This window comes from Nitrospira sp. MA-1, from assembly GCA_032139905.1.
GTDB lineage: Bacteria > Nitrospirota > Nitrospiria > Nitrospirales > UBA8639 > Nitrospira_E.
The window spans coordinates 1-57,671 of the sequence record JAQJDB010000001.1 but is presented as its reverse complement, the minus strand read 5'-3'; the positions used below and the strand labels follow the sequence as shown (position 1 = coordinate 57,671).

General features: G+C 48.9%; 51 protein-coding genes. 26 read left to right on the top strand and 25 right to left on the bottom strand.

What is annotated here, in order from left to right; translation table 11 throughout:
• Positions 1 to 139 precede the first annotated feature (139 nt).
• Entirely contained in the window at positions 140 to 391 is a 252-nt protein-coding gene (locus PJI16_00255; GenBank protein MDT3775991.1) for a hypothetical protein, read from the bottom strand.
• 438 nt (positions 392 to 829) lie between these two features.
• Here PJI16_00255 and PJI16_00250 point away from each other — a divergent pair, with 438 nt between their 5' ends.
• Positions 830 to 1,045 (top strand): hypothetical protein, encoded by a 216-nt coding sequence (locus tag PJI16_00250; GenBank protein ID MDT3775990.1) that lies wholly within the window; start codon positions 830 to 832, stop codon positions 1,043 to 1,045.
• 24 nt (positions 1,046 to 1,069) lie between these two features.
• On the opposite strand, the gene PJI16_00245 is transcribed toward PJI16_00250, so the two are convergent.
• On the bottom strand, positions 1,070 to 2,254 hold the full coding sequence (locus PJI16_00245; protein MDT3775989.1) for a hypothetical protein: 1,185 nt from the start codon (positions 2,252 to 2,254) through the stop codon (positions 1,070 to 1,072).
• 345 nt (positions 2,255 to 2,599) lie between these two features.
• Between PJI16_00245 and PJI16_00240 the strand changes: the two genes are divergently transcribed.
• Positions 2,600 to 2,842 (top strand): hypothetical protein, encoded by a 243-nt coding sequence (locus tag PJI16_00240; GenBank protein ID MDT3775988.1) that lies wholly within the window; start codon positions 2,600 to 2,602, stop codon positions 2,840 to 2,842.
• A 579-nt stretch (positions 2,843 to 3,421) separates the two neighbouring features.
• Here PJI16_00240 and PJI16_00235 read toward each other — a convergent pair.
• The 3 genes from PJI16_00235 to PJI16_00225 all read right to left on the bottom strand — a co-directional run bounded on the left by PJI16_00235 (position 3,422) and on the right by PJI16_00225 (position 6,554).
• On the bottom strand, positions 3,422 to 4,105 hold the full coding sequence (locus PJI16_00235) for a zinc metallopeptidase (protein ID MDT3775987.1): 684 nt from the start codon (positions 4,103 to 4,105) through the stop codon (positions 3,422 to 3,424).
• A gap of 117 nt (positions 4,106 to 4,222) precedes the next feature.
• Positions 4,223 to 5,011, bottom strand: coding sequence for an SDR family NAD(P)-dependent oxidoreductase (locus PJI16_00230; GenBank protein ID MDT3775986.1), 789 nt, complete (start codon positions 5,009 to 5,011; stop codon positions 4,223 to 4,225).
• Positions 5,012 to 5,084: 73 nt separating this feature from the next.
• The gene (locus PJI16_00225; GenBank protein MDT3775985.1) at positions 5,085 to 6,554 is read right to left on the bottom strand and encodes a YdiU family protein; all 1,470 of its coding nucleotides are present in this window, start codon (positions 6,552 to 6,554) and stop codon (positions 5,085 to 5,087) included.
• A gap of 379 nt (positions 6,555 to 6,933) precedes the next feature.
• Between PJI16_00225 and PJI16_00220 the strand changes: the two genes are divergently transcribed.
• On the top strand, positions 6,934 to 7,140 hold the full coding sequence (locus tag PJI16_00220; protein MDT3775984.1) for a hypothetical protein: 207 nt from the start codon (positions 6,934 to 6,936) through the stop codon (positions 7,138 to 7,140).
• Between the two features lie 380 nt (positions 7,141 to 7,520).
• Here PJI16_00220 and PJI16_00215 read toward each other — a convergent pair whose 3' ends face one another.
• Positions 7,521 to 7,709, bottom strand: a complete 189-nt coding sequence (locus PJI16_00215) for a hypothetical protein (GenBank protein MDT3775983.1) — start codon at positions 7,707 to 7,709, stop codon at positions 7,521 to 7,523.
• A 488-nt stretch (positions 7,710 to 8,197) separates the two neighbouring features.
• On the opposite strand from PJI16_00215, the gene PJI16_00210 reads away from it, so the two are divergent.
• The 13 genes from PJI16_00210 to PJI16_00150 all read left to right on the top strand — a co-directional run bounded on the left by PJI16_00210 (position 8,198) and on the right by PJI16_00150 (position 21,988).
• Positions 8,198 to 8,632: a cupredoxin domain-containing protein gene (locus PJI16_00210; protein ID MDT3775982.1), complete on the top strand. Its 435-nt coding sequence runs from the start codon at positions 8,198 to 8,200 to the stop codon at positions 8,630 to 8,632.
• An 84-nt stretch (positions 8,633 to 8,716) separates the two neighbouring features.
• Positions 8,717 to 10,480 carry a hypothetical protein gene (locus PJI16_00205; GenBank protein ID MDT3775981.1) on the top strand — a complete coding sequence of 588 codons (1,764 nt, stop codon included), beginning with the start codon at positions 8,717 to 8,719 and terminating at the stop codon, positions 10,478 to 10,480.
• Between the two features lie 175 nt (positions 10,481 to 10,655).
• Entirely contained in the window at positions 10,656 to 12,041 is a 1,386-nt protein-coding gene (locus PJI16_00200) for a sigma 54-interacting transcriptional regulator (GenBank protein ID MDT3775980.1), read from the top strand.
• Positions 12,042 to 12,309: 268 nt separating this feature from the next.
• Positions 12,310 to 13,740 carry an MBL fold metallo-hydrolase gene (locus tag PJI16_00195; protein ID MDT3775979.1) on the top strand — a complete coding sequence of 477 codons (1,431 nt, stop codon included), beginning with the start codon at positions 12,310 to 12,312 and terminating at the stop codon, positions 13,738 to 13,740.
• A 19-nt stretch (positions 13,741 to 13,759) separates the two neighbouring features.
• Positions 13,760 to 14,347 carry a rhodanese-like domain-containing protein gene (locus PJI16_00190; protein ID MDT3775978.1) on the top strand — a complete coding sequence of 196 codons (588 nt, stop codon included), beginning with the start codon at positions 13,760 to 13,762 and terminating at the stop codon, positions 14,345 to 14,347.
• The gene (locus tag PJI16_00185; GenBank protein MDT3775977.1) at positions 14,344 to 14,568 is read left to right on the top strand and encodes a hypothetical protein; all 225 of its coding nucleotides are present in this window, start codon (positions 14,344 to 14,346) and stop codon (positions 14,566 to 14,568) included. Before PJI16_00190 ends, PJI16_00185 begins: the two co-directional genes overlap by 4 nt.
• A gap of 76 nt (positions 14,569 to 14,644) precedes the next feature.
• Entirely contained in the window at positions 14,645 to 15,163 is a 519-nt protein-coding gene (locus PJI16_00180; protein ID MDT3775976.1) for a DUF1264 domain-containing protein, read from the top strand.
• A gap of 72 nt (positions 15,164 to 15,235) precedes the next feature.
• The gene (locus PJI16_00175) at positions 15,236 to 15,703 is read left to right on the top strand and encodes a c-type cytochrome (protein MDT3775975.1); all 468 of its coding nucleotides are present in this window, start codon (positions 15,236 to 15,238) and stop codon (positions 15,701 to 15,703) included.
• Between the two features lie 331 nt (positions 15,704 to 16,034).
• Entirely contained in the window at positions 16,035 to 16,442 is a 408-nt protein-coding gene (locus PJI16_00170) for a hypothetical protein (protein MDT3775974.1), read from the top strand.
• Between the two features lie 298 nt (positions 16,443 to 16,740).
• Positions 16,741 to 17,973, top strand: coding sequence for a molybdopterin-dependent oxidoreductase (locus PJI16_00165; protein MDT3775973.1), 1,233 nt, complete (start codon positions 16,741 to 16,743; stop codon positions 17,971 to 17,973).
• 12 nt (positions 17,974 to 17,985) lie between these two features.
• Positions 17,986 to 18,651, top strand: coding sequence for a c-type cytochrome (locus tag PJI16_00160; GenBank protein ID MDT3775972.1), 666 nt, complete (start codon positions 17,986 to 17,988; stop codon positions 18,649 to 18,651).
• A gap of 214 nt (positions 18,652 to 18,865) precedes the next feature.
• Entirely contained in the window at positions 18,866 to 20,296 is a 1,431-nt protein-coding gene (gene pyk, locus PJI16_00155) for a pyruvate kinase (protein ID MDT3775971.1), read from the top strand.
• 24 nt (positions 20,297 to 20,320) lie between these two features.
• The gene (locus PJI16_00150; GenBank protein ID MDT3775970.1) at positions 20,321 to 21,988 is read left to right on the top strand and encodes an FAD-dependent oxidoreductase; all 1,668 of its coding nucleotides are present in this window, start codon (positions 20,321 to 20,323) and stop codon (positions 21,986 to 21,988) included.
• 43 nt (positions 21,989 to 22,031) lie between these two features.
• Here PJI16_00150 and PJI16_00145 read toward each other — a convergent pair whose 3' ends face one another.
• Both PJI16_00145 and PJI16_00140 read right to left on the bottom strand, forming a co-directional pair.
• Positions 22,032 to 23,018 carry a nucleotidyltransferase domain-containing protein gene (locus PJI16_00145; protein ID MDT3775969.1) on the bottom strand — a complete coding sequence of 329 codons (987 nt, stop codon included), beginning with the start codon at positions 23,016 to 23,018 and terminating at the stop codon, positions 22,032 to 22,034.
• Positions 22,984 to 23,673 (bottom strand): exonuclease, encoded by a 690-nt coding sequence (locus PJI16_00140; protein ID MDT3775968.1) that lies wholly within the window; start codon positions 23,671 to 23,673, stop codon positions 22,984 to 22,986. The genes PJI16_00145 and PJI16_00140 overlap by 35 nt, the downstream gene beginning before the upstream one ends.
• A gap of 201 nt (positions 23,674 to 23,874) precedes the next feature.
• Between PJI16_00140 and PJI16_00135 the strand changes: the two genes are divergently transcribed.
• From PJI16_00135 to PJI16_00115, 5 genes are all read left to right on the top strand, one after another.
• Positions 23,875 to 24,147, top strand: a complete 273-nt coding sequence (locus tag PJI16_00135) for a rhodanese-like domain-containing protein (GenBank protein ID MDT3775967.1) — start codon at positions 23,875 to 23,877, stop codon at positions 24,145 to 24,147.
• A gap of 260 nt (positions 24,148 to 24,407) precedes the next feature.
• Entirely contained in the window at positions 24,408 to 24,854 is a 447-nt protein-coding gene (locus tag PJI16_00130; GenBank protein MDT3775966.1) for a response regulator, read from the top strand.
• 284 nt (positions 24,855 to 25,138) lie between these two features.
• Entirely contained in the window at positions 25,139 to 26,572 is a 1,434-nt protein-coding gene (locus PJI16_00125) for a cytochrome c (protein MDT3775965.1), read from the top strand.
• Positions 26,573 to 26,673: 101 nt separating this feature from the next.
• Positions 26,674 to 28,284 carry a PAS domain S-box protein gene (locus tag PJI16_00120; GenBank protein ID MDT3775964.1) on the top strand — a complete coding sequence of 537 codons (1,611 nt, stop codon included), beginning with the start codon at positions 26,674 to 26,676 and terminating at the stop codon, positions 28,282 to 28,284.
• 881 nt (positions 28,285 to 29,165) lie between these two features.
• Positions 29,166 to 29,954 (top strand): sulfite exporter TauE/SafE family protein, encoded by a 789-nt coding sequence (locus PJI16_00115; protein ID MDT3775963.1) that lies wholly within the window; start codon positions 29,166 to 29,168, stop codon positions 29,952 to 29,954.
• A gap of 17 nt (positions 29,955 to 29,971) precedes the next feature.
• Here PJI16_00115 and PJI16_00110 read toward each other — a convergent pair whose 3' ends face one another.
• The 10 genes from PJI16_00110 to PJI16_00065 all read right to left on the bottom strand — a co-directional run bounded on the left by PJI16_00110 (position 29,972) and on the right by PJI16_00065 (position 41,138).
• On the bottom strand, positions 29,972 to 31,045 hold the full coding sequence (locus tag PJI16_00110; protein ID MDT3775962.1) for a potassium channel family protein: 1,074 nt from the start codon (positions 31,043 to 31,045) through the stop codon (positions 29,972 to 29,974).
• Positions 31,046 to 31,078: 33 nt separating this feature from the next.
• Positions 31,079 to 32,899 (bottom strand): SLC13 family permease, encoded by a 1,821-nt coding sequence (locus PJI16_00105; GenBank protein MDT3775961.1) that lies wholly within the window; start codon positions 32,897 to 32,899, stop codon positions 31,079 to 31,081.
• Between the two features lie 591 nt (positions 32,900 to 33,490).
• On the bottom strand, positions 33,491 to 33,721 hold the full coding sequence (locus PJI16_00100) for a hypothetical protein (protein MDT3775960.1): 231 nt from the start codon (positions 33,719 to 33,721) through the stop codon (positions 33,491 to 33,493).
• A 376-nt stretch (positions 33,722 to 34,097) separates the two neighbouring features.
• Positions 34,098 to 35,165, bottom strand: a complete 1,068-nt coding sequence (locus PJI16_00095; protein ID MDT3775959.1) for an SAM-dependent methyltransferase — start codon at positions 35,163 to 35,165, stop codon at positions 34,098 to 34,100.
• A 158-nt stretch (positions 35,166 to 35,323) separates the two neighbouring features.
• Complete coding sequence (locus PJI16_00090; protein ID MDT3775958.1) at positions 35,324 to 35,677, bottom strand: hypothetical protein; 354 nt, start codon at positions 35,675 to 35,677, stop codon at positions 35,324 to 35,326.
• A 180-nt stretch (positions 35,678 to 35,857) separates the two neighbouring features.
• The gene (locus PJI16_00085; protein MDT3775957.1) at positions 35,858 to 37,654 is read right to left on the bottom strand and encodes an ATP-binding protein; all 1,797 of its coding nucleotides are present in this window, start codon (positions 37,652 to 37,654) and stop codon (positions 35,858 to 35,860) included.
• A gap of 145 nt (positions 37,655 to 37,799) precedes the next feature.
• Positions 37,800 to 38,201 (bottom strand): phage holin family protein, encoded by a 402-nt coding sequence (locus PJI16_00080; GenBank protein MDT3775956.1) that lies wholly within the window; start codon positions 38,199 to 38,201, stop codon positions 37,800 to 37,802.
• An 81-nt stretch (positions 38,202 to 38,282) separates the two neighbouring features.
• Complete coding sequence (locus PJI16_00075; protein MDT3775955.1) at positions 38,283 to 39,095, bottom strand: carotenoid biosynthesis protein; 813 nt, start codon at positions 39,093 to 39,095, stop codon at positions 38,283 to 38,285.
• A gap of 64 nt (positions 39,096 to 39,159) precedes the next feature.
• Positions 39,160 to 40,146 carry an NAD-dependent epimerase/dehydratase family protein gene (locus tag PJI16_00070; protein MDT3775954.1) on the bottom strand — a complete coding sequence of 329 codons (987 nt, stop codon included), beginning with the start codon at positions 40,144 to 40,146 and terminating at the stop codon, positions 39,160 to 39,162.
• A 101-nt stretch (positions 40,147 to 40,247) separates the two neighbouring features.
• A complete protein-coding gene (locus tag PJI16_00065) occupies positions 40,248 to 41,138 on the bottom strand; it encodes a polyprenyl synthetase family protein (GenBank protein ID MDT3775953.1) in 891 nt (296 codons plus the stop codon).
• Positions 41,139 to 41,999: 861 nt separating this feature from the next.
• Between PJI16_00065 and PJI16_00060 the strand changes: the two genes are divergently transcribed.
• Positions 42,000 to 42,179 carry a hypothetical protein gene (locus PJI16_00060; protein ID MDT3775952.1) on the top strand — a complete coding sequence of 60 codons (180 nt, stop codon included), beginning with the start codon at positions 42,000 to 42,002 and terminating at the stop codon, positions 42,177 to 42,179.
• Positions 42,180 to 42,185: 6 nt separating this feature from the next.
• Here the strand turns inward: PJI16_00060 and uvrA are convergent, their stop codons facing one another.
• A complete protein-coding gene (gene uvrA / locus PJI16_00055; GenBank protein ID MDT3775951.1) occupies positions 42,186 to 44,702 on the bottom strand; it encodes an excinuclease ABC subunit UvrA in 2,517 nt (838 codons plus the stop codon).
• 175 nt (positions 44,703 to 44,877) lie between these two features.
• On the opposite strand from uvrA, the gene PJI16_00050 reads away from it, so the two are divergent.
• Both PJI16_00050 and ruvB read left to right on the top strand, forming a co-directional pair.
• The gene (locus PJI16_00050; GenBank protein ID MDT3775950.1) at positions 44,878 to 45,435 is read left to right on the top strand and encodes a hypothetical protein; all 558 of its coding nucleotides are present in this window, start codon (positions 44,878 to 44,880) and stop codon (positions 45,433 to 45,435) included.
• Between the two features lie 163 nt (positions 45,436 to 45,598).
• Positions 45,599 to 46,612 carry a Holliday junction branch migration DNA helicase RuvB gene (gene ruvB, locus PJI16_00045; protein ID MDT3775949.1) on the top strand — a complete coding sequence of 338 codons (1,014 nt, stop codon included), beginning with the start codon at positions 45,599 to 45,601 and terminating at the stop codon, positions 46,610 to 46,612.
• 859 nt (positions 46,613 to 47,471) lie between these two features.
• Here the strand turns inward: ruvB and PJI16_00040 are convergent.
• On the bottom strand, positions 47,472 to 47,993 hold the full coding sequence (locus PJI16_00040) for a hypothetical protein (protein MDT3775948.1): 522 nt from the start codon (positions 47,991 to 47,993) through the stop codon (positions 47,472 to 47,474).
• Positions 47,994 to 48,772: 779 nt separating this feature from the next.
• Between PJI16_00040 and PJI16_00035 the strand changes: the two genes are divergently transcribed.
• Complete coding sequence (locus PJI16_00035) at positions 48,773 to 49,699, top strand: SUMF1/EgtB/PvdO family nonheme iron enzyme (GenBank protein ID MDT3775947.1); 927 nt, start codon at positions 48,773 to 48,775, stop codon at positions 49,697 to 49,699.
• Positions 49,700 to 49,810: 111 nt separating this feature from the next.
• Here the strand turns inward: PJI16_00035 and PJI16_00030 are convergent, their stop codons facing one another.
• From PJI16_00030 to msrA, 4 genes are all read right to left on the bottom strand, one after another.
• Positions 49,811 to 51,124: a matrixin family metalloprotease gene (locus tag PJI16_00030; GenBank protein ID MDT3775946.1), complete on the bottom strand. Its 1,314-nt coding sequence runs from the start codon at positions 51,122 to 51,124 to the stop codon at positions 49,811 to 49,813.
• Between the two features lie 112 nt (positions 51,125 to 51,236).
• Positions 51,237 to 51,677 (bottom strand): hypothetical protein, encoded by a 441-nt coding sequence (locus PJI16_00025; protein MDT3775945.1) that lies wholly within the window; start codon positions 51,675 to 51,677, stop codon positions 51,237 to 51,239.
• Between the two features lie 375 nt (positions 51,678 to 52,052).
• Positions 52,053 to 53,279 carry a hypothetical protein gene (locus tag PJI16_00020; GenBank protein ID MDT3775944.1) on the bottom strand — a complete coding sequence of 409 codons (1,227 nt, stop codon included), beginning with the start codon at positions 53,277 to 53,279 and terminating at the stop codon, positions 52,053 to 52,055.
• Positions 53,280 to 53,650: 371 nt separating this feature from the next.
• Positions 53,651 to 54,217 (bottom strand): peptide-methionine (S)-S-oxide reductase MsrA, encoded by a 567-nt coding sequence (msrA, locus tag PJI16_00015; protein MDT3775943.1) that lies wholly within the window; start codon positions 54,215 to 54,217, stop codon positions 53,651 to 53,653.
• A 624-nt stretch (positions 54,218 to 54,841) separates the two neighbouring features.
• Between msrA and PJI16_00010 the strand changes: the two genes are divergently transcribed.
• Positions 54,842 to 56,245, top strand: coding sequence for a hypothetical protein (locus PJI16_00010; protein MDT3775942.1), 1,404 nt, complete (start codon positions 54,842 to 54,844; stop codon positions 56,243 to 56,245).
• Positions 56,246 to 56,754: 509 nt separating this feature from the next.
• On the opposite strand, the gene PJI16_00005 is transcribed toward PJI16_00010, so the two are convergent.
• Positions 56,755 to 57,671, bottom strand: a 917-nt coding sequence (locus tag PJI16_00005) for a VCBS repeat-containing protein (protein ID MDT3775941.1), incomplete at its 5' end; no start/stop codon positions are given.

The following is a 57,671-nucleotide window of genomic DNA, read 5'->3' as shown; positions in this document are numbered from 1 at the left end:
GAGGCGACATAGGTCAAGGCTGCGGCTTTAAGAATACGTCTGGCGCCCTCCATATCCGTCTGTGCGAACTCGTCCTCTTCCTCCAGAATCGGCAATGCTCAGTGGAAACGGGCATTCCATTCCACCGGCAACGTGAAGGCTACGGTTGCTCCCTGCAAATCATTTCTGACATCTGATTGGACTCGGGCACTGCCTGCTTTGCAATGGTCGCCACCTCCAAAAGACGAACTTCTTGGAAGGTTTCATTCCGTTGATTCGCCATTGCCAAAGAAAGGCCGTCATAGACGTTTCGAGCCGCCTCAGACCACTTAGGGTCACATGGGAATCCTTTGAAGGCGGCGTCTGCAGCTTTTTTTTCATCATACGTTAAAGGTCGATTGGTTTGTTCCATAACCGTCCTCCTTTTGTTCTTAACAATGAAAGGCGAGGGCTCCCCAACACGCTGGCAAAGTTCCGATGCTCAATTGGGTTAGGTCCATGATGGCATTCTCCTTGTTCTTGAGTCGTTCCCTTCCTGCTCTTGGTTCATGAGAGAGCAACCTTAATGCCATTTCCTCACTCGCCTCGGACTGCCCCACTTCCATACTGCCAACTGATTGATTTATTGAAAGAAATAGGAAGCTTGAGGGAAAGAACGGTTTGCCCCCCCATCAACACCGAGGTATCCCAGTGTATCAGGATGTATCAAAACATCTGAGAATGTCTAAATCATGACAGGTACTGAATGATTGATGGTCAGGAGATCCAGGGTGATTGGGACGTCAAGGTAGGATAACCCAGAAGGTCAATTCAAGGTTACATATTACGAAGTGTGGGGTAGGGGCTTTCAATGAACGCCGGACCAATCGAATCCATCGCCACACATTCTCACCAGGCTGAAGAGAGAGGAGGCGACATAGGTAAGGGCGGCGACAGTGAGGATACGTTTGGCGGCGTGCAAATCCGGCGGTGCCAGGGAGCCGCCTTCATCCAGGATGAAAAGGACCCGCCGGAAGCTGGCATTTCATTCCACGGGTTCGAAATTGGAACGATCCCCGATTGGTAAGTTTGTTCGGCACCTTTTCACTCTTCATAGTCTTAGCAGCACCAATAGCTCACTGCAACGTTTCGTTATTTCCTCGGTCCCCCCGAAAGTTTTTTTGGCAGTTGCGAGGCCGAAATGAGCATCAAAGTCTTTTTTTATTGATTTTTTTTCAACGGCTGACGCAGCCTCCCATTGGAGATAATAAAAAATACAGCAGTACAGTTCTTGAAGTGCGTGCGCGGCACCTTTTGGGAACGCCGCATTGAATAAATCTCGAATCTCGCCATCATTTGAAGCAATCCTCTGAGCACCCGAATGAAATTGTGTTCGAACATCCCCTTCACTTTTCAGTCCAAGTTCGAGCAAGGTATGCCATTTTTGCAACTGTACAAATCGGATTAAATGAACCTCATCGTTCCAATCAGTGATATCAAGAGTCCGATTGAATTCTTCCAATGCCAATTCGTATTGGCCTCCCCTGAACAACTGAATCCCTTGGCTACTGGCATGCATGAACTTCTGTTTATTTGCTTGCTGGGTCATTTCAAGTGCCGCAGCTTCGGTACGCGCTTCAAACTGACTCATAAATAGTTCTACGGCTGTTCTTTCATCGCGGTTAGAATACGAAGAATCGAGGGATTGGCTTGCAAGTTCGTACAGCGTATGTACATCATAAATTCTGGCAAGGTCCTCCCATCTAATCCGAATTCCGGTTTTGTCCCCATGGTGGTTCATGTACACACCGAGCACTTTCCCTATGGCAGTGGGATTTTCTTTGATGAGCTCAAAGACATAATCATTTACCTTCAGATTATTTTGCGGCTTGTAAGTGCCCCATTGCGCCAATATGTATCCGTAATTCTTTTCTTCATTGAAAATATTTCGCTTGCCTTCAATGAAATGTGCGGTGAGCCTCTCATCCAATTGTGAGCTCAGTGCATAAAAATTGCCTTGCCTAGGGATGTTGAATAAATCTCTCATTCTGCTTCGAACGTTATCCACGACTCGAACGGCAAGCTCAAAGGACGGAGTTTGTTGGACGAGGTCACTCAGCACAACTTCCATTTCATCTGAGTGCAACTTGTTGTCTATAAGATCAAACAGAAGGCGGATGGCGGCCAAGAATTCTGGGTCATAAAAAATATCAGCTCCTTCTTTTCTGAAGAGATGCATATTCTTGTACAGGCATTCTATAAGTACGACAGAAGTTTCACGGGTCATTATTGGCATAAACATAGGACTCTTTTGCCATAACTCACTTAGCTGTTTCCTATTCCTCCCACTTGAAAGATGGGAATCACCATCCTCTCCACACTCGTCTTGGCCAAGCCGACGGCAAGAATTAATGAAGGATTCGACAACCTGTTCTGGCGTTTCCCTGGCCGGAACACTGAGAGTGAAGTATTTCCAGAAAATGTCCGGATGACTCAGTCGTTTCTGACGGAGATACTCTCGCTCCGAGGCATCATCTCCAATATTCGTTTTGAAAAATCCCTTTCTCACTTCAAAGAATAAAACTTGAAGAAGTTGGCACAGGACCTCCGGGTTCTCCTCGTTGTCACATAGCATTTCGATGTGCTCTTTGATGAGGAGGTAAGTTCTGTCATCTCTGGTGGTGAATTCATGGGGAAAAGAAAAAAATGCCTCCTCACCCCAGGGTGGGAGGTATATCCACGGATATTCAACGATATCTTCGTAGACGTTAGGGTAAAAGGTCCTGATTGCTTCCAGAATCAGGAAATCTGGAAGATGAACCTCTTCCTTCAAAGAAGGGAGACTTTGATTGAGACCGTGCCAGAAAAGGTTTCTGCACTCTAGAGTGGGAAACAGCTTCGATAACTGGGTGGCGTAGATTGGAGTGAAAATTTTCTCAAAACCTTCAATTCTTTTCTCTTCAATCTCGAGATTTCTCAACAGTCTGGCTATTGAGGAAACATGGTCATCCTTGTCAGAGAAATAGGGGTCGCGATCTATGGATTCCATTCCTTCTGGAGGCAGAGAAATCCTGGGCCGGACAATTCCACCATCAGATGAGGAATCTTCAGGCCTATCTGTATTTAATATGGCGGTGTCCTCCATAGGATCGTCACTTAAAACCAATACTGTTGTTGAACTTCCCGGAAAGCTTCACAGGATGGATTGCATCGGATCTACTATTTCGTCGGTCCCACATAGGTCAAAATTGAATTCCGTCAACTTAAGACCAGCCACAAGAAGCATACGGTATTTCATGATCCATTTCCCCAGGAATCTGGCTTCCCAATCAAAATCTAATAGATTCGGGCGCCTTCCTGACTGTCGATGAGTTTGTACATTCCGGATGGGGGATCTAAGAGGAAGGGGAGGATATCTATTGTTGCATTCCGAAGCGTATCCGCAGGACGTCTCCAAGGAGATTTAGCGCCTGACGAGGCGAATCCACCGCCACATATTCACCAGGCTGAAGAGTGAGGAGGCGACATAGGTGAGGGCGGCGGCAGTAAGGATACGTTTGGCGCCATGCAAATCCGGAGGTGCCAGGTAGCCGCCTTCTCTGAGGATCGGCAGAGCCCGCCGAAAACTCGCATTCCATTCCACGGGTAGGGTGATGAGATGCACCATGGCGGAGACGCTCATGGTCCCGATCGCCACGACTAAGACGGCAAGACCCACGGCAGGAATCCGGGTCACTCCAGCCAGGACAGGAATGCCCAACATCAGATACGACCCGGCCTTTTCGGCTTTCTGCGCAAATTTGATCAGGTGGGTTCGATCTTTTAAAAGTGAATAACCTTCATGATCTTGCAGAGCATGCCCCACTTCATGCGCCGCGATGACTGCGGCGGTGAGGGATCTGCCATTGTAATGTTTCGGGTTCAAACCGACGACTTTGGTTTCGGGATTGTAATGGTCCCCCATCGGCGTGGGTTCCACACGCACCTTTTGCAGACCAAACCGATTGAGCAAATGACGGGCTAATTCCCCGCCCGTTCCACCAAGATCCTCACGGTGTTGACGATATTGGCGGAAGACCCACCACACCCACAGTTGGGGTCCCAACACGACAATCATGAGCAGGAGAAAAAGAAGAATCATGCGCATGAAATTACTATCTCCTCAGCCGGCTCATTACCAAGGAAGGGATTGCTCCTTCTGTTGTTTTCCTGATTACATTCAAGGATTTTCCGGAGAGGTCTTTTTGCTTATTGGCCTGTTCCATCAAAAGACCGTCCGCACGAGACCGCCTTCGGCCCGGATGCACGATCCATTAATCACTGAGGCGCGGGAACTGCAGACGAACGCCACGATCTCTCCGATTTCTTTGGGATCAATCAGACGACCGATTAGGGAGGTCGGGCGATTTTCCGCCATAAAACGGCGCCCGGCTTCTGCTGGCGGAAGGTCGGGAAAGATGTCCCGGATGAACTTCTCAACACTTTCCGTGCGGGTGGGGCCGGGGAGCACCGAATTGACCGTCACCTCCGTCCCTTTGGTGAGTTCGGCCAGTGAACGGGCAATGCCTAATTGCATGGTTTTCGTTGCGCTGTAATGCGCCATTTCGGGAGCCGGGGAGACGCCTGATTCGCTTGAAATGAATACGATCCGTCCGTGACCACGCCCGAGCATGCTCTGGAGGTAATGACGGGCGAGACGCACGCCGCTCATGATATTGATTTCGAACATCTCCTGCCACGCCTGATCCGTTTCCTCAAAAAATCCGACAGCCTCGTAGATGCCGAGATTGTTGACCAGAATATCAACCTCGGGCACTTGGGAGATGGTGTGGTTGCAACCGGCGGCAGTGCCGTTGTCAGCCACAAGAGAGATCGTCTCTGCATGAGGAAGATCGGCCTGGATCTCCGCCATCGCTTGCTCCACGCTGGCCTGCGTACGACCGTTGATTATCACTTTAGCGCCCTCAGCGGCGAGAGCACGCGCGATTTCCAGCCCTATGCCCCCTGAGGACGCCGTCACCAACGCCGTTTTCCCATTTAGATTCAGATTCATGATGACACTCCCTTCCCATGACGGACGAGTGGAACTCCCCGATCAGGTTTTCTACTGTTTTTCGCTAAATTGTTTACGAAGAGCACGAGACGATAATCGATGGTTCGCCGGGAGGCGGAGGCAGGGCATAGACTTCCATGCCTGGTTGTTCGGTAAAGGGATCACTCAGGAGTTTCAACAACCGGTCTATTTCCGAATAGTCCTTCTGCTGAACGGCTTGGGTAATGGCCCTTTGCGCGAGATGGTTTCGGAGGATGTACTTGGGGTTCACCTGATCCATTCTGACTGAGCGCTCCGCATCATCACTTTTTTCGGCTCGAAGCCGTTCCCGATACCGTGCCGTCCAATCATCAAAGGGTTCTCGGTGGAGGAACTGGTCCCGTAGTTCGGAGGGTACCGTGGGACTCTCCTGGCGAACGGTACCCAAGGTACGGAAAAGGGTCGTGTAATCCGCCCGGCTGGAATCCATAAGGTTCAACAGATCAGTCACGAGTTTGTCGTCTCCCGCATGCGATTCGACCAGACCGAGTTTAGCCCGCATCAGTTCGGCATATTTTCCCGTCATCGCCTTTTCATAGACTGCCGGAGTGGCATTGACGTCGGCTTCTTCCAAAAACGGTGACAAAGCCCGTGCCAGCGCCCGAATATTCCAATAGCCGATGTCGGGTTGGTTCTGGAAGGAATACCGCCCATGATGGTCTGAATGATTGCAGATAAACGTTGGATCATAGCCTTCCATGAACCCGAAGGGGCCGTAATCCATCGTCAACCCGAGTATGGACATGTTATCGGTATTCAGGACACCATGGGCCCACCCCACGGCTTGCCATTGAGCCACGAGATGTCCGGTGCGAACCGCGACTTCATGCACCAGCCTGGCATAGGGATTCTCTGCTTCTTCCAAATGCGGATAATGATATTCGATGACATAGTCTGCCAGCGTTTTCAGATATTCGAATTGACGGCGATAGTAAAACACCTCAAAACTGCCAAACCGCACATGGGTCGGCGCCATCCGGAGCAGCATCGCCCCCGGTTCTGGTGTTTCCCGCCAAACCACTTCTTCCCCGGCCACAATACATAAACTGCGAGTTGTGGGAATCCCCAACCCATGCATGGCTTCGCCACAGAGATATTCCCGAATAGTCGAACGCATCACTGCACGACCATCGCCATCCCTTGAGAATCGCGTCAGCCCTGCGCCCTTTAATTGCAACTCCCACCGCTCCCCTTTTTGATTGCGCACCTCGCCCAGCATGATGGCCCGCCCGTCGCCGAGCTGCGGCACGTAATGTCCGAATTGATGCCCCGAATACAACATGGCAATGGGATCGCTCCCAGGCAACAGCTTGGCACCGCAGAAGTATTCTGCAAACTCCGGACGGGTCCATTCCGTGGGATCAATTTCGAGTAATTCGGCTGCTGCCGGATTCACGCTCACAAGGTAAGGATTTGGAAAAGGCGTTGGCTTGACCCGCTCATGAAACACGTCAGGCAGGCCCGCATAGGTGTTCTGAAAATTGAGATGTTCTAATTTAGCCATAACTTCATTATCCGTGACCTAGGCGAGGTCGAGCAACCACAAACATCCTTTTATCCATTTGAGCCATTTGAAAATTCACCGCTGACCGCGAAAACCTATAGACCACTCGGCATGAAATGCCACATCGGTGTGAGCTCCAAACGTGTGGCTCAACTCCGTATCTCTTTCGATTCAACTGTGTGTGTTATATTCTCAACAACCATTTTTTTGATTTCAGTGGAAATCGAAAAACATCAATATATACAATACATTAAAGCTAATGCCTTTTTAGGTTCAATTATTGCTTTTGTCAGAGTGCAGAAGTCTCAAAGCTGAGAAGCTTATGATTATTGGGTGCGCAAATTTTTTGTTAGACCCTCGAAAAAGAAAAGGAGATGGCATGATTCGGATCTGTGCATGGTGTCGACAGGAAGGCAAAACTGGAATACTTGGAAGGAACCCGGGAGAGTCCGGGGAGATGAATGAGCCGGAATCCCACGGGATTTGCCACGACCATGGGCTCCTCCTGCGTCAGGCTTTCACGCGAAACCTTGCTCATCGCCCTCTTTCAACCGCCACGCTCTCCCCGTCATCAGCCTCCTTCTAACCAGCGTTCATGATGCTGAGACCCGGGTGGCAGGATGCCAGGAGTGTGTTCTCCAGCCGGGGAACAGATATGCCTCACGGCTGCCAATATGGGAGTGTTGAATAATAATATTTTCCAAGGGCCTATTGACCCACAGGCACGTTGCATATCAGAGCCCTCGGAGGCGGCTCCAAAAGCATGCCCTGAGCCTTCGAAGGGTTCCTCCAGCAAAGCCGCGGTCATTTTTGCCCGCAGAGCGTACTCCAGTACGTGAGCACGGAAAAATGGTGAGAACGCCGCTGGCGGCATTTTTCAACTGCCAGCACATGGGAATCTCAACAGCTGCGCTTTGTCGGAGTGCCGTCTTGCGGACGGGGATCGAGGAAACCGGGGAAAGTTGCTTATCGGCGAGGAGTTGGGAAATTGCTGGTCGTCTTTAATCGATTTTTGATCAGGACCGTCCCGATATGAGGGAGGCGGGCGGTTCGACGGACCTCATACCATCCATACGCCAACACGCTCAGGACCAACACGAGCGCTATGCCTATCGAAAGGGGGTCGGAACCGATAAAAAACTCAATGAGATGCACAGTGGATCGTTCTCCAGATATATTCTCATTTTTTCGGTCGTTCCCGCAGGATCTTGATATTTTCTCTCACCTTCCGAATTTTATACCTTTTATACATATTTCCACTTACGGCTGTACCAAATTTTTTCCAGGGATTGCCTAACCATTCATTCTGCTCGTTTCGCGCCGGAATCGCTAACCTGAGTGTTAAATAATAATAATTTCCAAGGGCCAATTAACCCACAGGCACGGTGCATATGAAAGACCTCGGGGCGGTTCAAAAAAACCTGCGCTGAGCCTTTCGAAGGGTTCCTTCAGACCTGCCCTGAGTCATGTCAGACGGAAGGCCGCAGGCATTTTTTCGCGCAGAGCGTACTTCGAGTACGTGAGTGCGGAAAAATGGCGAGAACGCCGCTGGCGGCTTTTTTCAACAGCCCCCTAGCCGGTATAATGCTTTCATTATGATGTTCCCCCTGCCCTCGTTCAGATTTTTTCAGGCCGGTCTTCTGATGCTGAGTCTCACGGTGTTTGCCCCCCTAAACTTGGCCCTAGTGAGGGGAGCCACGCCGGTCAGTCTCGCTCCTGCCGATGATACCGAAGAAACAGTTGTGACTATCAATATTAAATCTCGGGAATTCAACCCCAACAGCCTTTCACTCACCGTGGGGCAAAAAACCCGCCTGGTCCTCAAAAATTTGGATACGGAACTGCATGCATTTCTGCCGGTCGGCCTACTGACAGATATCCACTTGAATGTCAGCGGAAGTGGTGCCCCACAGTTTTCCAAAGAAGGACTCAGCCGCGTTTTGCTTCCCACCCGAGGTCAAACAGACATTGTCTTTATCCCATCTCATCCCGGTACGTTCCCATATTTTTGCGATTTACCGGGCCATGTGATGCGGGGTACCATCGTGGTACACAAGAACGAGAGTATGGTAGATTAGCCACCTGGGCATGAGGGACATTCCCCTTTCTACTCGTACATAAAATCATTAACCAAGCATGTTTGTGAGGAGGAGTTTGGTTCCATGAATATTGTTCGCCTTCAACCAATTATGACAGATACCCTGCAACCTGCGGCAAATCATCGCCCCGGGTCCCCTGTTCGCCGGATGTGGTCTAGGCTCAAATGGGCCGGCCTCCTGTGCTGTTCCTCGCTGTTAGCTTTCACTCCTGTGTGGGCGGCCGAGCCAGCACCCGTCGATGACGAGGCCCTGCTCACCACCGTTCGGGAATTTGCCAATGCGGTAGGAAACGGCGATCGAGTCGCAGCAGGCCAACGGGATTTTGTGTGCTTACATCAGATGGCCCATCAGCAGTTGTTCTCAGACGGGAACTTTCCAGACCCGTCAAACCCTATCTATGAATGGTGTGAACAGCGTCGGCAGGAGGCCCACCAACGAGTCATTCAACAACACGACCGGGCATTGGATAATGTGTGGCCTGGATTGGGGAAATTAGTCGATTTTTCAGACTTCGAACGATTCTATATTGCGGAGACTCTCCACCAACAATTGGCTCCGTCGTTTTTTGTCATGCAGGCCATTGCAGTTCAGGAACCAACGACGCCATTTGTCATTGAGACCGTGGAATCGGGTGCCTTGCCCCATGCCTCGTTTCCTTCGCCGGATGAAACCGGAGTCCTCGCCACACCCACCGCCTTTCTGACCACAAGAGTGTCCTACCCGAATGCCTTGACGGCACCCATTGCCAATGCCCCGGGAGCCGAGGATTGGGCAGTGCCTTATAAAAAGGCTCAGCGGGTGGTGAAATCCGTCAACGTGAAATGGGTCGTGCTTTCAGATCTTAAGCGATTGGGATTTCCCACGGACCGTGCCGTGCTGGATTTGATTCTTGATGGCCCGCGTGGCACAACCATTCCATTTGTGGTGGATCCAGGTGGATTTATGCCTCGCTCAGCAGAATGGTTTGGCCTCCCGGAAAGCATGGAGACCATACAAAAAGGGATTCAGCAGGCACAGGCAGCCCCCACCAGACTCGAATCCATCATGAGGTTAAACCGGATTTTGATGATTGGTCCAACTCACATCCCTACCCTCGAAGTTTTTTCAGATCAACTGTACAAAGGGTTTCTCGATTATGGAAGTCGTTTGAACGGCCTTCAATTGGGTGACGAGCGACTGGCCCAACGGTTTAACGAACTCTATTGGACGGTGCAATCCCAAACCGACCGGTTTGATATGTCCCTGGGAATGGAAATGGGCGGGAAGGCTGAGCCGATGCCTGCCGATTTTCTCTATCGAATGATTCCCGTGATGGAGGCCTTAGCCTCCCTGGAGCCCGGTGATTTCAACAACCGCATTCGCCTGTCCTCTACCTACCGATGGACGAACGACCAAATGGCGGCCCTGTCCGCTCCACAGGAATTACTGAGTGAAATCCCAGCCGACCAGGACGAACTTCGCGCCCAGGTGCTCTTGGAATTGGCGTGGGCCCGGATTGGGAAAGTGGCCTGGAACCGGCACTTTGACGATCCAGACATTCAGAAAGGCTATGAGGCAGCTCAAAAAGCATTCGAGCTCACGGAAGATCCGCTCAACAAATTTACGGCAGTCTATGCGATGGCCTATAGCCTGGCGTTTCACGTACCTCGTGACAATCAGGCGATGTTGGGGCTACTACAACAAGCCCGTGACTGGTTTGAAAAAACTCCCGGCTCAAGCCCTCAAAGCTGGGCGTATATGTTGCACAATGATACGCTGAAGGGGCTAGTCGAGAATGATCCCGCCTTCAAATCATTGCTGGCCGCACAACTAGATCCTGCAAAATAGGTGAGAGCGGCCTCATGAAATTTTCACATGCGGTGTCCCGGACAAACTGACGACCACAATAGGCTGGAGAATCGCATTGCCTCAATGAACGTTCTCCAGCCTTATTGGTTCACCTTCCCTCTTCTTTTCAACACGGTCCCTCTCTCCCGGGAACCTCTTCTTTAAATCACTTCCCATGGAGCTAGATTTCCGAAAAAATCCCGCCATCCTCAGCAACATGTTAGACGTGATGGCCGATGGCGTGTTCACCGTCGATGCCAAAGGTCATATTGTCGCCTGGAGCACCGGGGCTGCTCGGATAACAGGATATTCCAGTCAGGATATCCTGGGAAAATCCTGTCATATTTTAGAGGGTCAAAATTGTAAGGGCTTTCGCATCCTGACGGAATTCCTGGACAACCCGACCCCGTATCCATGGGGAATCTGTAACCAGGAATGCAAAGTCCTGGGGAAAGATGGGCGAGAACTCTACCTTTTCGGCAATGTCTCGATCATCCGAGATGAACAAGGTCAAGTCGGAGGTGCTGTGGGGACCTTTACCGACCTCACTTCATTTATTTTAAATAATCAAAAAATTGCGGTGCTGGAGGAACAGGCGAAATCCCGTGAGTCCTTTCAACAGCTCATCGGCAAAAGCCCTGCAATGCAAGAAGTGTTTCGCCGCCTCCGCCTGGCTGCACAAAGCGATGTCACGGTGCTGCTCACCGGGGAATCGGGTACCGGAAAAGAACTGGCAGCCCGAGCCATTCACACCCTGAGTGATCGAAAAGACAAACCTTTTTTCGCCATTAATTGCTCAGCCATTCCTGAAACCTTGCTTGAAAGCGAACTTTTTGGCCATGTGAAGGGAGCATTTACCGGGGCCATACGCGATAAAATCGGCGTTTTTCAAGCCGCCGACGGTGGCACATTATTTTTAGATGAAATCGGGGATACCAGCCCTCTCCTGCAATTGAAATTGCTCAGAGTCCTGCAGGAAAGCGAGATTCGCCGAGTTGGAGATGATCGGGGCATGCAGGTCGATGTTCGACTCATTACGGCCACCAATAGAGACTTGAAAGTCCTTATGGCGGAAGGCACGGTTCGGGAAGATTTTTATTATCGGATTCATGTGTTCGAGATTACCCTCCCGCCTTTGCGAGCCAGACGAGAAGATATTCCCCTACTGGTTCACCATTTCATGGCGGCCAGTTCCATGACGTTTCGTCGCGAAATAGGAGATATAGCCCAGGATGCTCTTCAACGATTAATTGACTATAACTGGCCCGGAAATGTCCGCGAATTAAAAAATGCGATCGAACATGCCTTCGTCACCGTCAATGGTGATTGCCTCACCCTGTGGGATCTTCCTTCCGAAGTCCAACGTCCCCAACGATCTAAAAGTATCAAACCTATCTCTCCCCAAGCAGAGCCTTCCCTTCCACCCGATGAGGAAGCTCGGATTGCTGAAGCCCTCCAACAGACCAAGGGCAATAAAACGGAGGCTGCCAAGCTACTCGGAGTGAGCCGGGTCACCCTTTGGAAGAAAATCAAACAGCTTCAGTCCCCTCCACACACATAACCCAACCGTTAACGCGTTAACTTAACAGTTAACGCATTCTGTTCAGTTCATATTCATTTTAAGACCATCACCCGGATTTGACCTGTCGTAGTCTTTCCATTATCCATTGTTTTTGTTTGAAATTTTCAAATACGGCTACAGAAAAGCAATCTGGCACAATCCATGCTTAACTATGGTGCATGGACAGAATCTTAAAGGAACATTTCGAAACGAGCTCAGTCGCTTTCGACCAATGCTCCTTTTCAAGAAGGAGGGGAGGGTATCAATCATGATTGTGAAACAATTTTATTTGAGTTGTTTAGCTCATGCGTCTTACATGATTGGCGATCACAAAACCTCAACCGCTGTGGTCGTAGATCCTCAAAGGGACGTCGAGCAATATCTTCAGGAGGCCCGACGTCACGATTGGAAGATTCGGTATGTGTTTCTTACTCACTTTCATGCGGACTTTCTAGCCGGGCACCTTGAACTGCAACGACAAACGGGTGCTGAGATTTGCCTTGGCGCCAAAGCCAAGACCGACTTCCCCATTCGAAATTTTCGGGACAAAGAGGTGCTTGAGTTTGGATCGGTGCGCATTCAGGTGTTGGAAACCCCAGGACATACCCCTGAAAGTATTTCACTTGCCGTCTACGACCTGAGCAGGAGCGCCGATCATCCACACTGTGTGCTGACAGGAGATACCCTGTTCATTGGCGATGTCGGTAGGCCGGATCTTATGGCCTCCATTGGCGTGACTGCCGAAGAATTAGGGGGCCAATTATTCGATTCGCTCCGAAATACTCTCATGCGCCTTCCGGATGAAACGCTGGTCTATCCGGCACACGGAGCGGGATCTATGTGCGGGAAAAATTTAAGCAGTGACACGGTGTCCACATTGGGCAGACAACGTTGGGAAAACTATGCGCTTCAACCTATGACAAAAGAAAAATTTGTGGAATTGGTCACGGCCGACCAACCTGAAGCCCCTTCGTACTTTGGATATGATGCCAAGATGAATAGGGAACAGCACCCCGTTCTGGATGATGTGGTACGGAACAGCCTTACGCCACTTTCTCTTCAAACGGTGTTGGATCACCAGAAAAGTGGGACTCAAGTCCTTGATGTCCGAAATGCCGTTGAATATGCCGGAGGCCACCTGAAGGGGAGTCTCAATATTGGATTAGGAGGAAAATTTGCGACATGGGCCGGGACGGTCCTGGACCCCAAACGCTCCATCGTCACCATTGCCGAGCCTGGACATGAAAAGGAGGCGATTCAACGATTATGCCGCATTGGGTTTGACCGGGTCCTGGGCTATCTGAAGGGTGGAATGCAATCCCTTGAGGTAAACCCCGATATTATCCAAAAAGTCCAACGCATCTCTGCTCAGGGACTTGCAGAACTATTGACCACCTCCCAACCACCAATGGTTGTCGACGTCAGATCGGAAAAAGAGTGGCAGGCAGGGCATATTGATCGAAGCCTCAATATCCCCTTACCTCACCTGGCCGAACATCTTCAGGACATCCCTGCGGATACCCCTGTAGTGGTCCACTGTGCCAGTGGGTATCGATCATCCACCGCCATAGGGATTTTGGAACAAGCCGGACGAACCCAGGCGATGGATCTCATCGGAGGGCATGACGCCTGGCTCACCACATGGGGGCATCCACGCCACAAAGTTCAACACGAAAATACCGCCGCATGCGCGAAATAGCCGTAAAGGACAATACAAGATGAATATGATGCTCTTAGATCAAAAACCAAAATCGGGAATGGGTCACAAAAATCAGATATCGCCTCTTTCGTTGAACGACCCTATTTATATTGATGTCAGGACTCCGCAAGAATTTGAAGGTATGCACATTTCAGGTTCTCGCAATATTCCTCTGCCAGACCTCCATACCTATGTAGAGGAACTACAGACTCTCTCTCGTGAACACCCCATCAGGTTACTGTGCCGAACACAGAACCGTGTGAAGATTGCCTACGAATATTTGACCAACCATGGTCTGACGAATTGTGAAATTCTGCAAGGAGGCATTACCGCCTGGGTTAATCAGGGCAAGCCTGTTGTCCGGGGACAACAACGAATTTCACTTGAAGGACAGGTTCGAGCCATTGCAGGCGGGTTGATTCTGGCAGGGGTAGCCTTTGGCTTCACGGTTCACGGTGGATTCTTTTTCATCCCCGCCTTGGTTGGAGCCGGGCTCCTGCACGCGGGATTAACCGATTCGTGTTTAATGGGTATGCTGTTAGCCAAGCTACCCATGAACCGAATTGAAAATTCCTCGAAAAATATAGGCAAGAAAGGAGATTCATGATGAATTGTCCACGATGTGAAGGATTATTGATGAGTGATCAAGTCTATAACCCGGAGGAAGCTGTATATGTGTTGCCCATATGGCGATGCGTTAATTGCGGCGAATCGTTTGATCCCATGATTCTCCAAAACCGGACGACACAAAAAGCGAAAGGGATCATGCAACATTCAAAATCCACAAGTTGGACAAACAATAGAACCCCATTAGCTATTACACGATAGGACGTCTATAGTTTTGCCCAGGCCCTAACCTGGAATTCAGTCAGGTCTGTCACACCTTAATCACAAGGAGGTTGCTATGCATCATTTAATTCGTTCCGTTTTGATGTTGGGGGGGTTTAGCCTTTTGGCCATGGGGTGGATGACCACTCCAGCCATGAGTGAGGGAAAAAGCCCGACAGATGGCTATGATATTCACATCCAGGCCCCGCATATGATGGCGGATGGGACAGTGGGAGGACCGTACCATCATTACTGTAAGGGCATTTCGGATGAACTGTTGCAATGTCAGTTATATGAGTCCACCGATCCTAATGCCAAACTGGTGGCCATTGAATATTTTATTGCCAAAGACCTCGCACGCAAAAATGTCCCCCTGATTCAGTGGAATCGGGCCTTTCATGATCATCAAGTCGAAATCGATACCGGGCGCGTGCAAATTCTCGATGTTGAAGACCCTGCCAAAGTTAAAGCACTGGCAGAAGCGGCTGGGAAAACCGATGGAGTCATCTTCCACCTCTGGGGCAAGCATCAGGTGGTTCCAGATGGGGCCGTCTCGATACCAACCTCGCTTGGTCACGTCTTCCGAACAGAATAATCTAACCTCACAGGGAGAGCGGTCTGTCGCTCTCCCTGTATTCCTACAAACTCATTATTTTAAGGAGCACTTGTGATACGTCGGAAATTGGGATGGCTCCTGGTGGGGTATTTCATTTTTCAAATTCTCTGGGCTTTTCCAAGTGAAGCGGCTGATCTTGAAGTGTTAAAGCCTCGGGTACCTCAGGATCAAATAGCCGAAGCGCGATCGTGGGAAAATCCATTTCCCTCCACCCCTGAGAATATTAAGAAGGGCAAACACATTTTTCACGGCAAAGCCTTTTGTGTCACCTGTCATGGACCAGACGGAAAAGGCCTGGGAGATATACCTGGATTAAGAGGAAAACTTCCCCGGAATTTTACGGATAAAACCTGGCAGGCAGCTCGCACCGATGGGGAACTCTTTTGGATATTGCAAAACGGCAGCCAGGGGACTGCTATGGCCTCCTTCATCCCCCTGGTGTTGACTGAAGAAGAGGCTTGGTATGTGATATTGTATGTGAGATCATTTGGCAATGGGGTAGAATCGAGAAAAGAATAAAACAATGATACGGCCATCGACCTCAGTAAGTTTTCTATCGCTCACAACGAGGCGTTTGTGGCCATTTAGGTCCCGAATCCGTTGACCGGGCACCTTAAGAATGTCAATATGCGAAAGAGGCCACGCCTGGAGTGGCGATGATCAAAGTGTTACATGCCGGAAAAGGCGGTGAATTGATAGGTATTACCCCTCTCATCAATATCGGGGAGGGAAGTGAAACAGCGGATCCGCATGGCCTTGCGGTTGTTCAACCCTAATTTGTTCCGTACGCGAGCATGGCCTTTTCCTGAGGCCATATTCCGAACCACATCTAGGAAGGAGGACTTGGCTTATGACGGTTATGCCTCTAGTTGTTCTTGCAACCTGGTTAGCGTTCACCTCAGTCGAATCTCCCTCCCCCTCAACGACCTTAGCCTTGCCCATAGAACCCGACGAAAGTACGCGCATCGATGAAATCTACGATCAGGAAGCCCTCATGCTGCTGTCCCTGTATTCCTTAAAAGGGAATGGGAAAGCCGATTACATTACGGGACGAACGGTCGAACGACATGTCCGAAGCACCTACGGAAATCCGGTGTACTACACGTTAGAGTTTCCCGTTTTTTATTGGTGGAACCATACGATGTGGAATGACCCGTTTGTCGATGGTGTCAACGGAAACGAACAGGTCTATCAGGAGGAAACCGATTTTGATGTGAGCCGTTATAAGCCTTGTGTCTTTAACGGGCAAACTTGCTAGCCAAACGGCGATGGCAGCAGGGTCTTCTCCCTCAACTATCCATCGGTTCGTCGATAGGTCATCTAGGGCTTTAGTCCCCCCCAAAAAACTCCATTTCAGATGAATATTCTGTATAAAAATCAACGGCATGGGATTATTAAAATGGAAAACCAGGAATGGACCTCATAGCGCTTTCTGGAATATTCTGAGGAGCGGAGATGGTAGGTATTTATTCTATCCGTACATTCAGATAAAGGCCTGGCCTCTAGAAGGGCAGGCATTCTGGTTTCTATTGGAAAATGACAAGGTAGATTGACCTATGAATGAAAAAAAATCGGGAATAGACCGTCGCCATTTATTGCAGGGAAGCCTGGCTCTTGGATTGACAGGCCTACTGACTCCCAAAGGCCTTTGGGCTAAGGATTCCCCGACCGTCACCCTTCCTTTCGAGCGAGGTCGCCGTCCATTGGTCGCTTTTCCACAGAAGCGGCCACTCCTGGTGATGACCACAAGACCTCCCCAATTGGAAACTCCATTCGATATTTTTAATGAGGACATCTTTACGCCCAATGATGCCTTTTTTGTTCGCTGGCATCTTGCCAATATCCCTCAGAAAATTGACATGAACGGCTTCCGGCTGACTATTCGCGGTCGAGTCAATCACCCACTATCCTTAAGCCTTCATGAATTACAAACCCAATTTGAACAAGTTGAAATTGCGGCCGTCGCCCAATGTGCCGGAAATAGTCGCGGGTTTTTTCAACCACGGGTACCCGGCGGACAATGGGGAAATGGGGCGATGGGAAATGCCAACTGGAAGGGAATCAGACTTCGTGATCTCCTTCTCAAGGCAGGAATAGAAGGTGATGCAGTACAGGTGAGGTTCGATGGGCTGGACCAACCGGTCGCACAAGCCACGCCTGACTTACGAAAATCGCTGAGGCTTGATGATGCCCTGCAGGAAGAGGTGTTGATCGCTCACTCCATGAACGGGGAGGCACTCCCCATGCTGAACGGCTTTCCCCTTCGCCTCGTGGCGCCTGGATGGTATGCCACTTATTGGGTGAAGATGCTGAATGATATTGAAGTGCTCAATGAGGCCGATCAAAATTTTTGGACGACCCAAGCCTATCGCCTGCCGGCTAATCCTTGTCATTGCGTGAAACCAGGAGAGGCCTTAACCGATACCGTGCCCATTGGCAAAATGCCCGTTCGCTCCTTTATCACGAATCTGGAAGAGGGTCGAACCATTCCGGGAGGGGAATCTTGCACCATTAAAGGCATCGCCTTTGACCAGGGCTATGGCATTGATCGCGTATTAGTCTCCGTGGATGGAGGACAACAATGGCTATCCGCCCGATTAGGAAAGGATTATGGAGATTTCAGCTTCCGTCCCTGGGAAGCGAAATTTATTCCGAAGCCTGGACAGGCATATGCACTTCAATCATTGGCCATCAATCGGATTGGAGAATCACAGCGGTTCGGTGCCCGATGGAATCCAAGTGGATATCTTCGTAATGTGATCGAAGCAGTGAACATTCAAGCCAGCTGAGGACAACCCGTGATGCGTGTTTGCATGGTCATTGTGGTGTTTCTGTGGGTTTCAGGACTAGCGTGGGGGCTTCCGGCCAATGGCGAAAACAGGGAACAGCAGGTATCCATTCTTAATCTTCCTCCTGATCCGATATCGTATCAACCCGGTTCCGGGAGTGAACTCGCCAGCCGGTACTGTCTGATGTGCCATTCGGCAGAGTATGTGTATATGCAACCACCTCATCCTCATGGGCAATGGATGAAAATCGTCAACAAAATGAAAGAATCATTTGGCTGTCCAATCCCGAATGAGGACATGGCTCAATTGGTCGACTATTTGGTGACGCAAAATTCACTCCAGCCTTCACCTTCTGCGCCTCCCGCTCAGCGGGACGACCAGACAGACACACCCGGTCAATCCTCCATTCAATCTGGCGATTCCCAAAAAGGAAAATCCCTTTATGAACGACATTGCGTCACCTGCCATGGACCAGGTGGCAAGGGAGACGGCCCCATCGGACCGGTCTTGGTTCCTCCAGCAGCCAACCTCACGTTGTTAGGTAAGCAATCGGACAAAACCATCCTTGATACGCTCCGAAAAGGACGTCCGGGTACGGCCATGCCAGCCTGGGAACACGATCTGAATCCACAAGAGCTGAATCATCTCCTTTCATTTCTTCGAACATTAACACCATAACACCGATGAATCCTTCGAGCCTGACTCAGAGGCCATCCCATCAGCAACCACATCCATTCCTTGAATTTCTCTTTTCATACGGGTGCTTCCCGTTCGTAGCTCCGTGAGACCTGAAAACCTCCGGGGAATATTGACGGTTGTTGCCAAAAAATCTTCCGCTTCTCTCACCAATGTCTGGTAGCTTCACCTTAGCCAATTTGGAGATCCCATACCCATGCGCCATGTAAAAATTGTAGCCACGATTGGCCCTGCCACTGCCTCACTAGAATGCTTGAAACAACTCCTGCATGCCGGGATCAATGTCGCCAGGTTCAATATGTCTCATGGAACCGCGGAATGGCACAAAACCACGATCCAACGACTGCGATGCCTTGCTCTTGAGGAAAAGACGCCACTGGCCATCCTTGTAGATTTGGCAGGTCCAAAAATCCGCCTGGGGAAACTCCCGGACGAAGGAACCCTCTTGCAGAAAGGCCGGGATATTATACTGGTTGCGAAGTCGGATCAAAGCTCAAGGCAAAACGAATCGGAGGAAACGCTGCCGGTCAATCTTTCTCATTTCCCGGATCGAATGGAGCCAGGTCAAATCGTCCTCATTGATGACGGAAACCTGGCCCTCACCCTGGAAAAGCAAGAACCCAATCGACTGATCTGCAAAGTCCTGGTGGGAGGCAAGGTCACCTCACATAAAGGGGTCAATTTCCCTGGTCTCCCCCTCGACATTCCGGGGTTTACGCAGAAAGACGCCGACGATCTTCAAGTAGCCATCGACATTGAAGCCGATTATATCGCCCTCTCGTTTGTTCGAAGTCCGCAGGATATTCTCACACTCCAAAGGGCTTTGGCTGATCGATCAGCGGTGATTCCTCTCATTGCCAAAATTGAAAGGCCTGAAGCCCTGACATGTCTTGATGAAATCCTGGATGCGTCAGACGGGGTGATGGTCGCTAGGGGAGACCTGGCCCTGGAAATGAGCCCGGAAGAAGTTCCGCTTCTGCAAAAGCAGATCATCGCACAGGCCAATCGTATGGGAAAGCCCGTGATCACCGCCACACAAATGCTGGAATCGATGACTCGCAATGCTTTTCCCACTCGCGCGGAAGCCTCGGATGTGGCCAACGCCGTACTGGACGGTACTGATGCCGTCATGTTGTCGGCCGAAACTTCAATGGGAAACTTTCCTTTGGAAGCGGTCCAGGTCATGGATCGGATTATTCGACAAGCAGAAAAAGAAATGTTCCGCAAAAGCCAAAACCTCCATTCGCCCAAAGGAGTCGTGCGTTCTACTCCGGAAGCAGTCTGTGAAGCTGCCGTCTCTCTTGCAAAATCCATTAATGCCCAAGCTATCGTGGTCTTCACCGAGTCCGGCCATACAGCCATGCTATTGGCCCGCCATCGACCGACGGTCAAGATTTTCGCATTGACTCCCTCCCCAACCGTCACCCGTCAATTAGCTTTAGTATGGGGCATGACTTCAAGTGTATTTCCTCAAATCAATAAAACCGATGACCGAATTCATACCGCCCAGGATCACCTCAAAACGCTCGGCCTACTTCAGGAAAACCGGCTCATTGTCATCGTCACCGGAGAACAATTGGGAAATGCCTTTGGAACCAATATCATCAAAGCCCATGTGGTCGTCTAAAGTCGAGCAAGGAGAATAGGAAACATGTCCCTCAACATCATCATTATCGGAGGCGTGGCAGGCGGGGCGAGCGCGGCCGCCAAGGCGCGTCGGACCAACGAAGCCGCAAATATTGAGATGTTTGAAAAAGGGCCCTATGTCTCCTTTGCCAACTGTGGTCTCCCGTATTATGTGGGAGAGACTATTTCGGATCGTGATGACCTTCTCCTTCAAACCCCGGAGCGGTTTTGGAAACGTTTCAGGGTGCAAGCCTACGTGTCACACGAAGTCGTTCACATAGACCGAACGGCGAAATGCGTACAGGTGAAAAACCTGATGACTCAGGCAATCACCACGCACCCCTATGACACACTCATTCTGGCACCCGGTGCCGGGGCCATCATGCCCGACATACCCGGCATTCACGCCAGGAATATCTTTACGGTCAAAACCGTTCCTGACTCTGATGCCATCAAAACCTTTCTCGCTGGCCAACCTTCTCAGCACGCCTTGGTGATTGGAGGGGGATTTATTGGACTGGAATCGGCTGAGGCCCTGATAGGCCTTGGATTGGCCGTGACGATTGTCGAAAAAGCTCCTCAAATACTTCCTGCTTTTGATCAGGACATGGCCACCCTGGTGGCTCATCATCTCCAAGAAAAGGGGGTGAAGATTATTGCGGGTGACGGTATCAACGGATTTCGGCAGGACGGCGATCTCGCCAAAGAAGCCGAATTAGAAAGTGGAACCCGGCTGCCGATGGACCTGGCCATTCTCTCGATCGGCGTCAGACCGGAACTCAAGCTTGCCAGAGAGGCAGGACTTGAAATTGGTGCAGCAGGAGGCATTGCCGTGGATACACGACAGCAAACCTCTGACCCCGATATCTATGCAGCCGGTGACGCGGTCGAAACGCTCCATCTCGTGACTGGCAAATATGCCAGAATTCCTTTAGCCGGCCCCGCCAATAAGCAGGGGAGGGTCGCCGGAGCCAATGCTGCGGGCGGAGACTTAAGGTTTCACGGTGCCCTCGGAACGGCAATTGTTGAGAGCATGGGCATCACCGCTGGCAAAACGGGATTAAGCGAACACGAAGCCAAGGCCCACGGCTTGAATTACTTTGTCTCCCTCACCCACCCCCTGGATCATGCAGAATATTATCCTGGAGCAGATGCGCTTCACATGAAATTAGTCGTAGAGCAACAGACGGGAAGATTGTTAGGTGCTCAAATTGTGGGGGATCAGGGAGTGGATAAACGCATTGATGTATTGGCCACTGCGATACATGGAAATTTAAATGTCCAGGATTTGGAACAATTGGATTTGGCCTATGCCCCCCAATTTAACTCGGCCAAAGGGCCGGTCATTATGGCAGGTTTCGTCGCCGCCAATACGCTACGTGGTGAGGTCAACACGCTCACGGGAGAAGAATTACAACAGAAAATAAAGACGAATCCTTCTCTCCAATTGTTAGATGTCCGGACCAAGGACGAATATCAAGAAGCGCATATCCCTCATTCCCGCCTCATTCCCGTGGATGAGCTGAGAGACCATCTTCAGCAACTGGATCCCTCCCAAGAAACCGTCGTCTATTGTCGAGTCGGATTACGCGGATACCTTGCTGCGCGCATTCTCCTTCAGCATGGCTTCACCAAGGTCTTCAACCTCACGGGCGGCTTTTTAAGTTTCCCTTCGGACAGAGTAACAGGTTAAGTTTTTCTTGGGCCTGAAACCCCAAACCATTGGGATTAGTTTTCTAGACAACCAGAATTCGAAAAACTTTGTTGTCCTTCCCTATTGACCAAAGTAGCTCATATACTTGATCTCCAAATCCCTTGGCCTCTTGGAAAACATCTTCGCATTTCTTGGGATCCTTAAATATTTCAATCAACTTACCCTTTGGTGCATCGGTTCTCTCCAAAAACGTTTCATACAAGGAAATAATTTCATCCACCTGACCAGACTTATCTCCAAATTTTGTCTGGTTTTTTAGCCACTCAAGACGTTCAGTGGGAGAAAGAAAAACCATCTCCTTTGCATCGTCTTGACTTACCGTACCTTGCTCAGCCATGACTGCCATAAGATACACTAGAGCCGAATAGCAGGTTAAAAGTCTGCTATGTTTGAGCTTGTAATTTTTGAGCTTCCTTTTAGCCTTCTCATCTGGCTTTTCTTTTTTATTCTGAGGCCCAACCTCGTAATTCACACAAAATGTTCTCCAAAGCCGGAGGATATCATTCATAAGAAACGCTGGAACAAAATCAGATTTATGACGTTCAAAATCCTTCCAGTAGGCAGCAATTACATTAGAGATTACCTCTGAATAGAAATTTTCTTCTAAAAGCGGCCGACTCTCTAACAGCAGAAGGAGACGTGCTGTAAATGTGTTGGTATTATCATCATCACGTGTACCTAAATTTCCAATAAGTTCATCAACAGTATAGTGTGAAAGATACTCACCATCACCGGAGAATTCTGGAAATTTCAATTTTCTGGTAGCCTTAATTAATTCAGCTTTTATCAAAATTTCATCAAGATTTTTTAGGTCACGCTCTTTTTTCGTTCCACCCCCAACAATGAATAGGTCTAGATCACTGTGATTACAGGCCTCTCCACGACCGTAAGATCCTATTAAATAGACGCATGCCTTACCATCAGCAAGGTTACGTGCATTTTCCAATTCGTTTGTGAGCTCATCCAGGCGGGAATTAGCGTTTTTCCGACGTTTTTGGAGAAAATCCATCAAGGTTACCCTTCCACCTGAACAAGTTTGCAAAAATCTCTGCCTGCTCAATCGCATCTTCTAGGGCATGGTGGGAGTGTTCATGGTGGGGACGAAGCCAGCTTTCAAGATTCGACCGGCCGGACGCTGACACCGGAATCCTGGCCTTGACTGCATAGGCGGTTTTTATGTCAAAACAACCCGAATGGTTGAAGGGCGAACCTTCAGAAGAAAATCGGATAAAATACCAATATAACCATGTCCAATCGAAACTTAATGGGTAGGCAACAAGTATTGGTCTGTAGGGACCCGCAATTTCTCGAACCCATCGACTAGCCTCAGTCATGGCATCTACGGGGTCCTTCCCTTCGCGACAAAGACGATCACGATCAAGCTGATTTACACGTAACGCCTCCAACTCGAATGAATCAGAAATTGGTTTTATCTCACGATAGAAGGTTTGCTTCAGGTTTTCAGGTGATTCAAATTTATGGCCATCAAAACGGCCAGCATAGACCAGGGCGAACGAAAGAAGGGAATAGGGACCAGGGATGGGACCATCCGTCTCAACATCAGCAGAAAAATAGACGTCAATGCTTTGTTCCTTGACCCAATCGGATCCTCGAGATGAATTTTCATCGAAAACAGCACGCACTTTTTGAGATATTTTCTCCATAAGGGCCGATCCTAACAGTCTGAATTTAGGGAGTCCAGCCAATAAAACCAATTATGAAACCCGACTACCGATACTGGCCGAACGACATATGTTTCACGATCATCACCCACTATTCTGTCCTCCCTCTCGGGTAACTCCCTATCCACGCGGAGTAGCGGTCTAGACATAAAAGTCTGCCGATGCAAAAATCTCTTCTCCTTCATGAACTTCCTTAGACCGCCTTTACACGACGTTCTCCCTATACTCCCTAAATCAGGAGATTCCGAATTCAACAGCTCACACCTCGACCCACATAGTAGCCTCATTCCCGTGGATGAGCTGAGAGACCATCTTCAGCAACTGGATCCCTCCCAAGAAACCGTCGTCTATTGTCGAGTCGGATTACGCGGATACCTTGCTGCGCGCATTCTCCTTCAGCATGGCTTCATCAAGGTCTTCAACCTCACGGGCGGCTTTTTAAGTTTCCCTCAATAAAATTGGATCCCCCTACCATTCAAGCAAACCCATAAATCTTCGAAACCTTGAGCTGTTAACTCGTTAACTCAATTCGTTAAATCAAGCTTAACGCTTCACCGCTTTTTTCGTTGCTGGATATTTTTTCATACGTCATAAGCAATTGATATTCCTTATTTTTATATCATTTATGTCATTTGGCATTTGGTTTGCTGATGTTTATGACATGAAGAGAAGAAATCCAAAGGTCCCTTAACAATTTTCACCAAAGGAGAGCGCTCATGGAACAAACGACAAGTAAATCTCGAACTGCAGCAATGTTCAGTGGTCAAGCCACATTGGGCCGGATCCTGGTCGTTGACGACGAGCCGGATGTACGCAAAGTTGTGAAATTGTCATTGGAAAAAGCCGGCTACGAGGTGATTGAAGCCGAAGACGGTCAACAGGCCGTGCAAGAAATCAAAAGTGGAGAAAACCCTCTTTTACTGGACGTGATCCTCACTGATATCCGAATGCCCAAACTGAACGGACTTGAGGCCATTCAGTTTTTTCAGAAAGAATTCCCACGTGTCTCGTTGATTGTGCTGACGGGATTTCCGGATTTAACTATGGCCACGTCCTTGATGAAGAATGGGGTTATTGACTATTTGGTCAAACCGGTTGAAAAGGAGAAACTTCTGACTGCGGTTGCGAAGGCCATGGAACAACGGGAGCTCAACCATCTATAAGAAGTTAGAAGAGAGGGGTACTACCTCCCTCTTTTTGACGAAAAATTCTTTCTGAAAACCTATGAGGAAACTTCTAGCTTTTCATTTTGGTGTTGATTTTGCTCTATCTATTAGGAAAGTGCTGAACATGGGTTTTATGAGTCAAAATGCCCCATTTAAGATAAGCTTGGGATGGGGAATTTTTCCCCATAGCATATTCAAAAAAGATCTTTCAAATCAAAAAACCTCGAACATGATGAGAATGTCTTGTTTTTCTTAACCAATTATTAATGGAGGTGTTCCCAATGGCTCACACGAGGATTGTCCACTTCAGAACTCAAGGCCATGCTCTCGTACTCACGGTGGGCGTCCTTCTCTTTCTCCTTTTCCCCGGTCCTCTTTTTGCCGCCGACGGAAAAGATGCAGAAGCCCTGATCAACACCACATGTTCGACCTGTCATAAGATTCAGGGCGAGGGGGAGAGCCGCTTTAATTTAAAGGCTCCGGATCTCATGTGGGGGGGTAGCAAGTTTCAGCGGGATTGGCTGATTAAATGGCTGACAGGAAAAGAACCAATGTTATACGCCAAAAGCTACCGGTGGGATCAGTCTCAACAACCTGAGCAGCACATGACCGTCTCTGAACCGGAAGCTGAAGGCCTTGCCGACTATTTCGAGACACACCTTCAGGATCCGAGAGTAAAGCCGGGGTCCATTGATATGTCCACCTTCAGCAAACAGGAAGCGAAGTTTGGAGAGGAAATCTTTACCCAACATTCCTGCATTGGCTGTCATCAGATTATGGTGGATGGGAAAAAGACCGGCGGTCCACAAAGCGCCTCGTTCTTTAACTCCGGCAAAAGGCTGAAGGCTGATTGGATTTATCGCTTCAACTCCGATCCCCCCGACTTTGTGCCACACAGTGGAGAGTTTGTCGGGGATGTCAGTGCACTCGGGCTGCGATATGTCACGGGGTTTATTGCGACCCGAGGGAATGAGGATTTCCCCTATTATGAACCATGGAAGAGTGCCGATTTCGACCACCCGAATATGGAAAACGGTGCAAAAATTTATCAAGAATACTGCGCCCAATGTCACGGAGCGGAAGGCAAAGGTGATGGTCCGGCGGCTTCAGGCTTAGAACCCAAACCGGCGGTGCATGCCAATATTCCCTTTGAAAAAATTCCTCTCGATTATCTGTATAACGTGATTTACTATGGGGGGAAAGCTGTTGGGAAATCTCCCCTGATGCCGTATTGGGGACTGACCATTGGCGGGACAGAAGGCGTATCCGATGTCATTGCCTATTTGAAGACCACGTTTAAGGGTGCCCCGGAAATGGCCGGCACGGCTTCACCATCCGGAGGACCATCAGGAGTCTGTCCACAACCGCGCAACACCAAACGGGCACCTGGCAAGTTTCGCAATATGACCAGTCCGTTACCCAACTCTCAAGAGCACATCACAGCGGGAGAAAAGCTGTATCACGAAACCGCTCAACCCTTGGCCTGCACACAATGTCATGGCGACAAGGGGGACGGGCAGGGGGCAATGGGCGCAGCGTTGAATCCACATCCCCGAAACTTTACATGTGGAGAAACGATGAAAGATATTTCTGACGGGCAACTGTATTGGATTATCAAAAACGGATCGCCGGGGACAGGCATGATGGCGTTTTCCGGGATGCCAGATAACCAAATCTGGCAAGTGATCCAGTACATCCGGACTTTGGCCAAATAACCGAAAATTCGGTTCAAACCCTTCTGGGTAACCTGAAATTTCACTTCAGGGACTGGAGACACCTTCTCCAGTCCCTGAACCTAACGAGTAGGAAGAGCGCCATGCCACCAGCACCAGAAAATGTACAGCCGGACAATACCGACGTTTCGCAAATGCTGAAAAATCTCGAACAACACCATGCCCTCATCTTACAGGCTGCCGGTGAAGGGATATTCGGGCTGGATTTGGAGGGCCGGCATACCTTTGTGAACCCGGCAGCCGCGAAAATGTTGGGCTACGAGCCCCAAGAACTGATCGGCCAACCCAGCCACTCCCTCTGGCACCACACCAAAGCCGATGGCACTCCCTACCCGCAGGAACAATGTCCCAACTATGCGACATACAAGGATGGACAGGTGCATCGAGGGGACAACGAAGTGTTCTGGCGAAAGAATGGCACCAGTTTCCCCGTCGAATATTCCAGCACCCCTATTCGCCATGAAGGGGTTCTGGTCGGCGCCGTTGTGGTTTTTCAAGATATTACCTATCGCCGACAATGTGAAAAATCCCTTGAACAATTTCGTCGACACAACGATATGATTTTACAGGCCGCCGGCGAAGGCATTTTCGGGTTGGACCTCCAAGGACATCACACCTTTGTCAATCCTGCCGCCAACATCTTACTCGGCTATGAACCGGGCGAGTTATTTGGAAAACCCAGTCACACCACCTGGCACCACACGAAATCAGATGGCTCTCCTTATCCTGCAGAGGAATGCCCCATCTATGGAGCCTATAAGGATGGGTTGGTTCACCAGGGTGAGGAAGAGGTGTTCTGGAAAAAAGATGGGACGAGCTTCCCTGCCCGGTATACAAGCACCCCGATCTGGGATGAGCAAGGGGGATTGGCGGGAGCCGTGGTCACGTTTCAGGATATCACCGAAAAGAAACGGATGGCTGCCCAATTATTAGAAGAAGCCAAACTTGCAGAAGTGACCAGAGTTCTTGGGGATATCGGCCACGATATTAAAAATATGTTGATGCCTGTGTTGTCAGGTGCAGATTTATTAAAGGATGAATTGGATGAACAGTTCCCCACCTTAATCAGGGAAAAGGCGAAAGGGGCAGAGACCAGTTATGCCAACAGCCTGGATCTAATCAGAATGATCGTCACCAATGCCAAGCGGATTCAGGACCGCGTGCGGGAAATTGCGGATGCCGTGAAAGGTGTCACCAGTCCTCCACATTTCACACCCTGTCGGATACGAGACGTCGTGGATGGAGTGCTCGACACTCTTCGCACGTACGCTGGAGAAAAAGGCATTACCCTTCTGACCGATGGCCTTGATGCCCTGCCGGTTATTGATGCCGATGAACGTCGACTGTTTAATGCCTTTTACAATCTCATCAATAATGCCATACCGGAAGTGCCCCGTGGAGGATCAGTCACGGTCGGCGGGTCTCCAGGACCGCGTCCAGACACCGTAGAATTGACGGTAGCCGATACCGGAAAAGGAATGCCCGCAGAAGTTCGGGATCGGCTCTTTACCGCTCAGGCCATTAGCACCAAAAAGGAAGGAACAGGGCTCGGAACCAAAATTATCAAAGATGCCATTGATCTCCATCATGGCCACATTACGGTTGAAAGTGAAGAAGGCCACGGAACGATCTTTCGTCTTGTCCTTCCCGTATCTCAAGTCGTTTCATCCCAGGCCAAGCCTGGCAACAAATGACATCATCATGCGATTCAAAGAAGATTCATTCCTTGCACAAATTGAATCCCTCTTAGACAAAACCATACATTCCCCAACTGGTAACTGTCGGTTGTATCGAAATATCTTTGGAGGATGGTGTCCACTGCGCGGAACCACTCATTGAGTAGTGATCCTGACCTGCCCATCCTTGGAAGAAAGACCTTTCTCCTTTCCTTTAGGTCCATGGTCACCCCAGAAACCACATCTTCTGTCCGCGCTAGCCTGTTAATCCTTTTCAGGCAACCATAAATCACCATATATCATTCGTAACCTGATCAAATATTGCTTAGTCTGGATACATGACATAAAAACGGGGTTGATCCAGGGAAAAACAATTATTGGTTCCCATTCACGTCAATTACCCACCCACTTATGTCTGGGGAATCCCATCGGACAAGACTTCGTTTTGTAATATAGACGGGCTGTTACCCATAACTGGTGCCCCTGTAGCCACCGGTAGAAAAAAGAATTTCCTAATGGTTCGACCAATCCATAAAAACAAGAATCTAAGAGCCGGTTGCCCTGATCAGAGCAGACTCTTGTCTCATTCGCTTTCTCCCCATACAATTAACTTCTACTCACCTTCAAACGTTTCATTTGTTCATCCCTGGGAGATTTCCTGAAAGTAATCTATGGGGTATTGTCCGCACCGCCTCGATAAATCTTACGGCCTGCATGAATACCTCTGGGCATCCTGGCCTCAGCGCATGAAGTGGTGCAGCTCCTGGAACTGGAGGCGATGAATATCATTGTGGTTCATAATTTCTTCCTTAGTCCGTTTGGCTTTTAAAGGTATGTACCACCATTCTGACATCTCAGGCCCTACCCTTTCACTTTTTCCTCTTGCATCTTAGGTTCTCATGGACTTTCATTATTTGTTAGCACTCCTCTCTGGTGGCGTGATCGGTCTGTTATTGGGGGCCACGGGAGGGGGCGGATCGTTAGTGGCCATTCCATTATTGGTCTATGTCGTTGGCGTACCCGTTCAAAATGCCACGACCATGTCACTTATCGTGGTTGGCTATTCGGCTCTCTTTGGGGCATGGCATGAGAGCCGACAGCAGCGGGTTCACTTCATCTCTGCCCTTTTATTCAGCCTGACCGGAATGGTCGGCGCTTGGGTGGGCGCTCATGGCCACCAGCTCGTTCCAGACTCCCTGGTGCTTTTTTCGTTTGGCAATCTACTTTTGTTTATTAGCATGTGGACCTTTTGGAAAAATTATGAGGGAGAACAGAACGATGTCCCGAGCGGATGCGCAAAAGAATTTTCCGGGCGTTGTGCGCTGAAAGCCCTCACGCTCGGATGGGGGGTTGGCCTGTTGACAGGGTTTTTTGGGGTCGGAGGCGGATTTCTCATTGTTCCTGCTTTGATGTTTCTCATGGGATTTCCTATTCGGTTAGCTATTGGCACCTCGCTTCTCATTATTGCTCTTATTTCCATTGGTGGAGTGATCGGCCATTTCAGGGAGGCCCACCTGGATATTGTGTTAACGGGATTGGTGTTACTCGGCAGTCTTCTAGGGTTGATGTTTGCTTCACAAGTGACGCGATCTATTCCAGCACATCATCTGAGACGGGGAGTGGCCATCCTCATAGGTGTAATCGGCATATTGTTAATCGTGGCCAATGCCAGACCTCTCCTCTTTTAAAATGGGATGGAGTGCCTTCAAGAAGAAGCTGCATCCTCCGAAACCGGTTTAAACAATAGCATCACATCCCCCAGCTCCAGTGTGTGGTTCTTTTCAAACTCCCAGTGTGAAAGTATCGTACCTTGCCGATACACCCGAAGCAGCAAATCCGGCCGCAAATCCATTGCGGACTTTCCAACATCCTGCTGGTCGGCCGTTCGTTCTTCGATACGGACCTTCCCGCCTGCCGTTAAGAAATCTTCCAAATAATCCACCAAAAAATGTTGATCCACTGCGGCGGCTAACATATATCCACCATACGTCGCCGGCGAAATAATGGTCTGTGCCCCTCCCTGGCGAAAGAGTTTGACGTTTTCTTCTTCCTTGGCACTGACAACCACCCGACAACGTGAATTCAAATTCCTGACGGTTAACAAGATAAGGGCATTCGTATCATCTCGTCCGGCGGCAATAATGACGGCCTTGGCCTCATTGAGGAACGCCCCATACTTTAAGATTCCCTCCTGCGTCGCGTCCCCTCTGAGTGCCACAACTCCCAATTCTCCAGCGACGCGTACCCGTTCTTCTCCTGGATCAATGACCAAAATATGATCTGGGTTCGTCCCCTTAGCGAGCAGTTCCTTGACGGTCGAATAGCCAGTATGACCGAATCCGCAAATGACGACATGCTGATCAAGAGACCGTTGGAGTTTTGCCATGCGAAATACCTCAGTAAATTGTCTGAACGCCAGTTGATAGGCCGTCCCTAAAAAAATGACCCAAAGAAAGATGCGGACCGGTGTGACGACGAATGCATCAATCAGGCGGGCCCGTGTGGTAACCGGCACAATGTCCCCATAACCAACAGTCGTCACGGTGACCATCGTGAAATACACCACATCTGAAAAATTTATCTCTCCATCAATTTGATCCTTGAGACCGTTGCGATCCAACCAGAGTATCCCTGTCAAAAAACAAAATAACATGGCTACCAATATAATCCGGCTCAGAAGCGTCCGAAATGGGTCAAGGTCGGTGGGCATGTACACCACCCGCCGAAAAAAGAGCCTGGAGGCTTTTCGGGAAGCATGGGTGCGGAATAAAAATGCCATATTGCCTTCTTCTCGTCCCTATTCAAAGATGCGTTAACTTTGCCCCGTTAAGGGCCACATAAAGACAAGTAGGGGAATTGAGACCAGGAGGATTAAGAGTTCCAAAGGCAACCCCATACGCCAGTAGTCCCCAAATCGATACCCCCCTGGCCCCATAACCAACAAATTATTTTGATGGCCAATTGGAGTCAAAAAGGCACAAGAGGCTCCAATCGCCACTGCCATGAGAAAGGGATCGGTATTCACCCCAAGATTCTGCGCCACCGCCACGCTCAATGGTGCCATCACGACCGCCGTCGCGGCATTATTCATGACATCTGATAACGTCATCGTTAATACCATGATGATGCCTAAGAGCATAATTGGGGGAAACCCCTCCATCATATTGACCAAGAATTGAGCTAACACGGTCGTTGCTCCACTCCGTTCCAACGCTTGCCCAATAGGAATCATGGCCCCCAACAATACTAGGACCGGCCAATCCACGGATTGATACACATCCCTCGGTGAAACAATGTTGAGAAGCACCATTCCTAAGGCCGAACAGATTAAGGCAATGGGGAGTGACGCCAATCCGGACATGGCGCTGCCCAATGCAAGAGCGAATAGCCCGCCTGCCAGCCACGCCTGTCCCGGCTTTCCTAATTGAAGTCCCCGTTCTGCCAAAGGGAGACATCCGAGCTGGCCAATCACTTCCAAAACCCTTTCCTTTTCTCCCTGCAGCAGAAGCACATCCCCCGCTTTAAACCGAAATTCCCTCAGCCGCCCACGGTAAGGTGTACCTTGACGAGAGGCCCCTAACAAGTTAATCCCGAACCGGCTTCGCAACTTGAGAGACCCCGCCAGCCGCCCAACCAACCAGGAACGATCCGGAGGCACCACGGCCTCCAATAACATATCTTCATCCCTTTTTGCGGGTGGCGCTTTTTTAGAATCCTGAATTTCTTCCTTTGGCTGGGTCCCCGTTAACTTCAAACCCAATGTGGACACAAACTTATTAATGCCTTGTGGTCCCGCCTCCAGGACGAGGACATCGCCGACCTGAATGTGTTCCCTCCAAGCCGCCCCCCGAATAGATTGGTCACCTCGCACCAATCCAATAATTAAGGCGTCGGAATCCTCAGTGGCCATTTCCAGTTCTGACAAAGACTTTCCTATTGCCTTTGAATTTTCCGGCACTTCAACTTCTGTTAAATATTCCTGTATAGAAAACAGGTCCTGTGGCGCATTTTGAGATCGTCGGGCAATGGGAATAAAGCGCCAACCCACTAACGCCACAAAGAGAATTCCCACCAGCGCCATGATTCCTCCCACCGGCGTGAAATCGAACATTCCAAATGGCTCCCCGGCCACCTCTGCCCGATAATGGGCCACGATGATATTGGGAGGTGTTCCAATAAGCGTAACCATTCCACCCAAAATCGTTCCAAAAGCCAGGGGCATTAATACTACGGCCGGAGAACGCTTGGCCTCGACGGACGACTGAATAGCCACTGGCATCAGTAATGCCAGGGCACCGACATTATTCATGACGGTTGAAATCAATCCACCCAGAGAAGATAAAACAGCCACATGGATGGACGGGGAAGAAGACGTGGCAACATTGACATAGCGCGTGAGAATTTCCACGGCTCCGGCATTACTCAACCCACGACTGATAATCAACACAGCCGCCACGGTGACGACCGCAGGATGACCAAATCCTAGAAATGCCTCTTCGGAAGGAACGAACCCCAAAAGTGTTGAGAGAAGCAATGCACTGAGGGCGACCAAGTCGTAACGCCATCGTTCCCAGATAAAGAACACCAACATGATTCCCATTAGGCCCAGGAAAAAGAGATGGTCACTGTTCACGAACGAAAAGAATCCTTTTATTTAGGGCATCGATGTTGTGGTCGGGAACCGGAAGGAAATTGCCAAAACACTCCAAGATCAGATCTTAAAAAAACTATGCACCCCTGCCTCCTCCGATCATTCGGAGACTAATGGAACCCTCTTAGTGTATCAAGGTTGGGAAAGGAATGTTCCACCATTTCAATCCAGCAGGATAAAAATGGTAGTTACGGACTAGATTGGAATGCTCATGCAGGATACCGGGGATGCAGGGCTGAATGCCGTCGTGGAGATTTCTCCCCCATCCCCTCGGACATGCTCAGTCAATAATTCAAGGAGGACTTGTCAGGTAACCTCAAGCAATCACGCCGGAATAGTCGCAGGTGATAGTATGGTAATAGGTCGAGGAATGTACCATGCCAAAGCCGTATGGCCAGGAATGTTTACCTCTAAAGGAACCCGCTTCAGAAACGTCAGAAGAACCAGGAAATTAATCTATTAGATTGATAGGTCCTCGCCGCAACGCAGCATTCGAACCTCATCCTGAACCATGAATCAATCGGTCCCTGGGAGCGTGGTCCTTCCCAGAACACAACGGGTCTTTTAAGCTTTTCAGGCCGTCAACCGAGCAACAGGAGTCCGTGGAGCTCTCCGCAGCCGCTTCCGAAATGGAATTACCTGGGCCTGAACAGGACCATCAGTGCGATGATGATTAATGACGGGGTCCATCAGGTTCCCGCACATAATACATCGATACGCTTTAATCCACAGTTCCCCCATTGCTCCCTTAATGTCCAGACAATCATCAACCACCATCAGCCCATTACATCGTACACACGTCATAACTCTACCTCCTTTGAAAGCCTCCTGCTTCCCACTCTTCTCAACGGGTGAGTCATTGCATCACGCGTGCCACGCATCACGTGATATCTCGAAAAGCACCAACTAATTAGGTGTGAATGAATGCGGAAAATGAATGGAGAACACTGGACAATCGAATGAATTTTTGGAGTCTACAATATTTTGTGATAAAAAAAAAGAGCAAACACACATTTTGTGGGTCATAGAAATATTGACTATAATTCAGGCATCCGGCTCTTCTTGAAAAATATATTTTTTGACTTTGCTCTCCGCATTTATCGACCTATGTCAGTTCAATCAAAAATATGGTGAGATTTGGCGGGCTAGTGGAATTTTTGACAGGATCCCTCATGAGCCCTCATGAGGCTGGTTGTAGGCCTGGTCCATTAGAAAGACCCTTGGTTTTGAATATGAGAACGTCAAAGGTACTCCCCAAGCTAGTAGGCCCAGTGAGCACATCAATCTCTTCTTGATCAGATTCCCTATCACCTGCTGAGCCTTTATAATCCAGAATTCCAAGATTGCGCAGCCATCTTCCTTGCGGGATAAGCCCATCCACTTCAAAACCGACCTCTTCTGCAAGGAAACAAGCAGCGGTATAATCCACATCAGCCGTCAAATCTTGTTGGCCCACAGCAAAAAACTGGTCGTATATTTGTTTCTGGTGATAGTAAGAACGAAGAGTCCCGTTTCTATGTCGATGTGAATATAAATTTTTCGCACAATCGCCATAATCGATAAAAATCACATACCCTGGATCCACAACTTTCCATATGCTTTTAAGGAATGGTTTCAACTCCAGACAAATTTCTGCGACTTGCCCTCGCCCAAGCTGCACCCTCTCGCCACTCAACCGCTCTGCTAAAGCCATGGTTGAAAGAGGCCTCGGTTGCTCACAAAACTCTCCATCCTCATCCAGGTCCACATACAATTCCAAAACTTCCTCATGTCCCATTCCCATCACACGATGAACGGGCAATGCATCAAGCACTTCATTTCCGAATACAAATGTCGGTTTTGGGGGTAAAGATTCAATATTTTGGATGGCCTGCAATCCTCTTTGCTGTTGGTTGGCTCGCAACCCTTGGCTTGGTTCTAGAACTACGTATTCACGATCGTTTTCAAGACAAGCCATTATATTGCTCCCTAACTGACCTGTTCCTCCACCTAATTCCAAGACCCGTAGGGGAACATCTACCGCCTTCTCTGCATACGTGATGGCTTTGGCAATGGCATATCCAAAGGCCGGAAATCTTGCATTGGTGTCAAACGGCCCATCAGGACTCCCAATTTTGGGTGCCTTTGCATAAAACCCCATATTTTCATCATATAAGGCCGCAGCCATAAAGTCCCTGAAGGTTATTGGCCCTTGCGTTCGAATCTTGCCCTTCAAGGCGTTGCCAAGTTCCGTATCAATCCGGTTCAAGGCATGTCCAGGCTAATTTGTTGATGGTCAGAATTAAAAGAATCATGGAATGAGGAGTAGATAGGTCATAAAAATTATGCGAGGGAAAGTGGCCATACAAAAAAAGGGTGCCATTGCTGGCACCCTTTTCCTAAGTATTCAAACCGACAAAAAGTAAATTACTTAATTACAGTCGATTTAGCCCCAGCTGGATTCGGAGTAATTTTGTTGATCGGGCCTTCAACTTCAGGCAAACGACCGGCACCAGCCGACTTTTGGATCCGAGCCCGATTTGGATCATTAACATCATTCATAGCAGCTTTGCTGCCAAATCCTTGAGAAGACAACAGACTCGTTTCTCCTCCTGCATTCGTTTGACCAGGATCATTGGCGGTAGCTTGACCCGTCACTGGAGACTTCCCAGCAGCCGGATACCCCGGGTGAGCTGGTAACAACCCTGGATTGGCAAAGGCCATTGATAGGGCGAAGGTGCTAGCACCCACCGTTCCAAGAAAAATTCCAATCCCTTTCATAAGACCGCTCCTTTGTTGGTTATGACTGGTTAACAATAGAAAATGGTCTGGATATGTACATGCCCTAATTTATTCAGATAGAAAAGGCGATCTTATTCAGATTGGCCGGTAGAGTCAAGTTTACTCAACAAAAATGGAAAAATTTGCGAAATGCCGTCGCTCAGGGACTTACTTTTTCCATTAAACCGGACGGCGAGGCCGATACGGAGTTCTCGGTCGTGGGGCTGGCATGAGAATAGTGACGGTCGTTCCCTTATCCGGCTCACTAGCGATACTAATCTGCCCCTGGTGCTCTTCAACGACTTTTTTCACGGTTGCCAAACCCAACCCGGTCCCTGATCGCTTTGTGGTGAAATAGGGTTCAAACACCTTATCCACAAACTCGGCTGGAATGGGCACTCCATCATTGGCAATAATTATCTGAAGTTCCGGTTTTCGAGCCCGGGTGAGCATGACTTCCACCCGTAAATGACCTCCCGGAGACATGGCTTCAATGGCATTTTTGAAAATACACAGGAATACATGTTGCATTTTCACTTCATCCCACCGGACTTGGGCCAACCGAGCCGGCACCTTTTTGATAACCTCAATGCGATTTACACGAATGTCCGTCGACACCAATGAAAAAGCCTTATCCAATAGATCCTGAACCCGGCACATCTTTCGGTCAAGTTCCAAGGGTTTGGCAAAATCTAGAATTTCATTCAACACGGTTTCAATACGAATCATATCCCGCATGGCACTTTCCACCCGGGTTTGCGAATCGAAATCTAGGTCGGCGTCAGTCGTAATTTCTTCTAGTTGAGCCCTGATAAACCCGATAGGTTCACGAATTTCTGTGGCCAAAAACGAACTCACTTCATGCAGTGCGGCACGTCGCTCTTCCTTACGCACATCCCCTCCCTCCGGTGGAGCAACAATCACCTGCCCCTTGAGTACAGGTTTTTCCGGTTGAACCGGGGCAACATCCATGACGGAAAGGTGACACGATGGGTCTTCAAACAATTCCACCAATTTGGTCGTAATGGCATCGAGACTTTTGGAATCGCTCCCAGTTTGATCAAAATTATTAGGAGTTTTTGACGCTAACGTGACGGTACCCGCCACTCGTCCCCTGACGTAAAAAGGAACGACGATTGTCGACGCGAAGCGATCACGATACAGCTGCTTATAGTCATGAAACCGCCCTTGGGTCGAAGCCAGATTATTGTCACAGCGAGGCTTTCGATGGCGAACAGACCACCCGGACGCCGAATCATCTAGAGAGAGAAGCTGCCCCGGGGTCACATCCCGTTTCTGGGTTCCGAATACACCCAACACTTCCAGCGTCGCGGCAAGAGGGTCATAAATGCTGACCCACCCACGATCAAAAGACAGGCCCCCCTCCACGTCTTCTGTCAAAATACTCCCTATCCGCTCTTGAACCTCCGCAGTTGAATAGGTTCGAGCCACCGTGGCATGACCCTCTTCCACAGCCAATGACACAGGTTCATTACCCACGAATGGCTTACTCAAAATCAGTGAAGAACCAAATAGCCCCGCTTTCTTTAATTCTGTAGAAATATGCGAGACATTGGTTGAGAGAGTCGTCTTTTCCCTTTTGGTCAGTGCGGAGTTTTCTCTCCTGGCCAGCACCAGCGTGCCATATACCCGGCCCCCAAACTTTAGCGGTAGGACTAACGCGACCTTGCTCCCAGGAGTGACCATGCGAACTCTGAGTACGCTCTCCAACTCCCCGCCACCCCCGTTACGGACAGCGACACTTTTCAAATCCTCCATTGAAAGCGCACGAAGAATCGCGCGGACTTCCCTTGGAGAAAACCCCCGGGAAACCTGCTCGACTAATGGTCCACCATCATGAGTCATAATCGCAACTAAGACCGCTTCCATCCCGACCTCATTAACCACAGAGGTCAGAATCTTTTGAAGGGTACTTTGTTGCTTGGCTGCTAGTGTGGGTTCAAGACGATTGGACATGCATGCGTTTCCTCTCAGAATATTTTCGCACAATGACAGTGTGGGATATGCCGATGGTTAAGGGGAAAAGGTTCTTTCCCAAACCCTCTATATATTCCTAAATCTCTCATCAACGCCAGAATGGAACTTCCAAGTGGTTGTCCCGTTAATTAATATGGCGAATTTTTCGACCGGATGAAGGATGAGTGACAATTTCGATTCGGCCTTGCTCGGAAATCCAGAGATTTAATACTCCACTGACCAAACTAATAATGAGCGCGCCACCCACCGCTGGCCAAAATCCTGAGATAATGAATCCCTTGACCAGGATTGAGACTAGATAAAGGAGAAATCCATTGATGAGAAGCATGAACAGCCCCAACGTAACGAAAATAAATGGAGCTGAAAGCAGATAAAGCACGGGGCGGATGATGGCATTAAGAAAGGCGAGGATAATCACTGCCGCGATCCCCGACGCAACCCCCGTGATTTCAATGCCTGGGATAATCTGGCTTGCCAACAAAACCGCAAACCCCGTGATCCCGCAACGAATAAGAAAACCCTTCATGGCTGCATCATACCGGCCCTGCGGTCGTGGCCTCAAGCCGTGGCCACCAATAGTAGGGAACACCTCTTTGGGACAGGGGATTCATTCTGAAGATTCCTTGACTCTGTAAGCGAACAATCCTCGCCACAAAGTATTAAGAAGAACCGCAGTCAGGGGTACAAAAATAAAGCTTCCCACGATACCCATCAGCATTTCACCAATCCAGAAGGTCATCCCCAAGTTAAAGGCCAGGACACCGTAATAAAGGCCAATTCCTAGTATCAATTCCCATTTCACTACCATTCGGGGAATGGGGTCTGTGGCATTTGTGCCCCGCTCCATCAAGCGGAAGCCGAGAAGGGAGAGAAATCCGACCACGGCCCATCCCGCAAAATTCGCGAGGGGAACACCAAAATAAATCCCCTCCTGGTGGTAACCGTAAATATTTCCCAGAAACCATCGTTCACCCTGAAGGGCTACTGGATCGATCACCACATCCGAAAAGGTAAATAACACCACCGTTAATCCCACAACAGGCCATGAGTTTCTTAATTCCGGATCGAATAGCCATCCCTGTTGGTCCACCCCTTTTGCAGGGGGTAACACGAAAATGAGAGCCAGGCAGTAACTGGCATATAATAAAAATGAGAATGAGATGGAGTCCATGAACGGGATATTGGAAAGATACAACTCATGGTCCTGAGTTGAACCCGTATAAAAATAATCGCCAAAGGGGATCCCGATCCGGGTCGAGGCATATTCACAAATAAAAGCAATTGCCCACGTGAGGCCAAAGAATCTGACGGCCCGCCGCCATCCTAAAAGTTGTTGCCCGCTATATAGGGAGATCCCTAAAAAGACAAAGACATAGGGCCTGAGTATGAACGTGTTTGCGAGAAGATAAACGTATTCCAAAGGATAAACGTATTCCAAAGCTTAGATTTGTCGATGGGAAATGGCTCAGACTTGAGAAGGGGAGTCAGGCATATCCATGTTGGCGAAACCACTCTACCGCCTTATTCAAAGCCGTTTCCACGGACGTTTGGGGAAGAGCCAACTCCTGGCGTGCTTTCGTGCAATCATAATGCATGTGATATTTGGCCATCCGCACCCCTTCCAAAGGAATTCTTGGTGAACGATGGGTCACCAAATTGGCAATCCATTGATTTAGATGCGCTAGGGGAAGCACCAGCCTCCAAGGCAATCGAAGGCGTGGAGCAGGCATTCCGGTTAGTCGACTGAGTATTTGACACACTTCTTTCAGTGTAAGATTCTGATTGCCCAGAATATACCGCTCCCCAACTCGACCGCACTCCATCGCCCGGATATGCCCGATGGCCACATCCTCAACATCCACCAAATTCATCCCGGTTTCTATATATGCCAACATTCGACCACGCATAAAATCCACAATAATTTGGCCGGTTGGAGTGGGCTTGACGTCCCGTTCTCCCACTGGGGCCGTTGGATTGACAATAACCACAGGCAACCCTTCTTGAGCCATGCGGAGGACTTCTTGCTCCGCCAAAAACTTAGATCTCTTATAATCCCCTGCCAGTTGGGCCAACGTTGGAAAGAGCGTTTCATTCCCAAGGCCCCCTTGATCGGGCAACCCGATCGCACCAATCGTACTCGTGTAGACGATTCGTTGAACACCTGCCTCACTTGCGGCACGAAACAAATTTTTGGTCCCTTCGACATTGATGGCATAAAAAACAGAAGGGTTTTGATCCCACAACGCATAATGCGCCGCCACGTGATAGAGCCCTTCGCAGCCGGCAACGGCTTTCTTGAGGGACAAGTAATCCTGCAAATCCCCATAAACGGTTTCGACTGGTAACCCTTCAAGATTTTTCAGATTGCTGGTGGGTCGAACCAGGACACGGACCTCATCGCCTTTCGCAACAACTGCCCGTGTCACCGCAGCCCCAATGAAGCCGGAAGAACCTGTAATGAGTACTTTCATAAAATTCGGGTGTTGCCAAGGAGTTTAATAGCAACCCAACATGACCTACACCGACAAAACTGTTGTAAATGAGAAGGGTTGGGGAAAAACCTAAAGTCGCTTCAAGACCGTCGCGCCATTATATAGGTGGCAATGTCTCGTAGGGGGTCGGCCTGCTTATCAAAGGCATCTAATCGGGTTATCGCCCGCTGGACACACTCCTCTCCCAGTTGCCTGGCACCTTCAACCCCAAAAAAAGAGGGATAGGTCTGCTTCCCTCTTCTTTCATCAGTCCCTGCGTCCTTTCCCAATTCCTCCCGTGTCCCCACCATATCCAACACATCATCGGCAATCTGAAAAGCCAGCCCAATATCCTCTGAATAGTCCGTTAGGCACTGCATTTGCTGTGTCTTGGCCTCACCAATAATACCGCCGATCCGCACTGCAGCGCGAATCAGACGTCCCGTTTTACAGGTGTGGATTTGCTGGAGGTGAGGTAAGTCAATCTCCTGGTTTTCGGCCTGAATATCCATTACCTGCCCCCCCACCATTCCCTGATGCCCAGAACCATGTGCCAGTTCCCGCACAATGTCTAACTGCTGAGCAGCAGAAAAAGCCTCTGTGCCATCAACTTGACTGCATAACTCAAACGCCATGGTCAACAATGCATCTCCTGCCAATATCGCCATACCATCACCAAAAACTTTGTGGTTGGTTAATCGGCCTCGCCGATAGTCATCGTTATCCATCGCCGGGAGATCATCATGAATAAGAGAATACGTATGAACGAACTCCAAGGAAGCGGCGAACGGCAACATGGCATCGCGGTCATATCCCAGGGCTTGGGCAGTGGCAATGGTCAAAATCGGACGAATGCGTTTACCTCCACCCAGAAGGCTATATCGCATGGATTCATACAGTCGTTGAGGATGGACCGAAAGCAGGGGGACGCTCCGCTCCAGAAACTGGTCAACCCGTTGGCGCTGCTGGTCTAAGTAGGCTTGAATGTTCACAAAGGAACGAATAGAGGCTGTGGAAGGATAGAAAAAATAGTTCGTGACCCTATCAAATGGATTTTTGGAGTGTCAAATGATGTGTCTATAACTTGGGAGCATTAGCTCAGTAAACGGTTCCAAAAAAAATTCTTCATTGTTTTCACCTGAATTACTCAGTATACTTTTCTGCCATGAGCATTCGAAACCGAGCCGGAGATTGGGAACCCCTGTTGTTGGGCATTGAACCCGAAATGTGTGGGGTGTGTCACGAAGGCCTATACCGGAACCTTACCATGCTCCGCGGAGGATGGTCTCGTTGCAGCATTTGTGAACATTTCGTCCATTATAGTTGTCTGGCCAGCGGGAAGGTCTCCTATCTGAAAAGACGCCCGCGTGTGTGCAAAACTTGTGCAGACCAGCAGACTTTCACCCAACCTGCCATGTCCACGCCTTCGGTGCCTGCCGAAGTCAAATAATGGAACATCCAGGGCATTCAACCCGACCTGCTATGGGTTCTCCTCGACTCTCGGCATCATTTCTCCATTTTTTTCTGGCTCCCATCCTCTGCGCATTTAGTGGCTTTCATACTGCCAGCTATCTCTTCGTCGGTCTCTACACGTGGCCTCGAACCAGTCGGGTGTTTGTCCTGACCATTGGTATGCTTATTTTTTCCTATGAATTCATTTATAAGAACCAGTCTTTACCTCCTACTTCCACATGGAAATATTCTCCCTCTGAATCGGTCTTCTATACCTGTGCTGTTCCCTATATAATAGGAGCAGGAACACTCTTGGTCCTTGCGGGCCTGTGAGAATAGGGCAGCTTTTCTGCCAATACCCTTGAACCTGTTTGATCTGCACTTCTAGAGAGGATTCAACCATGAAAAATGTGGAATTGACTGTCAATGGAACTATGCTAACTATTACGGTAGACCTGTCGAAGGATTTTGGTCCTTCTTCATCTGGGAAAACGACGATCATTGCCTCAACCGAAGGCAATGTTTCGATTCCCGATCGAGAAGAAAAAATCGGGCTGAATATTTACAAGAAAAAATCCTAGACTTTTTCAGCAAGCTCGGCTTTTAGAATCTTCTAGTAACACCTGCCCTGTCCACGATTCCTTGACTTTCATCACGGCTTGCGGAGTACCCTCCGCCACCACACATCCTCCTTGATCTCCACCTTCCGGCCCCAAATCAATGACCCAATCCGCGTTCTGAATCACATCCACATTATGCTCAATCACGAGGACCGTATTCCCCGTCTCCACTAACCGGTCAAGCACATCCAACAACCGTTGAATATCTACAAAATGTAGTCCCGTCGTCGGTTCATCCAGAATATAGAGCGTACGACCAGTGGGTCGTTTCGAGAGCTCCTTAGAAAGCTTGACCCGCTGGGCTTCTCCCCCGGACAAAGTGGTCGCCGATTGCCCGAGTTTAATGTAATGCAGACCCACATCTGATAAAGTTTGCAGTCGAATCCGCAGTGGCGGAATGTTCACGAAAAACTCCAGGGCTTCAGCCACGGTCATGTTTAAGACATCTGCGATCGTTCGCCCCCTGTAGGTCACATCCAAGGTTTCGCGATTGTACCGTTGGCCATTACAGGCCTCACAGGTTACATAAATATCTGGGAGAAAATGCATTTCAATTTTTATGAGGCCATCACCCTGACAAGCCTCGCATCGCCCACCCTTGACATTGAAACTGTAGCGGCCTGGCTTGTAGCCTCGCACTCGAGACTCCGGTAATTGCGCGAACAGATCACGAATAAAACTAAAGAGGCCGGTATAGGTGGCGGGATTCGAACGCGGGGTCCGTCCAATCGGGGACTGATCAATATCAATAAGTTTATCCAGCTGATCAAGCCCACGTATTTCCCGGCATCCCTCAAACACCGGCTTCTTCTGGGAAAAACCCTGTCCCAGCGACCGGAACAACACATCTACGACCAAAGTGCTTTTCCCTGACCCTGACACCCCGGTGACACAGGTCAGGAGGCCCAATGGAAAATTTACGGTCAGATCCCGAAGATTGTGCTTTTCCGCGCCCACGACGGTCAAAAATCCTTTGGCGAGCCGTGCACGATGAGGCAAGGACACCCGGCGATTCCCATTTAGATATTGGCCGGTCAGCGAGGTGGGGTGAGCCATTACCACCGCGGGAGATCCATGGGCGACTAATTCTCCACCCTCCACGCCAGCTCCTGGCCCTAAATCCAATACATAATCGGCAGCGCGCATGGTCTCGGCGTCGTGCTCCACCACCACGACAGTATTCCCCATATCACGCAATCGTAACAACGTTTTGAGTAACCGTCGGTGATCCCGCTGATGCAACCCGATACTGGGTTCATCCAGAATATACAACACGCCTACCAATCCCGATCCGATTTGCGTAGCCAATCGAATCCGTTGCCCTTCCCCTCCGGACAAAGTGGCAGAGGGACGATCTAACGTGAGGTAGCCCAATCCGACGTTGAGTAAAAACTCCAGCCTCTCCCGAATCTCTTTCAGCACTCGCTCCCCAATCATCTGTTCGCGATCAGTGAGGTTCAACGCATTCATAAATGCCAAGGTATTCCGCACAGACAGATGCGTCAGTTCAGCAATAGACTGCCCTCCAATTTTTATGGCAAGGCTTTCCTTCTTCAGTCGGCCTCCGCCACACTTCTCACATGGGGTATCGAAGGTCCATTCCTCCCAATCCGAATGAGTTGAAGCTTCATACCCAATCCCATCGCATCCATCACAAGCACCATGGGGACTGTTAAATGAAAAAATTCTTGGGGAAATTTCTGAATAGCTGACACCACACTGAATACATGCCAGGTGTTCGCTATAGACACGGACTTGATCATCTTCTGTCAGCACCCCAACGAGGCCGTGCGCCAACTTGAGGGCCGTTTCTACCGAATCTGCCAAACGACGCGACACCCCGGGCTCTGACTTGACGATGAGTCGATCAATCACAATCTCTATTGTATGTTTACGTTGTTTATGTAAATGAATAGACTCCCCGAGATCCCGAATGGCTCCATCAATGCGAGCCCGAACAAATCCGGCCTTGCGAGCTGCCAATAATTCTTTGCGATATTCGCCTTTGCGTCCTCGCACAATGGGTGCCAGAATATGGATTTTTGTGCCTAGAGGAAGCCCGTGAATGGCATCCACCATTTGTTGGACCGTTTGCGCTGCAATGGCATTCCCACAGAGGTAGCAAAAGGGCTGGCCGATTCTGGCAAACAACAGACGAAAATAATCATAGATCTCTGTCACCGTCCCCACCGTGGAACGGGGATTTTGACTTGTCGTCTTTTGTTCGATGGAAATGGCAGGTGAAAGCCCTTCAATGGAATCCACATCAGGTTTCGTCATTTGGTCAAGGAATTGCCTGGCATAGGCGGAGAGTGATTCGACGTATCGCCGCTGGCCTTCAGCATAAATCGTGTCAAATGCCAAAGACGACTTACCTGATCCACTTAGGCCCGTAATTACCACCAACTGATCCCGAGGAAACTCCAGGTCGAGATTCTTGAGGTTATGTTGACGAGCGCCCCTAATCACGATTGAGTTGTTCATGGGAGGCGAGTATATCATACGAATCCCCTTGACTGTGGCTTCTCTTTGAACAATGGAATTGACCCTTACACAAAAGGTCGGATACAATCTGGCAGGCTTTATGTATCTATTTTGAATAGACGGAATCGTATTCTTTTCCCCAACCTTACTTTCATTTCCCTTGATGAGGAATTTCATGAAGAATCTGAAAACAGCATGTATCTTGACTGCCACTATTATTCTGACGAGTCTTTTTTCGCTTGCTCCACCAGCATGGGCCGCCAAATACGAACTCACCCGAAACAGCATTGAGGATGCCAAGGATGTGGATGCCGGAGACATTTCCCTATTCCGCGTAAAACTCGGAGATGCTGAAGCTATCGCCGTTGAAGCCCTCGTGGAAGCAAGGATTTCTGGCGTTCGGGCAGAGCAAGAAGGTACCTTTATTCTTCTTTGGGACAAGGAAAATCCAACTGGTGCAATGGCAGGAGTCCGTATCACGGACGGGAAAGTAGATTTAATTTTTATAAACAATCGGTTTGCCCATAAAGTCCGTGGGATTTTCCGACACATCCTCGGGGCCAAATCCACAAAAGAAATCCGTGACCTGCTGGGACCAGAGGATTTCCCCAATGAAACACTAATGGGCGCCAAACTCTTGTATGAAAAGCAAGGGTTTCTCGTGAATTTCCTTGAACGGCAAGTAAATGTTGAATTCTGTCTTGGCTGTCAGGATCTATTTTCAGGATTCTAGGAACCCTGTTGGGGGCTGCAGTTTCATCTCACTTCCTAAGTCTCAATCTGCTTTCAATTTTTAAGTCATTTCCCAAAGGAGGAATTCGTCCTCCCTCTTCTGTTTTCCCAACGTCGTCAAGAATGCCGTTCTTTTAATTTTTCTGTTTAGACTGATTCCCTTTATGGACGACCGAATTCTTACCACCCATCTCATAGAAGAAGAGCAAGGCCTTGAGGGGACTCTTAGGCCTCAACGCTTAACGGAATATATCGGGCAGGAGCGGATGAAAGAATCGCTTCGGGTCTGTATTGACGCGGCGACGGGAAGAGGAGAAGCCTTAGACCATGCCATTTTCTATGGGCCTCCGGGATTGGGTAAAACCACCATCGCTCACATCATCGCCAAAGAAATGGGAGGCACGATTCGTTCTACCTCCGGGCTGGTGCTCACCCATGCGGGAGACCTAGCCGCCATTTTGGCTAATCTTCAACCACGGGATGTTCTGTTTATCGATGAAATTCATCGATTACCGCCAGCAGCCGAAGAGGTCTTATATCCCGCCATGGAGGACTACCAAATCGATTTGGTGATTGGACAGGGCCCCTCACTGCGCACCATGAAATTAGATCTCCCGCCTTTTACACTCATTGGAGCCACCACACGAGCGGGCTCACTCACCTCTCCTCTGCGAGAACGCTTTGGACTAGTTTATCGATTGGATTATTATTTACCTGAAGAGCTGCAGGTCATCATTGTGCGTTCCGCTAGACTGCTCGGCGTCCACATTGATGATGAGGGGGCAGGGGAAATTTCCTGCCGGGCTCGTGGGACTCCCCGTATTGCTAATCGGTTAATCAAGCGTGTGCGTGACTTCGCGGAAGTCAAAGCCCAAGGACGTATCACGAGATCGGTCGCACAGGAAGCTTTACAATGGCTAGGCGTCGACCATGCGGGCTTTGATGAAATGGACCGCAAAATACTATTGACCATAATTAAAAAATTCAAAGGGGGACCGGTTGGCATCGACGCCTTGGCTGCAGCGATCCAAGAAGAAAAATCCACCATAGAAGATGTGTACGAACCTTTTCTACTTCAATCCGGATATCTGGATCGAACGGCCCGAGGCCGACAAATCACCTCAAAAGCTTTGCAACATTTTGGAGAAAATCCTAATCTCTTTTCGATGGGGATCTGACCAGATCTTCCCTCCTACCTTTAATCTATACAACTTTCACTTTCACTTTCCCTCTCGCACGTTTGTAAAAAAATAACCGACCCCTCCCTCCCCTTCCTTTGCTGTATTGACGGTATCCGAAAAATGACCGGTATAGTAGGTAAAACTGACAAACAGGCCATGAGTCAGATGAAATGAATCTGTTCTGTCTTATCCATTTATACGAAAGTGAGGGGATTTCCTAATGAATATAGGCGCCTTATCATCAATTTATTTTTTTTACAGAAAGACCTCCCTATCATTGAAGTCTTTATCCCTGAGGAATGTCGTTTTTCTGGTCCTTTTCTGTTCCCTGAGCCTGGTAAACTCAGTCTCGGCAAATGAACTACATATCGAGTTTGGGAATTCCTGGGTGGAAGATGGCTACATTTTCCATGTGGACATTCAATTACCGCCCTACAATGTTTATTGTACAACATCTGGGAGAGGGTACATTGGCTTTAACGTGTATTATGAAGACACGAGAAGCCTGGAAGGAGAGTGGGCCTTTGGTATCGCTCCGTGGCCTGAGGGGCTTGCATCTGATTCCAAAGTGGGGTCACATATGACTGCTGTGGCTCCTCAAGTATATTGCACCAGTTTTTCCCCTTGTACAATTGAGAATATTCAAATCGTAAAGGCTTGGTGCCCACCACTAGAAGGAGAAAGTTTTTATGCACAATAAATCTGCACCATCCTTTGTCTTCCCAGAAACACCCATCTATTTTCATGCTACATAAAAACATTTAGTAAATACATTATAAGAAAACCTGTCTATTCCACAGCAGGAGTTACTCTATACATTAAGGGAAATTTAAAAAATTCTCAGTATTAGGGAAGGCTACCTTGCAGGCCCAACAGGCCGAGTTCCGGAATCCAGGATGGCTTCCACATCTTGCATTCCCATTTTCGCACGATCGACATATAATTGGTAGGCCAAGCCTTGGTAGGTTTCAATAATCCGTTGGTAGGTACCCAGGGCTTTGTTGTACCGTTGGGATTCCGAAAAGTAACGGGCCAAGGCTAACCAATTCTCCGCAGCTGTCTCTTTTGCTGTTTTGATAATTTTCCATTCCTGCGTTCTCTCACCCTGCCTCATCTGGCCCACACGACGGAGCAAGCGCTCTTCACTTCTTAGCGCCAGTTCCTCGATCTGTTCATTATCTGCCACAGCCTGGGCAGGCTGATGGGATTGCAAATGGCCATAGAACATTTCCACATGGCCTTTAATGACATCCGCCTGTTGCTGATACCTGTCTCCTGTGCATGCGGAAAGGGTACTTACCATGAGTAGGGCACAGAACATTTTCAACCAGACACGCCTCTTCATGCCAGAACCAGAATTGAAAATATCGTTGTTCATGTTTTCCTCGCAAATACAACAATGGTCACTTTATTTTTCCCCGCTCCAACAGGCATCCTCGATAGGATCTCGTCCGTAAAAATCAGCAAGTTTTACTATTTGGCGAAGACCACAAGACTCTCCACGTCTTACCCAGTTCAAACTTTGCCGGATGGATTGCCGCGATTATTGACGACTAAGGCTATGATTCGATCAGTCAACGCTTCTTTTACTCCTCATAAAATCTGCAACTCTCACTCCTGACTTTAAAAAATCAACCGGGGCGCAATGGCGGATGCCTGAAATGTACTCAGGTGATCGCCATAATACAGCCCAAATACAATGACCCCATCATCAGGATTTAATAAAGGTCATGCAGGAACATGTAAGCGGACTATTAACAACCCAATTAACAATAATGTTCGTTTATAAATACTTGATTTACGGGATTGTCGCGAGCCTTGATGCCGACGTGCGGACGACTTTCGCCATATTGCCAAGCCATCAAAATGCCTGGGGTATTGATTCCTATACGACTGATGCCTTGGCCTCTCCCATCGCAATTTCTGTCATGCTCGTATCTCACGCCTGCAGTTCACTACATTGCTTCCCTCCACAAGGATGAGCTGTGGTCATTGCCCGGATCTCTGATTGCCCTAACCCTGCTAACAGGGGAATTCTGAATCTTATCATCCCCCAAACTTTATCATCCTATTGCATCCCCGGCTATTGTCGGCTTGCTCCCAAAGTGCCCTTCACGTAGACTGACTTCCTTTCTGTCCTCAGAAACGACAAGAAACATGCTCCACATATTCTTCCTGCCGGTCACAGCAGTTCGACTCTCCCATTATCGTTTTTTGATTGCCTTCCTTGCCATAGGGCTTCTCTTTGGACTGTCCTGTTTGGCAATTGGAGAGACTCACCCACCTCCCGACGAAGTTGATGAGCATATTGCACATATCGCCGACTTGGCCAAACCCTCTCCACAAGTTCCGATTCCAGAAGGGATGTTTTTGATGGGAACCAATCGTCGAGACGATATTCGCCATAGCCTTGAAATGCATTATGATGACACAGAATTTCCTCAACGTCCCATTTGGGTAGATGGATTTTCCATGGATCGCTATGAAGTCAACTTAGGCGAATACTTGGCATTTCTACTCACAACCAACAGGCAGGTCTCTCAGGAATTACGGGAACTCATTTGGCACCTCCATAGCGTGCATTTCATCCCGGATCAGGCACTCGCTTCATGGCCGGCCCTCTACATCACATGGGAGGAAGCCAATGCATTTTGCGAACATCATAACAAGAGACTGCCGTCGGAAGCTGAATGGGAGAAAGCCGCAAGAGGGGAATCTGCCCGCATCTTTCCTTGGGGTGAGATGGACCCGACAGCGGACTTAGCCGTATTCGGGCAATACCACGTCCATGAAATTCCTCTGGTTGCTGCCGTGGATAGCTTCGAGGATGGCCAAAGTATTTATAAAGTATTGCATTTGGCTGGCAATATCGCGGAATGGGTTAATGATTGGCTGGGACCAGATTATTACCCCATCATGCCAGAAAAGAATCCGCCTGGTCCTAAAATGGGGCGCTATAAGGTTGTGCGCGGGGGCTCATGGAAAAGCCGGCCCGTTATGTTGCGTGCAGCGACTCGAGGAGGGGCCTTTCCAGAAGAACGTTCTGCGAACATCGGTTTCCGCTGTGCTCAGTCCCACCCCTAACACAGTTCATTTCCTCATCAATTTCCTAGAAGCCTGGTCAATCTAGATTTTCAACAGAATCAGGGCAGGGAGACAAAAGCCTCTCTGCCCTAAATCAAATTGAGTGCGCTATTAATGTGCTGGCGTATGAGTCACGGTAAGATTGAAATGCGCGGCTGAATATCCCCGCACCTTAACATGAACCGCAGTCCCGTTGGTTGGCACATCCAGGACGCACTTTTCTTCCGCACCCGACAGATAGGGACGGCAATCATAAGCAGTCGTTGTCGGATCCTGATTGAACCGAACATAGAGATCTGGATCACCAGGGTTTGCCTCTCCATGCATAACCACTTCCACTAATGTTCCCGGAACCACCCCAAAGGGACCATAGATTTGCTCTGCATTCTTGGCCACACTTTGTCCGACAACAGTTTCCGTTTTGGGTCCGCAGGCTATGGGCCCCGACGGTTCGTCGGGCCCCTGACAAATCGAGGCATCAATGGTGAATCCCTGCGCAGGGCCATACAAACACGCTGACCCATTATTATCGATGTTGGTCAGGGTCAACGCCCAATCCCCTTTGCCGTTACATTGCGGATAATGCATGACCGAGAAGGCATCGTAACTGGTTAACGGCCGCCAATTATTATCTTCGAAACACGCACCCGAATCCGGGCGGGTATGTTCATGCCGGAACCCAAGCGTATGTCCTAATTCATGCCGCAATATTCCTTGTAACGATAGCTTGCCATTTGGATCCAATTGAAATGAACTATTATCCACCAAGACATTTCGTGAGGAGCGTGGTTCATTGGGGAAAAAGGCTCGGGCCAGGTATTGGCCATTCACGTTAACCGGGCGCACATCAAAAACCACATTCTGGTTAGACGCCGTGCAAGAGTCATCCTCTCCCCCTACATAAATGAAATCAACCGCAGCCACCGCCTCCCATGCATTGCCGGCCGCCTCTATGTCGGATTTCATCTTCTCATAATTCGCGCCAAAAGTTTTACTGACACAGTAGGTCAGTTGTCGTTTTTCTACTGAATTCCAAACTGCGTCCTGACCATTGACTTGATGAACGGTTAATTTCGTTCGAACCCCTTCGCGAGAGTTGATCGACTCCTTTATCCTGGTTTCAAAAAATTCCTGTAGGAGTTTTTCATTGAGAATCGGTGTATCTCCATTCACAATATATTTCCCGCCTTCAAATGGTTCTTTATACGTCTGGGCTTTAAACTCCTCAAAGGGTTTGATGTTCCACTCGTCCCGTTTTTGTTTTGCGTTATCCGACAAAATTTGTTTGCCCTGGTCTGGTGAATTTTTTGGCCCATTGTCAACCACTGGCAGGCGAGTTGTATGGAGTTGTGAACAGGCGGCAAATCCGATGACCATTCCTACCGCCATGAATGCCCGCGTGAAATACCATCGATAACTTTTCATAATTCAGCTCCTTTGAATGTAATGATGAACCTCCCTGCTGATTAACACGGGAGCCTGGGAAACCATTAGATGGCATATACCGCAAAACAAATTCGTGGGGTATAGAATTTGGTCATGGGGAACACGGCTCAACTTTTACGTTGATCAAATCCACTCCCTGACCTAATAGCTGAATTTGTTCAATCATTGAATGAGCCGATTCCGTATCAGAAAATTCCGCGCAGAGCCTGGTCTCTCCTTCTATGCCAATACGTTGCTCAACCATCCGCCGGACCTCCCCGCGTTCCTGGGCAGACTTGAGAAGGGTGCGAGATTGGGCTAGCACTTCCCTGGCCTGATCAGGTACCCCTTTCCCGCGGGAAAGAGCATAAACAGAAATACTTTGTGGGGCAGGAGCCAGGGCTTCCGGAGGCTTAGCCTCTGCACATCCCTTGCTGCCCCCCATCATCATGACCCCCATCACCAACAGTGTCAGGACAAGTCTAAGAGACCCAATTGATCCGATTCGCCTAAAAGGAAACAGTCGAGCATCCTCCGATGGTGTGTATGTCATAACCTATTCCTTTCATAAAGCAAGACCTATTCCCATGATAATGCAGTATGACATACACGGGGGGCGAAGAAAAAACCTAGGGAATATCCAACGCGGATTCTTCTTTGCCGATCTGTCACCTTATCCTTGGCTATTTCTCCATTCTCCCTTTTCGATACACATTGTATCTAATTGGATAAAATCCCTAGTAACCAATTCATTCGGGGGCAATTTTCCTTTGGACCATTGGCTCTCAAAATTTCCGTATGCCTCATGACCAATTAAATAAATCTCGCCCTTATCCATTTTACTTGGACTGGCATGGACCACTAACCCGGAAGGAGGCAATCCCGTCTGAATGAAAGGGTTCTGAAGAAAATTCCAATTTCTAAAAACTTAAAGGAGGGCAGGAGCACGAGTCACCAAATGGTGCAACCTCGCCTGATGACTATCACAGGGCTCAGATCCCAAAGCGGACTCCTGAGTGACAACAATCGCTTCAGGGAGAAGTTCCCAATGACGCAAATCCGGACGTACGGTATTCTGAAACACTGTGGGAGCAACTTGCATTAACTGCGCGCCACCCAGAATGGACAAGGCACACAAATCATCGCTGCCTCTTCCTCCAAGTGACGCTGCACCCGCACAGCCACCAATAGCCACACCGACCCCCAGAGAAAAGGGCACTAATCCATAAACCACGCCGACAGGCAAACGAATCCAACTCTGAATGTTCAAAAGAGGGTGGTAAGCATGGTCATGCCTGTGCGCGATTTTTGCAAACCAACTTTCCGTTGAAAGACGTAGGCCCGTTTCAGAAACACACAACCCCTGAAAAGGCGGCTTGGGTTGAATCACAAAGTATCCATTCGGAGCGCCAAACAATTTGAAATCCCAATCGACCTCAGGAAAGCGACCAATCCCATAGACCTCCCACCGGGTGGTCGGACGAGCACCCTGATCCAGCCTGATCACCTGCTTTTGGGCAAACGATTGAAGAGCAGGAGGTACATGCAGAAGAAAAGAACTGGTGGGCTCCGCCAGCCTGAACCAATCGGTTCTGGCATCTCCTGGTTCACCCAGGACTTCCCATAGCACAGCGGAAAGCACAAGATTGACGGGGTCTTCCCCAAAATTATACAACGGGGCGAATAGTTCATGGTCCAATCGCCGTAATTCCACTTTGGCCTCCTCAACATGTCCCGACCTCAGATAACTCGCAGCAAACAAAACACTTAAATACGCCCGTTCATATGATTCCAATACATACTCCGTAAGTACCCCATCTGATAAAAAAACCCCGGCCATTTCCCGAGAAAAAGAAAAAGTCTTATCGCGAAAACCAGATTGGGCTTGTTCCGTGTACTCAATGACTGCGGCATCGCATTTTTGGGAAAAGGCCAGACTTAAGAGATTCAACACCTTAATCCGATTAGACCAATCAACGTTGGAACGAAGAATCCCACATTCATCCTTAAATGTTGTTTGTATCTCTTTCATCTGACAACCCAAAATAGACAGAGAAACCACCACTCCCACCCACCTCAACACAAACATCATCCGGCCCACACGGGTAAAGAGATATATTTTTTTCGATCCTGGATTACTGAAAGAGTTTTTCATAGATGCAATGCTTAGGCAGGAACAATGCAATCAAATCTTCATACAGTGATGGAATATATCAGACCACAACAGAAGATGTCGGACAGGAATCGTTTCTGTGGCAATGACGAGGGTGGAAGAACCCCGATCAAACAGCCCAACGAGAAAATGACATTTCCATCCCCTCTACCTCCTCCCCATTATCCCATAGAAGAAAATAACTAAAGAGTGGTTTTAGGACAAAACGACGAGGGGGGGGAGGAGTCTCATGGAGTTTTGGCAGTACTCTTGCGAAGAGTCCCCTGAATCAAAAGGCAGCCTAGCCCCCTTTCAGTCCCAAGACTATAAAACAATGTCCAGAAAGGGGGTGGGGCGGGATGACTACAAAAAGATTATGACTTTCCCCATAACTCTTCCAAACGCTGTGAACGACCACAATTCCATTTATAAAATTTATAGCGGACCGGATTCTTTTTATAAAAATCCTGATGATAGGCTTCAGCGGAGAAGAAGACCGAAACTGGAACAATCTCGGTCACAATTGGTTGGGGAAAGGACTTTGAACTTTCTAACGCCTTTTTGGATTCATCAATTAACATTTTTTGCCCTTCGTCATGGTAGAATATTGCGGTCCGATATTGATTACCATGATCACAGAACTGGGCATTCGGGGTTGTAGGATCAACATTATGCCAAAACACCTCCAATAAATGTTGATACGTGACCTTGGTAGGATCGTAGGTCACTTCAACGGATTCAGTATGACCCGTTCCTCCGGCCGAAACTTGTTCATATGTTGGATTGGACAACTGCCCTCCCGTATACCCTGAAACAACCGATACCACGCCATCAACTTTTTCATACACTTCTTCCATGCACCAGAAGCAACCTCCTGCAAATGTAGCCTTGGCATATTGACTTTCCTCGGCGGCAAGATTTCCATGATGGATGACTGTCATTCCCTCTATCAACAGTGCCACCAATCCTAGACTGAATAAATGAGATAGTACCCGCTTCATTAGTACCTCCAGATTTTCACCCCTTCGTTCAAGAATTATCGGCCTCTTAGTTAAGCAAAATATCTTTATTCCCATGAAGATAGGATTACTCCTTAGTCTCAATACACTGAATTGCGTTACATGGCCTGATTCCTAGTGAATGGCCACAGTCCTCACTTGTATCATTTTGGGTATCCTTTGTGACTTTTGGATACTGATATTCGATTATTTCAACACTTGCTCATCAGAAATAGGCACCGGAGTTACTGAGTTTCAGATGGGTCGGCTGCCTGCCAACACCTTATTTAGTTCTTATTTCACCACAATTCCTCTGTGGTTATAAACGCACAGGGAACCTGTGCTTGGAATCACGCAGATTCACTCAAGATTTTTCCACATAGGAAAATTCCTCCAGCTCCTGAGATTGTTACCATCGGGAATATTAGTAATGAGATCAACTCTTTTCTTTTTCTTCTGAAAAAAATTAACAATTATGGAGGAAATTTTTGCCCGTTTTGCACTACGGCATCTAGGTTGCTTACCGATAAGGAATAGGAGAAAAAATCATAAATAAGGGGGCAGGTGATGGTGCGGACTGTTCTCTGGTTGGTTGTTGGAAGTTTGCTTCTCCCATTCGTGAGTGGCTCAGCCTTTTCTGCGGATTCGATCCCGCTGGGTGATCGCCTAGGTCTGCGAACGGGCTCACATTCCAATGTATGTGGTTCCCCTACCTCTTCCTCATTAGGACGTTCTTCCCATTTTTTCTCTCAAAGCACTCCCTGTAATGAATCCACGGGTGAATATTCTCTCACTCGTTTCAACTTTACCCAAAAACGTGAACCTTTCAACCTTCAGGGCGCTCGAGATATACCTTCGCTTGCGAGGCAAGGTGGCAGTAATATTTATGAAGCATCAAATGTTATTCCTCTATTTCATGAAGCCCTGACCGCTGGAATCCAGATGGTGTATCGAGATCCATGGGAAACGGACAACTCCGCGACACCCTTTACCAACCGCATGGGAGCTCAAATCGTCCTCAAGGGGACAACAGGCAGCATGAAGTACCAGGCTCAGTATGGCTACTCCGGGCAAGAAACCGGGAACACTTCCATTACCACACCCAATGATCGTGTAGGAGGAAAACTGGCGTGGGAATGGAACCTTCCGTTCGTGACTCCCCAAATTGAACTCAGCCGATTCACGAGTAATGTGGAGGGAGATCTGTCTCGTTCTCAAACTGTCGCTAACCAGCAAAAATTTTCTTTGCTTCTGGCTCCTCCCAATTGGCCCAGCCTATCCCTTGGGTATGCCCGGCGGCAGACAGACATCTTTACTCGACCTGAGGGCCCTCTCTCCGATGCCATTACCACAGAATCCGTTTCGGCGAATCTGTCGTTTCTACACGGCGCGGGTAAAGGGGATTGGTCCTCGTATTATAAAACCTCTCAAAGTGAGTTTGTAGACAATGGATCGGAAGAAGAAATCGGAACAAGAATGAGTGGCACCTTGAATTTATTGGAGCCGGTCGATCTCACACCACAGTGGGGGTTTACTCGGCGAGTCAATTCCCGAGGGACTATGGCAAACGATCGCTTTTTTGCCAAGCTTGGTTCGAGCTTTCGAGTTTCCCCAACTTCGACTCTTAAACCGGGAGTTGAATTCGCCCGAGACCTAAATCGATATGCCGCTCTTCGTACTGACACGCTTGCCGCCAAACTTGGGTATGCTTACCTTGCTATGGATGACTCCCTGGATGTTTCCATTCTCGGGCAATATATTCTCAACCAACGCTCTAATACCCCTGTCAATCCTCAAATCTACGACGTTTCGCTGTTATTCAAAAAAGACGTGCGTGACTACTTGCATCTAAACCATCGCCAGCAAACTCTCAGCCTCAAAATCGCCCACAACCAGCAAATTAACACCTCTTCTTTTCAAACCCAATACTGCCAGACTTCCGCCATGTTGCTGGTGAGCATCATTCCCTGAGAACTCAGAACTTCCCTCTTTCCTCCAATCAACTTTGCCCCTGACTTTTCCGAAGCATAGACAGAACGTATTCGAAATCCAACCAGAAGAGAAAGATGGAGGGTTCAAAGTGGCCAGAACACTACTTACAGAATTTTCAAGGCTTCTTTAAAGGGAAAAGGGAGTTGGCCCAAAGCAACACGACCTCATACTCAAAGTCAGAATTTGGACATAGCAGGAAGAGAAAGCAAGCTTTGCCTGTAGCCATAGGAAATTCTCAATAGGAGAGGTCCGCTCTAATCAGCATGAAAATTCCCTGAATTTAACGAACTCACTGCTCATTACTCTTGTGTAATAGTTCTGCCTTTTCTCCTTACAATTTAGAGCAGCCTGGCCTGCCGATAAATGCAAGACGCTGGTGAAAGCATTCGTTTCGCCCTTATGAGTTCAGGGGCTGAAGCATTTCTTGTTGCATATACTTCGACACTCTTTGAAATTTGACGTGACTTGTGATGTTTTAACAACCCATCCTATTTTTGAATTTCCCAGTTCACCGGGGTACTGCCCGGAAACCCCACAGAATTGATTTTCAACCCATTCATCAGCCACACCGCAACCTTGCCATTCGTCCGATTTTGCAAGATCACGTCTCCCTTCCCATCGCCATCCGCATCACTCACCTGCTTAATTTCCCATTCGGGGGGTATACCTCCTATAAAACCTGACAAAGGTGTCATCGCCCCGTTCATTAGCCACACCGACACCATGCCACTTTTCTTATTACGCCAAATCACATCCCTCCTACTGTCTCCATTGACATCTCCAAGAATTTGAATTTCCCAATCCAGCGAAGTGCTTGCGGGAAATCCCACCGACGTAATGGTCAACCCATTCATTAACCAAACCGCCACTGTGCCATTCGTCCGATTCTGCCAAACCAGGTCGGCCTTGCCATCTCCATTGATATCACCCACCTGCTCTATTTCCCACACTGTGGGAGTGCCTCCAAGATATCCAACTGAGTTGATCGACAGCCCATCCATAAACCATACAGTCACCATTCCATTATCCGAATTTCGCCAGATCACATCCCCTTGGCCATCACCATTGACATCCCCAATTCCCTTTACTACCCATTCGCCTGAAACACCTCCGAGAAAGCCTGATGAGTGTATTTTCCCCTCCTTGATAAGCCAAATACCCACAACCCCACTTACGGTGTTCCGCCAAAGAATGTCTCCTTCACCATCACCATTGATATCTCCCACCTGCCTAATCTTCCAATCGGTTGAGGTACTTCCAGGGAAACCGACCGACATAATGGTCAACCCATTCATCCGCCAAACAGCCACTTCACCACTACTCGTATTGCGCCAAAGCACATTGGTAGTCGGGGGCGTAATATCGGGAGAAGGGCCGGTTGGCTGGACGATGACGGCATACATAC

Coding starts and splice junctions, on each gene's coding strand:
- PJI16_00220 (MDT3775984.1), top strand. CDS start 6,934: ATGATTCGGATCTGTGCATGGTGTCGACAGGAAGGCAAAACTGGAATA.
- PJI16_00230 (MDT3775986.1), bottom strand. CDS start 5,011: ATGAATCTGAATCTAAATGGGAAAACGGCGTTGGTGACGGCGTCCTCA.
- PJI16_00160 (MDT3775972.1), top strand. CDS start 17,986: ATGCGTGTTTGCATGGTCATTGTGGTGTTTCTGTGGGTTTCAGGACTA.
- PJI16_00110 (MDT3775962.1), bottom strand. CDS start 31,045: ATGGCATTTTTATTCCGCACCCATGCTTCCCGAAAAGCCTCCAGGCTC.
- PJI16_00060 (MDT3775952.1), top strand. CDS start 42,000: ATGAAAAATGTGGAATTGACTGTCAATGGAACTATGCTAACTATTACG.
- PJI16_00180 (MDT3775976.1), top strand. CDS start 14,645: ATGCATCATTTAATTCGTTCCGTTTTGATGTTGGGGGGGTTTAGCCTT.
- PJI16_00235 (MDT3775987.1), bottom strand. CDS start 4,105: ATGCGCATGATTCTTCTTTTTCTCCTGCTCATGATTGTCGTGTTGGGA.
- ruvB (MDT3775949.1), top strand. CDS start 45,599: ATGGACGACCGAATTCTTACCACCCATCTCATAGAAGAAGAGCAAGGC.
- PJI16_00130 (MDT3775966.1), top strand. CDS start 24,408: ATGGAACAAACGACAAGTAAATCTCGAACTGCAGCAATGTTCAGTGGT.
- msrA (MDT3775943.1), bottom strand. CDS start 54,217: ATGACAGTCATCCATCATGGAAATCTTGCCGCCGAGGAAAGTCAATAT.
- PJI16_00190 (MDT3775978.1), top strand. CDS start 13,760: ATGAATATGATGCTCTTAGATCAAAAACCAAAATCGGGAATGGGTCAC.
- PJI16_00040 (MDT3775948.1), bottom strand. CDS start 47,993: ATGAACAACGATATTTTCAATTCTGGTTCTGGCATGAAGAGGCGTGTC.
- PJI16_00090 (MDT3775958.1), bottom strand. CDS start 35,677: ATGAAAGGGATTGGAATTTTTCTTGGAACGGTGGGTGCTAGCACCTTC.
- PJI16_00035 (MDT3775947.1), top strand. CDS start 48,773: ATGCTCCACATATTCTTCCTGCCGGTCACAGCAGTTCGACTCTCCCAT.
- uvrA (MDT3775951.1), bottom strand. CDS start 44,702: ATGAACAACTCAATCGTGATTAGGGGCGCTCGTCAACATAACCTCAAG.
- PJI16_00250 (MDT3775990.1), top strand. CDS start 830: ATGAACGCCGGACCAATCGAATCCATCGCCACACATTCTCACCAGGCT.
- PJI16_00165 (MDT3775973.1), top strand. CDS start 16,741: ATGAATGAAAAAAAATCGGGAATAGACCGTCGCCATTTATTGCAGGGA.
- PJI16_00150 (MDT3775970.1), top strand. CDS start 20,321: ATGTCCCTCAACATCATCATTATCGGAGGCGTGGCAGGCGGGGCGAGC.
- pyk (MDT3775971.1), top strand. CDS start 18,866: ATGCGCCATGTAAAAATTGTAGCCACGATTGGCCCTGCCACTGCCTCA.
- PJI16_00115 (MDT3775963.1), top strand. CDS start 29,166: ATGGACTTTCATTATTTGTTAGCACTCCTCTCTGGTGGCGTGATCGGT.
- PJI16_00120 (MDT3775964.1), top strand. CDS start 26,674: ATGCCACCAGCACCAGAAAATGTACAGCCGGACAATACCGACGTTTCG.
- PJI16_00170 (MDT3775974.1), top strand. CDS start 16,035: ATGACGGTTATGCCTCTAGTTGTTCTTGCAACCTGGTTAGCGTTCACC.
- PJI16_00145 (MDT3775969.1), bottom strand. CDS start 23,018: ATGGATTTTCTCCAAAAACGTCGGAAAAACGCTAATTCCCGCCTGGAT.
- PJI16_00225 (MDT3775985.1), bottom strand. CDS start 6,554: ATGGCTAAATTAGAACATCTCAATTTTCAGAACACCTATGCGGGCCTG.
- PJI16_00205 (MDT3775981.1), top strand. CDS start 8,717: ATGAATATTGTTCGCCTTCAACCAATTATGACAGATACCCTGCAACCT.
- PJI16_00080 (MDT3775956.1), bottom strand. CDS start 38,201: ATGAAGGGTTTTCTTATTCGTTGCGGGATCACGGGGTTTGCGGTTTTG.
- PJI16_00100 (MDT3775960.1), bottom strand. CDS start 33,721: ATGACGTGTGTACGATGTAATGGGCTGATGGTGGTTGATGATTGTCTG.
- PJI16_00020 (MDT3775944.1), bottom strand. CDS start 53,279: ATGAAAAACTCTTTCAGTAATCCAGGATCGAAAAAAATATATCTCTTT.
- PJI16_00085 (MDT3775957.1), bottom strand. CDS start 37,654: ATGTCCAATCGTCTTGAACCCACACTAGCAGCCAAGCAACAAAGTACC.
- PJI16_00210 (MDT3775982.1), top strand. CDS start 8,198: ATGCTGAGTCTCACGGTGTTTGCCCCCCTAAACTTGGCCCTAGTGAGG.
- PJI16_00030 (MDT3775946.1), bottom strand. CDS start 51,124: ATGAAAAGTTATCGATGGTATTTCACGCGGGCATTCATGGCGGTAGGA.
- PJI16_00050 (MDT3775950.1), top strand. CDS start 44,878: ATGAAGAATCTGAAAACAGCATGTATCTTGACTGCCACTATTATTCTG.
- PJI16_00140 (MDT3775968.1), bottom strand. CDS start 23,673: ATGGAGAAAATATCTCAAAAAGTGCGTGCTGTTTTCGATGAAAATTCA.
- PJI16_00070 (MDT3775954.1), bottom strand. CDS start 40,146: ATGAAAGTACTCATTACAGGTTCTTCCGGCTTCATTGGGGCTGCGGTG.
- PJI16_00135 (MDT3775967.1), top strand. CDS start 23,875: ATGAACTTCCTTAGACCGCCTTTACACGACGTTCTCCCTATACTCCCT.
- PJI16_00010 (MDT3775942.1), top strand. CDS start 54,842: ATGGTGCGGACTGTTCTCTGGTTGGTTGTTGGAAGTTTGCTTCTCCCA.
- PJI16_00195 (MDT3775979.1), top strand. CDS start 12,310: ATGATTGTGAAACAATTTTATTTGAGTTGTTTAGCTCATGCGTCTTAC.
- PJI16_00255 (MDT3775991.1), bottom strand. CDS start 391: ATGGAACAAACCAATCGACCTTTAACGTATGATGAAAAAAAAGCTGCA.
- PJI16_00185 (MDT3775977.1), top strand. CDS start 14,344: ATGATGAATTGTCCACGATGTGAAGGATTATTGATGAGTGATCAAGTC.
- PJI16_00125 (MDT3775965.1), top strand. CDS start 25,139: ATGGCTCACACGAGGATTGTCCACTTCAGAACTCAAGGCCATGCTCTC.
- PJI16_00025 (MDT3775945.1), bottom strand. CDS start 51,677: ATGACATACACACCATCGGAGGATGCTCGACTGTTTCCTTTTAGGCGA.
- PJI16_00200 (MDT3775980.1), top strand. CDS start 10,656: ATGGAGCTAGATTTCCGAAAAAATCCCGCCATCCTCAGCAACATGTTA.
- PJI16_00245 (MDT3775989.1), bottom strand. CDS start 2,254: ATGCCAATAATGACCCGTGAAACTTCTGTCGTACTTATAGAATGCCTG.